41 protein-coding genes and 1 pseudogene are annotated in these 43,529 nt (G+C 68.4%); 16 read left to right on the top strand and 26 right to left on the bottom strand.

Annotation, left to right across the window (positions count from 1 at the left end):
* Positions 1–217 precede the first annotated feature (217 nt).
* The gene (locus ACFYOS_RS32060) at positions 218–1,111 is read left to right on the top strand and encodes an IS5 family transposase (protein ID WP_387149673.1); all 894 of its coding nucleotides are present in this window, start codon (positions 218–220) and stop codon (positions 1,109–1,111) included.
* 106 nt (positions 1,112–1,217) lie between these two features.
* Here ACFYOS_RS32060 and ACFYOS_RS32055 read toward each other — a convergent pair whose 3' ends face one another.
* Positions 1,218–1,775 carry a dihydrofolate reductase family protein gene (locus ACFYOS_RS32055; RefSeq protein ID WP_387149671.1) on the bottom strand — a complete coding sequence of 186 codons (558 nt, stop codon included), beginning with the start codon at positions 1,773–1,775 and terminating at the stop codon, positions 1,218–1,220.
* A 183-nt stretch (positions 1,776–1,958) separates the two neighbouring features.
* On the opposite strand from ACFYOS_RS32055, the gene ACFYOS_RS32050 reads away from it, so the two are divergent.
* On the top strand, positions 1,959–2,831 hold the full coding sequence (locus tag ACFYOS_RS32050; RefSeq protein WP_387149669.1) for an alpha/beta fold hydrolase: 873 nt from the start codon (positions 1,959–1,961) through the stop codon (positions 2,829–2,831).
* Between the two features lie 448 nt (positions 2,832–3,279).
* Here the strand turns inward: ACFYOS_RS32050 and ACFYOS_RS32045 are convergent, their stop codons facing one another.
* The 3 genes from ACFYOS_RS32045 to ACFYOS_RS32035 form a co-directional block, all read right to left on the bottom strand.
* Positions 3,280–3,615 carry a pantetheine-phosphate adenylyltransferase gene (locus ACFYOS_RS32045; RefSeq protein ID WP_387149666.1) on the bottom strand — a complete coding sequence of 112 codons (336 nt, stop codon included), beginning with the start codon at positions 3,613–3,615 and terminating at the stop codon, positions 3,280–3,282.
* Positions 3,612–3,734 (bottom strand): adenylyltransferase/cytidyltransferase family protein, encoded by a 123-nt coding sequence (locus ACFYOS_RS32040; protein WP_387149664.1) that lies wholly within the window; start codon positions 3,732–3,734, stop codon positions 3,612–3,614. Before ACFYOS_RS32040 ends, ACFYOS_RS32045 begins: the two co-directional genes overlap by 4 nt.
* A 147-nt stretch (positions 3,735–3,881) precedes the next feature.
* Positions 3,882–4,940 (bottom strand): DUF5937 family protein, encoded by a 1,059-nt coding sequence (locus ACFYOS_RS32035; protein ID WP_387149662.1) that lies wholly within the window; start codon positions 4,938–4,940, stop codon positions 3,882–3,884.
* A gap of 98 nt (positions 4,941–5,038) precedes the next feature.
* Here ACFYOS_RS32035 and ACFYOS_RS32030 point away from each other — a divergent pair, with 98 nt between their 5' ends.
* On the top strand, positions 5,039–6,277 hold the full coding sequence (locus tag ACFYOS_RS32030; RefSeq protein ID WP_387149660.1) for an MFS transporter: 1,239 nt from the start codon (positions 5,039–5,041) through the stop codon (positions 6,275–6,277).
* Here ACFYOS_RS32030 and ACFYOS_RS32025 read toward each other — a convergent pair.
* Complete coding sequence (locus ACFYOS_RS32025) at positions 6,180–6,476, bottom strand: VOC family protein (RefSeq protein ID WP_387149658.1); 297 nt, start codon at positions 6,474–6,476, stop codon at positions 6,180–6,182. The genes ACFYOS_RS32030 and ACFYOS_RS32025 overlap by 98 nt on opposite strands.
* Positions 6,477–6,759: 283 nt before the next feature.
* On the opposite strand from ACFYOS_RS32025, the gene ACFYOS_RS32020 reads away from it, so the two are divergent.
* Positions 6,760–7,893: a hypothetical protein gene (locus tag ACFYOS_RS32020; protein ID WP_387149655.1), complete on the top strand. Its 1,134-nt coding sequence runs from the start codon at positions 6,760–6,762 to the stop codon at positions 7,891–7,893.
* 143 nt (positions 7,894–8,036) lie between these two features.
* Here ACFYOS_RS32020 and ACFYOS_RS32015 read toward each other — a convergent pair whose 3' ends face one another.
* Positions 8,037–8,492 carry a hypothetical protein gene (locus tag ACFYOS_RS32015; RefSeq protein WP_387149652.1) on the bottom strand — a complete coding sequence of 152 codons (456 nt, stop codon included), beginning with the start codon at positions 8,490–8,492 and terminating at the stop codon, positions 8,037–8,039.
* A gap of 231 nt (positions 8,493–8,723) precedes the next feature.
* On the opposite strand from ACFYOS_RS32015, the gene ACFYOS_RS32010 reads away from it, so the two are divergent.
* From ACFYOS_RS32010 to ACFYOS_RS31995, 4 genes are all read left to right on the top strand, one after another.
* Positions 8,724–8,954, top strand: a complete 231-nt coding sequence (locus ACFYOS_RS32010) for a hypothetical protein (protein WP_387149650.1) — start codon at positions 8,724–8,726, stop codon at positions 8,952–8,954.
* A gap of 104 nt (positions 8,955–9,058) precedes the next feature.
* The gene (locus ACFYOS_RS32005) at positions 9,059–9,991 is read left to right on the top strand and encodes a hypothetical protein (RefSeq protein WP_387149647.1); all 933 of its coding nucleotides are present in this window, start codon (positions 9,059–9,061) and stop codon (positions 9,989–9,991) included.
* Between the two features lie 333 nt (positions 9,992–10,324).
* Positions 10,325–11,332 carry a hypothetical protein gene (locus tag ACFYOS_RS32000; protein ID WP_387149645.1) on the top strand — a complete coding sequence of 336 codons (1,008 nt, stop codon included), beginning with the start codon at positions 10,325–10,327 and terminating at the stop codon, positions 11,330–11,332.
* A 195-nt stretch (positions 11,333–11,527) separates the two neighbouring features.
* Complete coding sequence (locus tag ACFYOS_RS31995; protein WP_387149643.1) at positions 11,528–12,646, top strand: IS630 family transposase; 1,119 nt, start codon at positions 11,528–11,530, stop codon at positions 12,644–12,646.
* Between the two features lie 198 nt (positions 12,647–12,844).
* Here ACFYOS_RS31995 and ACFYOS_RS31990 read toward each other — a convergent pair whose 3' ends face one another.
* Entirely contained in the window at positions 12,845–14,047 is a 1,203-nt protein-coding gene (locus ACFYOS_RS31990; RefSeq protein WP_387149640.1) for an MFS transporter, read from the bottom strand.
* A 362-nt stretch (positions 14,048–14,409) separates the two neighbouring features.
* Between ACFYOS_RS31990 and ACFYOS_RS31985 the strand changes: the two genes are divergently transcribed.
* Positions 14,410–15,174: a hypothetical protein gene (locus ACFYOS_RS31985; protein WP_387149637.1), complete on the top strand. Its 765-nt coding sequence runs from the start codon at positions 14,410–14,412 to the stop codon at positions 15,172–15,174.
* 80 nt (positions 15,175–15,254) lie between these two features.
* Here ACFYOS_RS31985 and ACFYOS_RS31980 read toward each other — a convergent pair whose 3' ends face one another.
* From ACFYOS_RS31980 to ACFYOS_RS31965, 4 genes are all read right to left on the bottom strand, one after another.
* Positions 15,255–16,337: a hypothetical protein gene (locus tag ACFYOS_RS31980; RefSeq protein WP_387149634.1), complete on the bottom strand. Its 1,083-nt coding sequence runs from the start codon at positions 16,335–16,337 to the stop codon at positions 15,255–15,257.
* A complete protein-coding gene (locus ACFYOS_RS31975) occupies positions 16,334–16,900 on the bottom strand; it encodes an RNA polymerase sigma factor (protein WP_387149632.1) in 567 nt (188 codons plus the stop codon). The genes ACFYOS_RS31980 and ACFYOS_RS31975 overlap by 4 nt, the downstream gene beginning before the upstream one ends.
* 454 nt (positions 16,901–17,354) lie before the next feature.
* Positions 17,355–18,215, bottom strand: coding sequence for a DUF4253 domain-containing protein (locus tag ACFYOS_RS31970; protein ID WP_387149630.1), 861 nt, complete (start codon positions 18,213–18,215; stop codon positions 17,355–17,357).
* A 203-nt stretch (positions 18,216–18,418) separates the two neighbouring features.
* Positions 18,419–20,341, bottom strand: a complete 1,923-nt coding sequence (locus tag ACFYOS_RS31965; RefSeq protein ID WP_387149627.1) for a hypothetical protein — start codon at positions 20,339–20,341, stop codon at positions 18,419–18,421.
* Positions 20,342–20,503: 162 nt separating this feature from the next.
* On the opposite strand from ACFYOS_RS31965, the gene ACFYOS_RS31960 reads away from it, so the two are divergent.
* Together ACFYOS_RS31960 and ACFYOS_RS31955 are read left to right on the top strand one after the other, a co-directional pair.
* Positions 20,504–23,272, top strand: a complete 2,769-nt coding sequence (locus tag ACFYOS_RS31960) for a transcriptional regulator (protein ID WP_387149624.1) — start codon at positions 20,504–20,506, stop codon at positions 23,270–23,272.
* Positions 23,273–23,485: 213 nt separating this feature from the next.
* Positions 23,486–24,034, top strand: coding sequence for a hypothetical protein (locus ACFYOS_RS31955; protein WP_387149621.1), 549 nt, complete (start codon positions 23,486–23,488; stop codon positions 24,032–24,034).
* Positions 24,035–24,710: 676 nt separating this feature from the next.
* Here the strand turns inward: ACFYOS_RS31955 and ACFYOS_RS31950 are convergent.
* The 7 genes from ACFYOS_RS31950 to ACFYOS_RS31920 form a co-directional block, all read right to left on the bottom strand.
* Positions 24,711–25,274 (bottom strand): helix-turn-helix domain-containing protein, encoded by a 564-nt coding sequence (locus ACFYOS_RS31950; protein ID WP_387149619.1) that lies wholly within the window; start codon positions 25,272–25,274, stop codon positions 24,711–24,713.
* 981 nt (positions 25,275–26,255) lie between these two features.
* Positions 26,256–26,420: a hypothetical protein gene (locus ACFYOS_RS31945; RefSeq protein ID WP_387149616.1), complete on the bottom strand. Its 165-nt coding sequence runs from the start codon at positions 26,418–26,420 to the stop codon at positions 26,256–26,258.
* A complete protein-coding gene (locus ACFYOS_RS31940) occupies positions 26,413–27,000 on the bottom strand; it encodes a hypothetical protein (RefSeq protein WP_387149613.1) in 588 nt (195 codons plus the stop codon). Before ACFYOS_RS31940 ends, ACFYOS_RS31945 begins: the two co-directional genes overlap by 8 nt.
* A 226-nt stretch (positions 27,001–27,226) precedes the next feature.
* Positions 27,227–28,024, bottom strand: a complete 798-nt coding sequence (locus ACFYOS_RS31935) for a hypothetical protein (RefSeq protein WP_387149610.1) — start codon at positions 28,022–28,024, stop codon at positions 27,227–27,229.
* 293 nt (positions 28,025–28,317) lie between these two features.
* Complete coding sequence (locus ACFYOS_RS31930) at positions 28,318–29,526, bottom strand: RNA polymerase sigma factor (protein WP_387149607.1); 1,209 nt, start codon at positions 29,524–29,526, stop codon at positions 28,318–28,320.
* Positions 29,520–29,867 (bottom strand): YciI family protein, encoded by a 348-nt coding sequence (locus ACFYOS_RS31925; RefSeq protein WP_387149604.1) that lies wholly within the window; start codon positions 29,865–29,867, stop codon positions 29,520–29,522. The genes ACFYOS_RS31930 and ACFYOS_RS31925 overlap by 7 nt, the downstream gene beginning before the upstream one ends.
* A gap of 273 nt (positions 29,868–30,140) precedes the next feature.
* Positions 30,141–30,665 carry a GNAT family N-acetyltransferase gene (locus ACFYOS_RS31920; RefSeq protein WP_387149601.1) on the bottom strand — a complete coding sequence of 175 codons (525 nt, stop codon included), beginning with the start codon at positions 30,663–30,665 and terminating at the stop codon, positions 30,141–30,143.
* Positions 30,666–30,942: 277 nt separating this feature from the next.
* Here ACFYOS_RS31920 and ACFYOS_RS31915 point away from each other — a divergent pair, with 277 nt between their 5' ends.
* From ACFYOS_RS31915 to ACFYOS_RS31905, 3 genes are all read left to right on the top strand, one after another.
* Positions 30,943–31,434 (top strand): SigE family RNA polymerase sigma factor, encoded by a 492-nt coding sequence (locus ACFYOS_RS31915; protein WP_387149598.1) that lies wholly within the window; start codon positions 30,943–30,945, stop codon positions 31,432–31,434.
* Positions 31,434–32,189, top strand: a complete 756-nt coding sequence (locus ACFYOS_RS31910) for a hypothetical protein (protein WP_387149595.1) — start codon at positions 31,434–31,436, stop codon at positions 32,187–32,189. Before ACFYOS_RS31915 ends, ACFYOS_RS31910 begins: the two co-directional genes overlap by 1 nt.
* 1,011 nt (positions 32,190–33,200) lie before the next feature.
* Positions 33,201–33,707, top strand: coding sequence for a hypothetical protein (locus tag ACFYOS_RS31905; RefSeq protein WP_387149592.1), 507 nt, complete (start codon positions 33,201–33,203; stop codon positions 33,705–33,707).
* A 71-nt stretch (positions 33,708–33,778) separates the two neighbouring features.
* On the opposite strand, the gene ACFYOS_RS31900 is transcribed toward ACFYOS_RS31905, so the two are convergent.
* Positions 33,779–34,423: a GNAT family N-acetyltransferase gene (locus tag ACFYOS_RS31900; protein WP_387149589.1), complete on the bottom strand. Its 645-nt coding sequence runs from the start codon at positions 34,421–34,423 to the stop codon at positions 33,779–33,781.
* Between the two features lie 222 nt (positions 34,424–34,645).
* Here ACFYOS_RS31900 and ACFYOS_RS31895 point away from each other — a divergent pair, with 222 nt between their 5' ends.
* Positions 34,646–34,864 carry a helix-turn-helix domain-containing protein gene (locus ACFYOS_RS31895; protein ID WP_387149586.1) on the top strand — a complete coding sequence of 73 codons (219 nt, stop codon included), beginning with the start codon at positions 34,646–34,648 and terminating at the stop codon, positions 34,862–34,864.
* A complete protein-coding gene (locus tag ACFYOS_RS31890) occupies positions 34,864–35,571 on the top strand; it encodes a Clp protease N-terminal domain-containing protein (RefSeq protein ID WP_387149584.1) in 708 nt (235 codons plus the stop codon). The genes ACFYOS_RS31895 and ACFYOS_RS31890 overlap by 1 nt, the downstream gene beginning before the upstream one ends.
* A 76-nt stretch (positions 35,572–35,647) precedes the next feature.
* Here ACFYOS_RS31890 and ACFYOS_RS31885 read toward each other — a convergent pair whose 3' ends face one another.
* The 7 genes and pseudogenes from ACFYOS_RS31885 to ACFYOS_RS31855 form a co-directional block, all read right to left on the bottom strand.
* On the bottom strand, positions 35,648–36,730 hold the full coding sequence (locus ACFYOS_RS31885) for a C40 family peptidase (protein ID WP_387149581.1): 1,083 nt from the start codon (positions 36,728–36,730) through the stop codon (positions 35,648–35,650).
* 515 nt (positions 36,731–37,245) lie between these two features.
* Positions 37,246–37,725, bottom strand: coding sequence for a DUF932 domain-containing protein (locus ACFYOS_RS31880; RefSeq protein WP_387149676.1), 480 nt, complete (start codon positions 37,723–37,725; stop codon positions 37,246–37,248).
* A 93-nt stretch (positions 37,726–37,818) separates the two neighbouring features.
* Positions 37,819–39,552, bottom strand: a complete 1,734-nt coding sequence (ltrA, locus tag ACFYOS_RS31875) for a group II intron reverse transcriptase/maturase (protein WP_387149578.1) — start codon at positions 39,550–39,552, stop codon at positions 37,819–37,821.
* A 664-nt stretch (positions 39,553–40,216) separates the two neighbouring features.
* Positions 40,217–40,753, bottom strand: a pseudogene (locus tag ACFYOS_RS31870) (DUF932 domain-containing protein); the annotation flags it as partial.
* A 76-nt stretch (positions 40,754–40,829) separates the two neighbouring features.
* Positions 40,830–42,062, bottom strand: coding sequence for a MarR family transcriptional regulator (locus tag ACFYOS_RS31865; protein WP_387149575.1), 1,233 nt, complete (start codon positions 42,060–42,062; stop codon positions 40,830–40,832).
* Between the two features lie 180 nt (positions 42,063–42,242).
* Complete coding sequence (locus tag ACFYOS_RS31860) at positions 42,243–42,479, bottom strand: hypothetical protein (protein WP_387149571.1); 237 nt, start codon at positions 42,477–42,479, stop codon at positions 42,243–42,245.
* Between the two features lie 130 nt (positions 42,480–42,609).
* Positions 42,610–43,341 carry a hypothetical protein gene (locus ACFYOS_RS31855; RefSeq protein WP_387149568.1) on the bottom strand — a complete coding sequence of 244 codons (732 nt, stop codon included), beginning with the start codon at positions 43,339–43,341 and terminating at the stop codon, positions 42,610–42,612.
* Between the last annotated feature and the right edge of the window lie 188 nt (positions 43,342–43,529).

Here is a 43,529-nt window from a genome sequence, read left to right as displayed (position 1 = left end):
GTCCACACCGCGACCACCACGAAGGCCAAAACACCGGCTACAAAGAAGACGAAGTCCGTCAATCCCCGTCCACGCCGCACAGGTTAAAGATCAAGCTAAGGCGTGTTTCGTAAGTCGGGCTGTCCCCACGAAGTTGCGGCGTGGCGGTGATCGATAACTGAAGAGGTCTCCGGTATCTGGTTCTGCGACCAAGCAAGAACTTCATACCGGAGACCTCGTGCCCAGCGTAGCGGTGACGAGGCGGCATGACCTGACCGACAGGCAGTGGGCTGTCCTGGCCCCGCTGCTGCCTGCCGCGCCGACGACAGGTCGTCCGCCGAAGTGGGAGAAACGACAGCTCATCGACGGGATCCGGTGGCGGATCCGGATCGGAGCCCCGTGGCGCGACGTCCCGGCCGAGTACGCGCCCTGGCCCACCGTCTACGGCCTGTTCCGCCGTTGGCAACGTGACGGGACCTGGGACAAGATCCTGTCCGCGTTGCAGGCTGCCGGCGACGCGCAGGACCGGATCGCATGGACGGTGAGCGTGGACTCGATGACCAGCCGCGTTCACCAGCACGCCGCCGGCGCCCGCACACACGGGCATCTGCAGAAAGAACCACCTGGCGGCGTGCACGACGAGCCCGCCGACCATGCGCTGGGCCGATCGAGGGGCGGCCTGACCACCAAGACTCATCTGGCCTGCGAGCAGGGACAGAAAGTCCTCTCCCTGACCGTGACCGCCGGGCACCGTGGTGACAGCCCGCAGTTCATCCCCGTCCTGCGCCGCATCCGCGTGACCCGCCTCGGTGTCGGTCGGCCCCGCACCTGCCCCGACCTGGTCCTGGCCGACAAGGCCTACACCAGCCGCGGCAACCGCCGATACCTGCGCTCACGCGGGATCAAGGCATGCATCCCCAGCAAGACCGACCAAGACGCCCACCGCAAGGCCAAAGGCTCCAAAGGCGGCCGCCCACCCGCGTTCGACAAGGACCTCTACCGGCTACGCCACGCCGTCGAGAACAGCATCAATCGCCTCAAACGCCACCGCGGCGTCGCCACCCGCTACGAAAAACTGGCAGTCCGCTTCCAAGCCGTCCTGACCATCACCATCATCACCGAGTGGCTCTGACCGGCATATGAAACACGCCTTAGCCGAGCGGGTCGTGGAGCTGCCGGTAGTGCCGATCGAATGTTTTGGGTCGGCCCGCGTCTCGTAGAGGACGAGAAACGAGTCGTCACCGAGTGGCTCTGCCGTATCGCGTGAGGACGGCGGCACCGGCCCGCTCCGCGGACAGGGTTTCCAGGTAGGCGGGCGGGCCGTCGGCCGGGAAGAGCCGCCGCCCGCTGCCGAGGATCGTGGGGAAGGTCAGCATCCGGTATTCATCGATCAAGTCTTCGGCCATCAGTGTGTGCACGACGCTGACGCTGCCGGTGATGATGACATCGCGCCGCTCCTGCTTGACGACCTCGATCAAGCCACCGTCGATGAGCCGGGAATTCGCCCACGCCGAGGTGTCGGTCAGCGTGCGGGAGGCCACCAGTTTGGGCACGGCGTTCATACGCGCGGAGAACGGGTCGTCGCGTCCGGGCCAGATCCGGGAGAACAGCTGCCAGGTGGTGCGGCCCAGCAGCATGACGCCCTCGTCGAGCAGGTTCCCGAGGCGGAACTTGTCTCCGGCGACGGTTTCGGGGCCGTGCCGAAACGCCCAACCGCCCGTCGGGGTGCCCCCGGATCCGTCCGGATCGGACACGATCCCGTCTAGGGTGATGAACTGGATAGCGATGACGCTCACGATGGATGTCCCTTCGGTCGATGCTCGCCGGTACATACCAGCGGTATCGGCGGAACTCATCGCGTCCGGGCATGCTCGTCGAGAGAAATCTGAAGGGGCAGGTCAAACGGGGTGCCAGGCTCGGTGCCGGCACGTGGGCGCAGGGTCCGGTGAGTTTTCACCACGGGAGGGGTCAACGCTTTCATGACGAACACGCACATGCTGGAGACCGCCGAGGCCGACATCGTCTACGACGTGCACGGCCCGCTGCCCACGGCCGACGGACGTCCACCGCTGTTCATGATCGGCCAGCCGATGGACGCCAGCGGATTCGCCACGTTGGCGTCGTATTTCCCCGATCGCACCGTGGTCACCTATGACCCACGCGGTCTTGGCCGTAGCAGCCGCAAGGACGGTCGCATCGACCATGCCCCCACGGTCCAGGCCGCCGATGTGCACGCCGTTATCGAGGCGCTCGGTGTTGGACCGGTCGAGATGTTCGCCAGCAGCGGCGGCGCGATCACTGCGCTCGCACTGGTGACGGCATACCCAGGCGACGTGACGACGATGGTGGCCCACGAGCCACCACTCATCTCGGTGCTGCCCGATGCCGAGGCTGCCGAGCGCGCCCGCGCCAGCGCTCGGGACGCCTACGAGGCCAGGGGGTCGAATGCCGGCATGGCGGCCTTCATCGCCATGACGTCCTGGCGAGGCGAGTTCACCGACGACTACTTCGCCCAGCCCGCGCCGGATCCGGGCCAGTTCGGGATGCCGAGCGAGGACGACGGCTCCCGTGATGACCCGCTGCTGTCCGACCGGTCCTGGGCGGTCAGTAGCTACCGTCTCGACCTGGAGGCGCTGGCCGCGGCGCCGACACGCATCGTGATCGCCGTGGGCGAGGAATCCGCGGGCATCTTCACCGGGCGCACATCGGTGGCCGTCGCCGAACTGCTCGGCCAGCAGCCGACGGTGTTCCCCAGCCACCACGGCGGCTTCCTCGGTGGCGAGTTCGGATACCCCGGCCAACCCGAGGCCTTCGCGCGCAAGCTGCGCAGCGTCCTCGACGGCGACAACTGACGCCCTGCATTCCGCCTCACCGCCGATCTGGGCAGGACGTGGTGGCCCGCAGACGCGCCGAGCAGGTCCAGGCGGTCGTGTGCCGCTGGGTGCCGCAAGTCGCTTGGTCGGCCAAACCCGGGCCGAACGCTGGGCCGATGAGGATCCAGGTCGAACCGCGCCCAGCTGTGATCATGAACATCCGGATCTGCCGCGAGTCGCGCGCTACGCAACGTCGCGATGCTCGGTCGGGTCGGCGTCCGGTCGTGCCGATGTGCGTGCGATCTCGACGAGCATCTACACGCGCTTCTGCCGGTGGGCGCGCAGACATCCCGCCAAGCGGCGATGGACGGCTGGCTCGACGACGCGCTGTAGCGGCGGCTGGAACGCCCGACGCGCACGTCCGCTTCTGGCCGAGAAGAGTGCATCCCACCTCGAGGCGTTGCCACCGTTCCGGTGCCCCTGGGGGTCACTCTTCGGCGTTCAGGGACGGACGGGCCGACTGTGCCGAGCGGTATGCGCGTGCGACCGTGGACGAAGTGGCGGCCAGCTGCGGACGGGACGGCAACCAGACGGTCTGAATGCCGAGTTGCTCGTTCATCGCAGCGAGCTGGTACTCGTGGCGAAGGTCCGGGGCCGTACGTAGGCCGCGGACGATGAGCGTGGCGCCGCGGTGCAGGCAGTAGGCGGTGGTCAGGCCGGTCCAGGTGTCCACCTCGACATTGCCCCAGGCTGCCGGTATGGCGTCGCGCACGCGTACGGCCCTGGTCGTGGCCTCGGCGGTTGGTCGCTTGTCGGCGTTCACCGCCAGCAACCGATGATCTGGTCGAACATCACCCGGGCACGGGCCACCAGGTCGCGGTGCCCCGGGGTGAACGGATCGAACGTACCGGGATAGACCGCCAACGAATCGTGTACCGGCACCACTCCACGATCCGACGTAGCCGTCACCGCGACTCCAACCGCATGGCCACGATCATCTCAGCCGTACATGACGACCCGAGACGGCGGTCTGTCGTTGATGGCTCGCCGGATCGCCCGGCGAGGGCCGCTTGAAAGACGTCGAGCGAGCTAACGCAGGATCGCCTCGACGAAGTCGGCGCCCAAACGGGCGCAGACCGTGAGGTCGAGCTGGTAGAGCACATATCGGCCGCGTCGGCTAACTGTCACCAAGCCGGCCTGTTTGAGCACGGCCAGGTGCCGGGAGACCTCGGGCGCGGTCAGCTGCCATGCGTCGGCGAGCTCGCCGGTGGTGTGCGGGCCGCGGGCGAGGGTGCGAGCGAGCCTGCGCCGCACCGGGTGCGCGAGCGCGTCGATGCGCCGCTGCACGAGGTGCAGGGGGACCGGATGGGGCAGGCCGGACTCGGCGACCGGGTACTGAATCACGGGCCGCCAGCCCGGGGCGTGCACGACAAGCAGGTGCGGGTAGCCGAAGGCCGAGGGAATGAAGGTGACCCCGCTGCCGTGCGCGGTGGTCGCGTTGTCCTGAAGCTTGTCGACCACGATCCGGTTGTCTTGCAGCGATACCGAAGGTGAAACGGCGTCGAGCATGGCCGAAAGTCCGTGATGCGCCAGTAGATCCGCCTTGTGCCGAGAGTCCGCGGCGAGCTGGTGCTGCACCCGTGCCCATGACTCGGCGAAAAACGCCTGCTCACAATCCTCGAGCAGGCGCCGCACCCAGGCCCGCACACGCGGTGGGTCGGCGAGCAGCCGCTCGGCGAACTCGGCCTGCCGCGGGCCGCGCGCCAGTGCTAGCTCAAGCGCCGTCTCGCGGGAGAATAGCCGGCGCAGCGGCGTTGAGCCGCAACTCGTAGTGATCAGGGCTGAGAACACATATGCGTCGTCATCGAACCGATCGACCTCATCCAGCTCTCCGGCCAGCGTAGCCCGCGGCCGCCCAGGCACGAAGAAGTCGGCGCGCGCGGACCGCCAGAGGAAGTCGGCCTCGATCAGACGCTCACTGAGCTCTGGTTTGAGTGAGGCGGAGGTGGCCGCGATCCAGCCGTGCAGTGCTGGGTGATGGCCTGGCTCGGAGAGCGCATGCAGCATCGAGGTCAACTCGGCCAGCGGCGACGGCGTGAAGAGGAACCGCTCCTGCGCCACGCCGGTGATGTCGATCGTGAGGGCCACGCGCCAATGATGCCCGCTGCCCAGCACCATAGCGCGTCGATTGATGATCCCCGTCAACCCACGAGCGGCCTGGCGGGCGTGTGGGCAGATTCGATCGCGTGCGTAGATATGTGGTGGCCCTGGTGGTCGATTCGGTGGGCGGCGGGATATTGCGGCCGTTCCTGGTGCTCTATGCCGTGACCGTGCTCGGGTTGGGGGTGGGAGAGGCTGGCGTTGCGCTCTCGGCGGGCCTGCTGGCGGGACTTGCCGTACTCCCACTCCTGGGGCGGTGGATTGACCGCGGGGCGCGGTCGACAGCGGTCGCGGCAACGCTGTTCGTACGTGTCATGGGCGTAGCAGTGCTGCTCGCGGGTCGCGGATTCATCACCTTCGCCGCCGCGTCGGTCCTGTTGGGAGTCGGCGGTCAGGCCTTCCCCGCGGCGCACGCGGCGGTGGTGGCAGCGCTCAAGCAGGGGCGCGAACGCGACGCTGCGCTCGCGATGACGCGCTCGGTGCGCAACGCCGGGCTCGGCGTGGGCGCGCTCCTCGCGATGATCGCTGTGGCCGGCAGCGGGAATGTCCTGAACGCACTCATGGCTGTCACCGCCTTGGCATTCCTTGTCGCAGGCGGGCTCGCGCTGTCGACAAGGGTGACTACCGCGGAGCCAATGCACGACCATGACCCCGGCACGGCGCCCACCATGGCCGTGCTGCTCGTGGCCAACGTCCCCTTCGCCATGTGCTTCAGTGTGCTCGAGGTAGTGTTGCCGGCCCTGCTCGTGACCCGGATGCAGGCGAGCGCCGTCTGGCCTGCGGCTCTGTTCGTGGGCAACACCGTGCTGGTGATCCTGTTCCAGGTACCCATCGTCAAATGGTTGTCAAAGTCGGCTCGGGGCACGGTCTTCGCCGCCTCGGGGGTTGTGCTCGGACTGTCCTACCTGGGCTTCTGGATGGGCGAAGCGATGGGGGCGGTGGCCATCGCCGCAGTCGGCGTCGTCTATACGATGGGCGAAATCCTCTACACCGGAAGCGGAACCGCCCTCGTGATCGCGAGCACGCCGCCGGCGCAACTTGGCCGCGCTCTGGTGCGCTTCCAACTGTCCAGCGGACTCGGTATGGCCTTCGCCCCGGCCACTCTCATGGGGCTGCTTGAGATCGGCCCGGCCGTTCTGTGGGCGGGCCTCACTGTGGCCACACTTGCGGGGGCACTTGCCGTTAACTGGAGACCCGTCGTTCTATCACGCCCAGGCTGTTCCGATATCAGTGCAACAAGCACCTCAGCAGGTGGGCCCAGCCGTCCGCCAACTGTTCGACAGACCAGCTTGGAAATGCCAGGCCGCCCCAGCTCGGGCAGTTGAATCGGTTCTGGTTCGCCGCGTTTCCCTCGGGAACGGCCTGGAAGAACAGCCGGGGCCTTCCCGGTGGTTCGATGACGACCTCGGTGTCGCCGCGAACGAAATCCGGGTCTACAGGGTGGCCGACCACCTCGCTCCAGAAGTGGGCCAAGACGTAGGGATCAGGGCAGTCGAACGAGACATTCCGGATGAAAGACACCATGACCGCGCAGCATAGGTGTCCTTGATCGACGGTGCATGTCCGGTCGTGCACTCATATAGCCGCGATCAGCGTGGTCATGCCGATTCTGGACGCGCCAACCCCCGTCGAACTTGCTGGTGGCGTGTCTGCTGCGGCGCTAACCTCGACCCATGCCGCGCTCCTCGATTCCGTTTATCCGCCCCCGGCCGCTGAGCGGCCGTGAGGGCTTCGAGGTCTGCCGGTAGCCGTCACGGCACCGTCGGCCGGGGGTTGATCCCCATCCCGCCGACGAGAGGAACCCACCGTGACCAACCTGCTTACTGCGCACGAGCTGTGCGCCGCCCTGCAGCTACGCGACCTGTCCGACCCGGGCCAAGGCCCACACGCCATGCAGATCCTGCTCGACGAGGTCGTCGAGGCCCTGGCCCCGACCTGGGAATGCGCTGTCGATGTGCAACGACGACGCCCGCTCGTTGCCGTCGAGGACAACTACGACCGTCTCGGCTACTCCTCGGGCGACATCGTCCGAGACGCCCGCTACAGCCGCTACGCGGCTGAAACCGTGATGCTGCGCAGCCACACCACCGCCGGGATCCCTCCCGCCCTGCGCCGGCTGGCCACCGATCACCGGCACGAGCCGGCAGCCGACATGCTGCTCGCCCTGCCGGGGCTGTGCTATCGCCGCGACAGCATCGACCGTCTGCACGTCGGCACCCCGCACCAGGTGGACCTGTGGCGGATCACGACCGCGCGCATGCATGACACGGACCTCATGGAGATGGCAGGGCTTGTCGTCGAAGCGGTCCTGCCGGGGGCGCGGTGGCGAGCGGTCGCGGCGAAGCACCCCTACACCGAGACCGGGTTGCAGCTCGACGTCGAGACAGCGACCGGCTGGGTCGAATTGGCCGAGTGCGGCCTCGCGGCAGCCCACGTCCTTGCCCGTGCCGGTCTGAATCCGGAGCGCTGGAACGGCCTCGCGCTGGGCATGGGACTGGATCGTGCGGTCATGCTACGCAAAGGAGTCGACGACATCCGTCTGCTGCGCTCCGCCGATCCCCGCATCGCCGCGCAGATGCTAGATCTGTCTCGGTGGCAGTCGGTGTCGGCGTATCCCTCCATTCGTCGGGACCTGTCCATCGTGACCGGCTCCGCAGACGCCGAACTGCTCGGTGGTGCAGTGCGTACCGCACTCGGCGCCGCAGCCGACGACCTGGAATCGATGTCGATCCTGAGCAGCACACCCTACGAGCAACTACCCTCTGCGGCCCGCGCCAGACTGGGCTTGCGCCCGGACCAGGTGAACGTCGTGTTGCGATTGGTGGTGCGGCCCCTCGGCGGGACCCTCACCGCCGAGCAGGCCAACCGCCTGCGTGATGACGTGTACGCCGCCGTCCACGAGGGCCCGAACTGGGAGTGGGCAACCCGATGCGACGCCTGACCGACTGTCTCGCACTCTCATGGCCGCCGACCGGGCTCACGGTCCGTCGCGAGTGGTTGGGCAGCGAACACCTGATCCTCTCGAGACGAGTGCACCGCGATGGGTGTGACCCGGTAGGCGATACCGGGCGCAGTTCAGAGCAATCAGTAGTCCGGCTCGCGGCCGGCGGCGAACCGGGCCGCTGCCTCGGCGGGCGTGTCGTCGTAGCCTGGCCGGGCCAAGAGCACCGATTGGAAGAAGTGGCCCTGCTCCTCGTCCGGGTCGTCGGCCGCGGCGAACGGCCGCCATAGCGCGAGGTACAGCTCCCGCGCGGTGAACCCGTCGTCGTCCTCGTTCGGCGCGATGTCGACGTGGCGACGTAGGCGCTCCACGACCTTCAGCGCGGGCAGTCCGAAGACATCGACATCGCGGTATCGCACCAGGTCTTGCTCTTGCGGACGCCACACCTCGATAGCGTTGAGGTGGCCCCGTGTCGGCCCGACCCCGAAGCCCACGCTGAACCCCAGCCCGCTCGGCAGGTTCACGGCCAGCTCGCCGTGGGCGGTCGGCGTCAGCCGACCGAGCGTTTCGAGCGCCCCGCGGGCCTCGTCGATCGTCATCCCGAGCCATAGCGGGCCCACCCCGCGCGGTGGATCGAGTACAAACTCCATCCGCTGATCATCGCAGCCCGCTCATCGGCGTACGCGATCTGGACCAGTGCCGCCAGCGCTTCGTACGTCGCGGCGCACTCTATTGCCGCTGACGGGGCGTTGGGAGAGCTTACCTAGGGTGACGGCATGAGCGCGAACATATCGGATGCCTTGGCCCCGCGAAGCTGTCACGCTCGCGACTTGTCAGCGCTGATCGGACTCCTTGCAGTGATCGAAGGCGAGCTCATGGCGGGCGAGGTCTCGCGACACCTGTCAGACCATATTCGAGACAGGCTCGAGCGGGTGGAGCTCCTCGAGCCAGGTGGGACCGAGCGAGACCTGCGTCAATCGATCAACGATCTCAACCACCGGCTGAGGTATGCCCTCGGCGAGTACGACGAGCCGTCGCGCCCCTCGGCGGTGCCAGAGTAGGACCGGCGGTCAGATCAGTTACACGGCCGCAGACCGCGCGCCTGGTCAGCGTCCGCTCGTGCCGATGTGCGGACGTCGCCGTGTGGGCAGGCTATTGTGCGGGCGTGCAACAGCGGGTTTGGGATGTTGTGCCGGGCGTCGGTGTCGGTCCCCTGCGGTTCGGGACGGCCCGGGAGGCGTTACGCACGGCGTGGGGGCCCTACAGGGCGTTTCGGCGTGGAGCCTACTCCGCCGATCTGACCGACCAGTACGCCGATGCCGCGCTGATGCTGACTTGCTCGTCGCGTGAGGGCCTGTACATGATCGAGATTCCCGACCCAGACGGTGTCCGGTACCAGCGTGTAGATCTCGCGGGTGAGGTCAAGACCGTCCTCGACGAGTTGCGGGCCGCAGGTGTGGAGCCGATCGCCGACGAATCTGGATGGCATTTCGGTGATGGCGCTGTGGCCCTCTACACCTCCTCGACCGAACCCCGCGCCATGGTGGAGGCGGTGACTGCATTCGGGCCAGGCCACGAGTTGGGCGCTCAACTCGCCCCAATAGCTGCCGGCGATGCGGCAGTAAGCCTGCCGAACCGGTACCGGATCCTGTCCAACGGTCGCGGGCTTGACGCTGTTCGGTTTGGCGAGACGCGCACCGAGGTCCGCCGACGAATGCGCGGCGGGTTGTGCTGGCAGCATCGGGCAGGCTCCCGAGAAGCAGTCCAGGACAGCTTCTTCGAAGATGGGCTCGTCGTGCAGTACGGCCCCGACGCTCTCGTCGAACGAATCGTCGTCACCCGCTCCGACGAAGTCATGCTCGATGACATCAACCTCATGCCCGCATACCCGCACACCGTCAACGAGGTTCGGTCTGCCCTGGCAGCAGCAGGGCACGTCCTTCACGATGGTGAGGCCACGCTGATCATCACTGGCACAGGCATCGAGGTGTGGACTGCCCGCGCCAGTGCCCACCAAGCCCTGCCGGTGTGCGGCGTGTCGCTGTCCCCGATCGGACCGGCCGCCCCCATCTCGCAGGCCAACCTCACCCTTTTCTGACAAACACCGCCGCCTGACACCAGCATCCGACATCCGCTCATGCCGCCGACCGGGCGTTACAAGGTGTGAGGGACATGCGGTGGCGCTCGGACGCGGTCCTGCCGATGAACGGATGCCGTGTCCGCGCCTGAGGGGTGATGGGCGCCTGATGCCTTGGGGGTGTAGCAGCCGGTAGCGGGGACCCGGGCATCTCGCCTTACGGAGGTGGAGCGTCTCGTCGCGCTAAGCAGCAATCACAAAAGATCTGACCGGATGACCAGCGGGCTCTGTGACGGCTCCTCTCCTGTCAGCTCCACGTGGTTGGATGCAGGCCGGTGATCAGGAGAGGGAATCATGACGCGCACGACCCCACCGCGTCCGTTGGATGTGGTCTCGTTGTTTCCGGAATTGGCAGCGAGGGCCAGGACCGCCACCCGCCTTCATCCCCGGCCAGGAGACCCGACCGTGCATGACAGCTCGGTGGGTGGGCCTTTGCTGTGGCCGGTAGGCGAGGCCTGGCCGACATGCAGCGACGAGCACGAGCCGTACGAGTTGACGACGCTGGAGGACGTCCGCACGCGTCGACGCATCCTCGCCGCGGCGTGGCAACGGCCCAGGCCGCCGGGAACGAATCTGCTCACTCCCGATGAGAAGGTGGTCGTAGACCGCGTAGATGCCGGTTACGACCCGGCGCTGCTCGCGGTGGAGCCGCTGCCGCTCATCCCGCTGGCGCAGCTCTACGCCCGGGACGTCCCTGATCTGCCCTGTCCCGATGGCACGGACCTGCTTCAGGTGCTGTGGTGCCCGTTCGACGAAATCATGGATGCGCGGTCGGCGGTGCACCTACGGTGGCGGCGGTCCACAAGCGTGCGGAACCTGCTGATGCACCCGCCCGAGCCGGCCTTCGTCGGCCAGGGCTATTACGTGCCGGAACGTTGCGTTCTGTACCCAGAGCAGGTTATCGAGTACCCGGCTTATCACGAGCTGGATGACAAGCTGGCGGAACGCATCATTTCCCGAGAAAGGGAGCTCCTCCAGTCACCGGACGAGAAGCAACCGGGCTACAGGGGCGATCTGTCAATCGCTCCCGGTTGGAAGGTCGGTGGCTGGTCCGCCTTCTTTACCTTCCGGAGCCCGGCGGGCCCTGATGAGCTCCGGTGCTGCGGCGCTCCGCTGGAACCCCTTCTCACCATCCCCAGCGACGAATGGGACGGCGACAGCCGCAGCTGGCGTCCCATCACTGAGGAGGACGAGTCGGTCGATCACACCCCGACCCAGGTGGAAATCGGTCGTGGCTACACACTCCAGGTCTACCGGTGCACCGCCTCGCAGGAGCACCCACCGGTCACCATCATGCAGTAACTGAGTCGATGCACGCGTCGCCCGCAGCGACAGCCCGTGACGTGGCGGCCAGCGTCGCCAGCGTCCTGAACTAGTGCGCTGACCAAGAAGGTTCACCGGGTTGGTGACACGCCGGGTGGGGTGCTCCGTGTCGGGTCGGGTGGGTCTCATGCTCGATGGCGATCGTGATCGCTGTCGGGAGTGAGGTGCGTTGGGATGGCCGAGCCGGTGAGGGCGCGGCGGTTGAGCGATGAGGAGGGCCGCCGGCTGCAGCAGATCGTGCGGCGTGGCAGGCACGAGTCGATCCGGGTCCGCCGGGCATTGATCATCATGGCGTCGGCGTCCGGCACCCCGGTGCCGGCGATCGCCCGCCTGGTCGCGGCGCACGAGGACACCGTCCGGGACGTGATCCACCGGTTCAACGAGATCGGACTACGCGCTCTGGACCCTCAGTGGGCGGGAGGCCGTCCCCGCCTGATCACCGATGATGACCAGCAGTTCATCGTCGCGACGGCCACGACCCGGCCGAAGAGTCTGGGTCGCCCCTTCACGCACTGGAGTATCCGTAAGCTCGCCGACTACCTGACGACCAACCGGCCCCGGCGGGTGGCCATCGGTCGGGAACGGCTGCGGCAGATCCTGCGCCACCACGACGTGTCCTTCCAGCGCACCCGCACCTGGAAGGAGTCCCGCGACCCGGACAAGGACGCCAAGCTCGACCGCATCGAGGAGGTGACCCGCCACTTCCCGGACCGGTGCTTCGCCTTCGACCAGTTCGGGCCGCTGTCGATCCGCCCGCAGCACGGCTCGTCATGGCGTCCACGCGGCAAGCCCGACCGGCTGCCAGCGACCTACACGCGCACGCATGGCATCCGCTACTTCCACGGCTGCTACAGCCTCGGCGACGACCAGCTCTGGGGCGTGATGCGTCGCCGCAAAGGCGGTGACCACAGCCTGACCGCGCTCAAGTCGATCCGCGCCGCCCGCCCGGACGGCGCCCCGATCTACGTGATCCTGGACAACCTGTCGGCGAACAAGACCCCCGCCATTCGAGCCTGGGCCGCCCGCAACAAGGTCGAACTCTGCCTCACTCCCACCCAGGCGTCCTGGGCCAACCCGATCGAGGCCCAGTTCGGGCCACTACGCGCCTTCACGTTGGCCAACTCCAACTACCCCAACCACACCGTCCTGGCCCGCGAGATGCAGCGGTACCTGCGATGGCGCAACGCCAACGCCCGCCACCCCGACGTCCTCGCCGCCCAACGCCGCGAACGAGCCCGCATCCGCAGCGAACGCCAACAACGCTGGGGCCGCCCCCGAGCCAAGGCCGCCTGACACTCAGACCCGGCGAACCTTCTTGGTCACCGCACTAGCCGATGAGCGGATGGTCGACGATGGTGCCTCGACGCCGACCTCCTCGGCCGCCGACTCGAGTCCCTTCAGGCGCGCACGGTAGCGACAACGAGGCTGTGATTGCCGCTGCGGTTTAGGCGAGCCGGTAGCCGGCACGGTCGTTACATCCGTGGATCGCGCCTACGCCGCGGCTTTGGCCGCGGGATCGGACGCGGCGGACAGCGCCGACCCGTGCCTCGGCGTTGCGACCCGCGCGGAACGCCAGGCGAGCACGCCGGCCCCGATGGCCGCGACCGCGCACAGCGGCCAGAGCGCTGCGGGGGCGACGCCATAGACGAAGGCGCCGACGGGTGGGGCGAGCATGCTGCCACTGGTCGCAGCGCCGGTGTAGAGCCCCTGGTACTGGCCGACCAGGTGCGGTGGGGCGGCGTCCAGCACATGCGCGGTGGCGGTCGTCTTGTAGAGGATCTCCCCCACCGTGAGCACGACCATCGCGGCGACGGCCAGCCAGCTGGCGGTGCCGAGGCCGAACAGCCCGAAGCCGAGTCCGACGAGGGCGTACCCGGCACCGATGATGCCCAGCGCCGGCAGCCTGCGCAGCGCCATCGTCGCCGGGATCTCCAGGATGAGGATCATGCCGGAGCCCAGTGCGATGAGCGCCGCGTAGAGGCCGATGGGCTGACCGTGGTCGCGCAGGTAGACCGGCAGGGTCGAGTAGAGCTGCCGGTAGACGATGTCCACAACCACGATCGCCGGCAGCAGGAACAGCAGGGCGCGGTCCGCGCGTACGCTGCGCCACAGGCCGTGGGCCCGGACTCCGCGTGGGGCTGGCGGCGGCTCGGTGGGCAGCAGCCGCGCGGTCGCCGCCCTCACCAGCAGGGTGACGGCGCCGTCGATGACGAAGAGCCAGGTGAAGTCGTACGCCGAGAGCAGCGCGCCGAGCGGTGGCCCGATCACGCAGCCGGCGTTGAAGGCGGCCCGGGTGACCGCCACCGAGCGCCGGCGGTCGCCGGCGGGCACGGCGAGGGCAACCAGCGCGCCCTGCGACACTCCCGAGGTCGCGCCGGCGTAGCCAAGCAGCGGCATGCCCACCGCGAGGACCGCCGTCGGCAGCCACGGGATGGCCAGGGTGCTCAGCCCGACGAAGGCCGACGAGACCAGCAGGACCCAGCGGTGACCGAAGTGGTCGCCGAACCAGCCGCTGGTGAAGTTGCCGACCAGCATGCCCGCACCCAACCCACCGCTGATCAGCCCCGCAAAGCCGATCGGCAGGTCACGGGGGCCCGTGAGATACAGAAACAGGTAGAAGTACATGAACGTGCCAGCGGCGTTGACGAAACGACCGGCGGCAAGGGTCCAGACGATGCGGGGGATGTCACGCACTCATACTCCTTCTCAGCCTCGGCAAGAGACACACTGTATTGGCGGACCGGATCAGGAAGCCCAGGAGCCGGCTGGGTCACGGGAGATGGCGGATCGAGGGCGAACTGGCTGGGCCACCGGTAGGCCGAAGGGGGCTTGCTCACTGGCATCGCCTGGCAAAAGTCATGACCCACAGGCGACGACGGCGTGAGTCGGCAGGCTGCACCGACGCGGGCTGGCCCCTGTGCAGCCAAGACCAAGCACACTGTCATGGCCGCGAGGCGCCGGTCATGCCGAAATCGGGCGTTGCGCGTGTGAGGACGCAGCTAGGAGGCAGCGGCTGAGTACCGCGTGACCTTGCGAGAGCCGCCTACCATGCGGCAATGACACGTCGAGCAGGGGTGGCCGCTATTTCTGCAGGAGCGCTGCTCGTACTGGGTTGCTCGGCTGGCGCGCGGACGGGAAACGAACCCGCCCCGGTGCCGGCCGTCAGCACTGACGCCGCCACTACCGCCAAGGCGATCGAGCTGCTGAGGTCAGGTACGGAGTTCATCGATCAGACGAGCTTTCGCGTCGACGTCGACATCGCGAGTCAGGTCACGACGCTGTCGCACACCGACAACGTCAACAAGCGCGCCGACGCCACGGTTTCGGCGTTCGGTCGGGTCACCGAGATCCGGATGATCGACAATGAGGTCTACATGAAGACCGGCCTGGACCTCCCGGGTGTCGGCCACGAATGGATGAACCTCGACCCGGCCCGGGTGCCGTCAGACTTCGCCGTGAGCTTCGCCCCAGGCAAGAACGATACCGGCGGCTCGGCGCGCCTCATCAACGCGATCGCCACCGCACGAGTAGACGGCTCTCAAATTACCGGGACGATCGACCTGACCCGAGTCGGCGACGGCAACGGGATCAACTTTCGCCCCGGTCCAAGTGGCGTTCCCGACGGTGCGCGCAGCAACGCGTTCCGCGCAACGCTGGATGCCGATGGCCGACTGGTTAGTTTCTTGGTCCCAGTCGCCAACGGCATGCCGAACGCGTCCCTGCGCTACAGCGACTTCGGTGCGGATGTCGACGTCGTGCGGCCGCAAGGAGCGGTGGCCGCCCCCGACGCCCTGTATCCCCAGCTTGGTCTGAGCGGCTGAGACCAGAGCAGACGATGGGCGCTGAGGACCCGCTGATCCTCAGCGCCCAGCCCGAGAAGCTGCTCGGCGATCCGGGAGGGCTACTCGCAGCCCAGGGCCCCTTCGTACTCGGCGGGCGGGCCTCCGGCGGCCACCTTGTCGGCGATCTCCCAGAACACCTCCGGCCAGTCACCCTCGTCGTTCATCTGGTGTAGCACCTTCCACTGGTGGCTACCGCGCAACGCGTCCGCGGCCCGCTGGAGGGCGGCGTCGTCGCCGGCCTTCTTCGCCCGTAGCCATTCGGCGATCCATCCGCAGCCAACCCGGCTGGTCACCTTGGCGCCGAACTGGTAGGGGTCGTTGGTGCCGAGGCCGTTCAGTGCGGCGGTGTCGAAGCCCGGAGGAAGCGGCACGTCGGCGAGCACCTTGGCCGCCTGTTCGTTCACCCGCTCCGGTGTGATGATCTCGGCCGGAAGCGCGGCCAGCCAGGTGCGGGCGTCGACGCGGACCACGTCGGCGATAACGCGATCGAACTCGCTACGCGTCCAGGCGCTCCCGGTACGCAGTTCGACGAAGGAACCGTCGCGGGGCCGGAGCATGACGGCGAAGTCGCTCGCGCTGTACCGGAACAGGTCGGCCGGCCAGCCGTCGACCTTCACCGGTTCCGGCTTGCTGACCTGAAGCCGATCCTTGTGGTAGCCGTCGTACTGGGCGGCCGGGTACCAGTTCATTTCCAGTAGCCGTCCGCCGTTGCTGAACGCGATGGTGCCCTCCTTCTCGGCGAACCCGTAGACGGTGGTCGCCTTCCAGCCAGGCTGGTCGATCAGCAGCCGCGGGTTCTCCTCGGCCGCCTTGAGCACCATCGCCGAATATGCGGCCGGGTCCGTCGCTTCGGAGGTGATCGGCGGGGTTGCCGGGCCCCCTTCCGGTTGGTCACCTTTCATGATCGAGACAGCCAGGACTCCGGCGAGAAGAGTGGCCGCGACGCCTGCGCCGGCGAGGCCGCTCATCATGCCGCGACGCGCCCGGGGGCGCTTGCCGGGCGGCTCGGCGACGGGTTCGAGGGTCGGCACGGACATGATCTCCTCCAGGAGGTTCTGCGCGGCCTCGTCGAGGTGCCTGATGACATCGGGTCGGTACGGGTCGGCGTCTCGGACCATCCGGTCGAGGTGCTCGTCGGTCATCTGCCCTCCTCTGAGGTGCGTGCTGCCATGACGTCGAGTACATGTCCGGGCGGGCCGAGGTCGTCACCGACGAGATCTCGCAGTCGGGCCCGGGCACGTGACAGCCGGGTACGAACTGCAGCCGGGTTCACTTGAAGAACTGCAGCGGCTTCGCGCGGCTTCAGGCCCTCCCAGAAGGTCAGCATCAACACCTCCCGATCCAACTCACCCAGCCGGGCCAGCGCGGCCTGGACCGTGAGTCGTTCGGGCACCTCGCTGCCCGGGTCGACGGCGACGCCAACCCTGAGTCGTTGCCGCAACCGTTCGCCCAGCCGCTCCCGGCGCACTCCGCCGCGGTGGTGGTTGGCCAGCACCCGCCGGGCCACGCCGTACAGCCACAGCCGGGCCTCGGCCTCCGGCGGCATGTCACGGCTGCGCCGCCAGGCGATGAGGAAGGTCTCGGCGACCACGTCGGCCGCGTCTTCGTGCTGCTCGACGCGCCGCATCGCGTACGCCAGCAGCGGCTCGAAGTTCACCGCGTAGACGCGTCGGAAGCGGTCCTCGTGCTCAGTCCCGGAACTCACGTGTACTCCATGTCCGGTCGAGCGCCCATCGTGACAGACCCGATCCAGTAATTCGCGGCACTCGCCGGGCCCACCTCGACACCAATGTCTGGGCCACAACCCGAACTCGGCCGCCTGCTGGGATCCACTGGTCCAGACTGAACGGACTCTCGGTTCGGGCGACGATCCTGACTAGTGACGCGGTCCGACGACGTCACGAGCGACGTGAACAGCACGCCTGACGCCACCACCTGTCCTGCTCCACCACCGGCCGTGCGTTAGGACCGAGGTCAGATGCACACCTTTGATGCCCCGGCCGCGCGTGAAGGCGCACGGATCTGGCCGCGATCCGCGTGCTACGCGGCGTCAGGAAGTGCTGACTCGGCCGGCATACGCACATGTCGATGAGGGGGGGGGCTCGGTCGAGCTAGGGCCCCACGGCCGAGCTCGGCGGGTCACGGTTTGGTCGAGTTTGTCAGGGTCGGTTGTGCACGAACCATGCGTCACCGGCGGGCAAGGCAACGGCGACCTCCCACCGGCTCAGGTCGAGGTTCGGGGCGAGCGCCTTGAGCTGGCCGGCCGCGGTCCACGCCTCGTCACCCGGTGCCGGGGGACGACCCACCTGGAACTGCAGCATGGTGCCCCACGACGCGACCAGGCGGGCATCCCACCGGTGACGCCACTGCGCCAACACCTCGGCGAGCGTCCGCTGGCGCTCCCGGGTGAGCGCACCGTAGAAGTCCACCCAGTACCCCGAGCTGTGGACGTCGCTGGTGGGCAGCAACATGAGCAGGACCCTGTCAGGCGTGTACCAGTAGTCGGTCTGCGTCACGAACCGCACGCTGCCAAGCACCCTGGCGTACAGGTCGGCGTCGGCGAGCAGCCGATCGTACAGCGCCCTCTCCAGCGCCTGACGCGGAGTCGGCAGCGCCACATCCGACACCAGGGCCGTCAGGTCCAGGTCGACGCCGGCCATGCCACGCACGTAGTACTCGACCTCGCCCTGGTCGACCTCGTCGTCCTCGCTGTAGTGGCGGTAGGCCAGCCAGGGTTCGGAAGACTCGGCCGCCTCGGCGAACGCGCGCAGCTCCGACTCCGACGGACCCGGCTCGGGCTCGGGCCGGATCCTCAGCGTGTCGTCGAAGTCGTCGGTGACCATGACGGGCCGGCGTCCGATGACCGGCACCAGTGCGTCGGCAGCCTGCCAGGCCTCGTGGAGGCGATTGGGGTCGATGTCGGCGACGAGGACGGTGCCAGACGGGCCGTGCCCGATCGGCAGGCCGGCCAGTGGCGTGCCGACGAACGCCGCTTCGATCTGGTCGAGGTCGTTTCGCACAGTGGAAGTGTCTCCGATCATCGACGCGACGCGGCGTGCTGGCATCCGGGGGACCGGCTGGCCGTTGGAGCGCCGGCCCTGCATCCGGCGCTCGCACCGGCCGCAGTAGATGAGGCCCCTTGAGCACGTACAGGTGGCGGCTGCGGTGTTGCTTGTGCTCATATCCCGGTCCGTCACTACGGCGGTGTCGGCTGCAGGGAGTGTCAGGTGTTTCGTCCGTCGATGAGGCGACGGAGGGCTGCCTCTGCGGTGGGGAAGGCGAGCCGCAGTGTGTGTGCGGTGAGTTGAATGCCCCACCAGGTGAGGGCGACGAGGTATCCGACGATCAGCGCGCTGTTGGTGTCGTAAGTGACGACGATGGCGTAGCCGATGGCGAGGCCCGGTGCGGTGATGGCGCGGGTGGTGCGGCTTCGAATGGCGGTCAGGGCGGTGGCGACGCCGATGAGCGCGGCGCCGGCGCTGGCGACAAGGCCGGCCGTGCCGGTCACGTCGACCGGAGGGGTGAGCGTGAGTGCGGCCCGCATGAGGTAGATGCCGGTGGTGGCGATGGCGGCGTGCAGGACCGCTGGTCGGGTGCGCGCGAGCCAGGCGGGAAGAGCATGGGCGGGGATCCGGGTTGCGGTGGCCGCGATGGCGGCGGCGCAGGCTGCGAGGGGTAGCGCGGAGCCGAGGGTCCATTTCAGGTAGGGGCTGTAGTCGAACTCGAGGGCGGTGCCGGTGGCGAGGCCGTAGAGGGCGGCGGTGATTGCGCCGCCGACGGCGGCGGCGAGCTGTCCGCGTCGGATGAGGCTGCCGGTTGCGGGTTCGGGCGTGGAGGTGGTGGGTGCTCCGGCGAGCCAGGTGGTGGGGGCGAGGTGCGCCACGGCGAACGCGGTGAGCATGGCCAGCGCGCCTGCGGCCCCGAGCTCGGGAAGGGAGAGGCGGACACCAACGACTCGGAGAGCGTAGGTGGTGTTGATGTCTGCGCTGAAGATGGCTTGGAGGAGCAGGGCGAGGGAGCAGGCGCCGAGAAGAAGGGCGCTGGTCAGGTCCCGGATGCGGAGTCGAACTCGTGGGAGTTGGGTGTCGGCGGCGGTGGCTGTTGCCTGATGGTGGGGTGCGGTGAGGGTCAGTGCGCCGTCGGCGAGGGCGTGGGAGTGGCCGGTGAGGGTGATGGGTGTGAGGCCGGTAGCTGCGGTGAGCCGGTCTCGCAGTCCGGGGATCGCTTCGGCTTCGCGGTGGATCACGCCGCCGAGGTGCTGGCGGTCCACGTCGGCCGCGTCGAGGACGTCATGAACAGCCGCGTCCACCTCATCGAGGAGGGGCTGGGCGGCGGCGGCGACGTCGTCGCGGGTGATGACTGCGGGCTTGCGGGGCGCAGGGAGTAGGACTGGCGCGCGGTCCTGAGTGGTCAGGAGATGTCTGGCCTGGCGGACGGACTCCAGCAGTGTTGCGCCGCCTTGTCCCTGTGTGGGTTGGGCTGTCTCGGCTCTTAGCGGGTCGTCGTCCGCGGCGTTGCCGTCAACGATTCGCTGGGCGAGCACCTGGTCCAGGTCGCGAGTGGGGTTGATCGGATGGGTCGCGAGTTCGCGGTATCCGTCGGGGCTGACCTGGAGGGCGGTCAGGGTGACCGGGTGCCGGTCGGCCTGGCAGATCAGCAGACACGAGCCGTCCGGGGTGGTGTCGGCGGTGGCGTAGGCGGCTAGTGCTGCTGGTGCGGTGACCATGGTGGGGAGAGGCAGGCCGGCGCGGGCCGCCGCGTCGGTGAGGTGTCCACGTCGGCGTGGTCCCCAGCCCGAGGGGATAGTCACGGTGAGGGCGGTGATGGGTCCTTCGGCCTGGCGGGCAGCCTGGTCGGCGACGTGCCACAGCTGCCCGGCGAGCAGTTGCATCACGTCGACCTGCAGGTCGGTTTTAGTTGTGCCGAGCAACTCCAGTGGTTCGCGGATGAACTGGTAGCTGGCTGAAGGCTCAGGTGGCGCCGTTACGCCTACGCGCAGGTGGCCGGCGGGGTCGAGAGTGACGCCGTGCGGCATGACGAGGCGGCCGTTGAGCATGACGGGAATCCGGGCGTCGTACCGGTCGATGGTGGCGGCGATGGCCGACGAGCTGAGGTCTATCGATAGTCGGATGCCCCCGCTTGGCATGTGGCGCAGTCTCCCGATGGGGGAGTGGACCGTCAAACACTGTCTCGCCGCGTGATCAGTTGTGCGCGCATCGTGAGATTCCTTCGTCGCGGGATGGTCATCACCACTCGTTGTGGTGTATCTGGGGAGGAGGCTCAGCGTCGGTCGCGGGGGAGGGACACAGTGCCGCAGGAGTCCTCGGACGGACGTGACCGGCTGGCCGAATACGTGCGCCCCACCGTCTACACCCCGCGCGTCCCGTCACCGCCTCGCCGTCCGGCAGGACGGGCGGCGACCGTGGTCCGGGTGATCCGCGCTGTCCTGGGCGCAGCGGTCTTCCTGGGCGGGACACCTGCACTGCTGTTGTTCTTCGGCGGGAACCCCGTAGAGCGGTTGCCTTCGTGGCGGCAGGTTGTGGCGTGGTTCGATGAGCCGAGCGGACGGTTCACCCCGACCGTTCTCACCGGTGTGGCCATCTGGGCGCTGTGGCTGCTGTGGGCTGCGCTGGCGCTGCTGCTGGTTGCTGAACTGCTCGCGCTGGCAGCTCGGTGGCGGAACCCGGTCCTTCGGCTTCCCGCGCCGCTGCACCGGCTCGTGTTCGGCCTGGCCGGCACCGCGGCGATCGCCGTCACCTCCGTCGGCAACCTCAACATCGCTGACGGCGGCAGCAGGTCGCCCGCGGCTGTCGCCTCGACCGATGATGTGGGGGTCATTCCTCGGCAAGCCGTTGCGCGAGGACCTGCCCTGATCCAGGTCGCCGACACCCGCTACCTCTACACCGTCGAACGACACGACACCCTGTCCAAGATCGCCAAGGAGTGGCTTGGCGACGCCGCTCGGTGGCCGGAGATCTGCCGCCTGAACAAGCACCGCCACTTCCCTCGACCCGGCGGCACCCTACGTGACTGCGACCTCATCTATCCCGGCTGGGACCTGCGGCTGCCCGCTGACGCCCGCCCACCGCAGACTGCCACCCCGGCGGCCCCGGCCCCGTCCCGTCCGCCGACGCCACCGCCGGCGACTGTCACCCCCTCGCCACTGCCCAGCACCCCCAGGGACGCGTCGAGCCCCACCCCGTCGCCCACGACGAACGAACAGGGCGCAGCCACCGCCCCCGACAGCTCTGCACCGGCAACTCACGGGCAGTCCAGCCCGTCCGCGGAGCCCGCGACCCCCACCGTCACGGCGTCGCCGTCCACCTCGCCAGCAGCCAGCGACCCGCGAAGCTCGGCCGGAGCAACCGACGAGCACGGTGTGCAGCTGTCACCAGCCAACTGGCTGCCCTGGTCGCTCGCCGCCGCGATCAGCGCAGCCGCCGTGCTGGTCTGGGCACAGCGCCGCCGCCGCTACACCGGCGAGCCCGACACCGACCCGCCCACGCAACTGCCGCCACCCGTACTCCGCCTGCGGCGCGCCGTCGCCCGCAACACCGAACTGCCAAACCCGGACAGCCAGGCCACCGAGCCGCCTACCGTCGTCCCCGACCTGGCGCCACTGCCCACCGGCACGACCGGCATCGTCGGTGACGGCGCGCACGCCGCAGCCCGCGCCGCCCTCGTCGCGGCCCTGGCATCCGGCGACCCGCACCACCCCGACACACGCGGTGAAGTCGTCATCGACGCCGCCACCCTGGCAACACTGCTCGGCCCCGACACCGCCGCCCTTCAGCCCTGGCCACGGCTGCACATCTCCGACACCATCGCCGACGCACTCACCAGGATCGAAGCCGAACTTCTACACCGCAGCCGCATCCTCGACGAGCACGCCCTCACCGACCTGGACACCCTGCACCAGCACGCCCCCGACGACGAAGTCCTGCCACCCCTGATGCTCATCGCCCACACCCCACCCGCCGATGCCCGCACGCGAGCCGAAGCCGTCCTCGCCTTCGGCCGAGACCTACGCGTGTCCGCCCTACTCGTCGGAGAATGGGCTCACGGCCCTACCCTCGAAGTCACCACGGACGGCCACGCCGACATCGTGTCCGGCCAGCAGAGCGCACCGCTGCCAACGCGCCTGCCCGTACTCGAATCCGAGGCGGCGTTCCAGATTCTCACGACCCTGCGAGAGGCGCAGACCGGTGAACCGCCCGCCGTCGCGTCGCCCGGCCCACCGGTCACGGTCGTCCCGCTGCATGCCAGCCGCATCACCACCAAGCCCTCCGACCGGCCGACCCCCGTCACCACGCCGCCCGCCGACGCCATCGCCGGCAAGGCACGACTGCGGGTACTCGGGCAGCCGCGGATCGAGGACATCACCCGACCCGGCCGACCCCTGCGGGCCAAGGCCCTCGAACTGGCCGTCTTCCTGGCCTGCCACCCCGACGGAATGAGCACCCGCGACATCGGCGAATACCTCGAACCAGACGCCCGCATCACCCAAGCCGACCAGCGCGTCCACACCAACGCCAGCAACCTACGACACGTCCTCGCTCGTGCCGGCACCGCTGACGCGAAGAAGGCCTACCTTATCAAGACCGCCGGACGCTACCGAATCGACCCCGCCACCGTCGATGTCGACCTCTGGACACTGCGGGACCTGCTGCGTGCGGCTGCCATCGCCAGCGGCCCCCGCCGCCGCGACCTTCTCACCGCCGCCTGCGACCTCTACACCGCGCCCCTGGCCGACGGCAACGACTACGAGTGGCTCCAGCCGCATCGGGAGACCGTCCGCCGATGGGGTACCGAAGCCCACCTGCTGCTCGCAGACGACCTGATCGACACCGACCCGCAGAGCGCATCCGACCTGCTCGACAAGGCCATCGGCCTCGACCGCTACAACGAAGCCCTCTACACCCGTGCCATGCACACCCGCCACGCCCTGGGCGACCCCGACGGCATCCGCACCCTGCTGCGCGCCCTGGCCAAAGCCCTTGCCGGCATCGACGCCGAACCTCAAGAAGCAACCATCACGCTCGCCAACCAGCTTCGCAACAGTCTGGTCGAGGCGTGAGCACGATCAGCCCTGACGCAGGCAGGTGCCGGCGTCCAGATTGAAGGCGTAGGCCTCTTGGGCGGGGCCGACCGACCACCTGTCGGCAAACGACTTCCGGTGCCCAGGTAGGTACAGCTGAACGTGCCCAACCGCTGGCCCTGCCTGGGGTCGGTGTCGATGGCGTTGCCTAGTATTTGGCGGACCGCGCGGTTCTCGGTGGAAGGGTGATCGGTGGCGCGTACCTGGCTGTCCGTACGGGTCGAGCTGGTCTCCGGCCGTGGCATCGACCTGTGGCCGCGACCTGGCAGGGTCTTCGCCGCGAGCCGGTCACATACGTTCGCCCAATTCGCTGACGCGATCGACCTGGCGTTCGCCCGCTGGGACCTGGCCCACATGCACATGTTCACGATGGCCGACCAGACCCAGGTCACGCCGCTTGAGCTGTGGGATGGCGAGGCGCCCGAGGGCAGCATCGACAGCGACCGCACCAAGCTGAGCCGGCTGGGTGGCGGCGAGCAGTTCGCGTACGTGTTCGACTTCGGTGACGACTGGGCGCACCTGTGCACGGTCGCCGAGTCCCGCATCGACCCGCTGGAGACGCTCGGCGGTTTGCCTGCCGGGCCGATGCTGTACTTCGGGTGGGGTGACTTGCCCGATCAGTATGGCCGGCGCTGGGACGGCGACGACGGCGAGTCAGAGCCGCCGAAACCGCCGCGCCGACCGCTTGCCGAGCTTCCGCCGCTGCTGCCGGGGTGGGGACCGCGCCAACGCGGACAGTAACGGCCCGGAGGTCAGCGGACGATATCCACCTGGGCGCGTTCACGCGTACCTATCTGAGCATCCGAACTCGTACGCCGACATCACCACCTGATCGGCGCTGGCCCTTAGCGCGGGGCTTCGCCAGCGATCGCCCGGACCAGGAGTCTCATCGGGCGTGGGATTGATTCACAGGGCCGGTCTTGAGGTCGGTGACCCGCCGGCGATCTCGGACGTGGCTTTGTAGGTCTCGATTGACACCGGTTGGAGGTCGAGGCCGGCACCATCACACGTTGGCGCCGGCGCGATGTTGGTGAGTGCCGACACCACGCGAGGTTGGCACGCATCTGGTGGCTCTGCCAGCGACCAGTGGCTCAGCTGTCGATGTTTGATTGCGCGGAGGTGAGGGGATCCCATCCGGCCATCGCACAGGTCCGCGAAGCGCCAACCACCCGAACGGCTCCCGGCGCGAACACGCCACGAGCCACGGGAATCCCCCGCTTTTCAAGCGTGGGGAGGAAGTCAAGTACAGCGGTGAGGTTCTGTACTCCACCAGTTGGCAGAGCGCCGGCCGGTACAGCTGGGGCAACTGCGGCTGAGCCTGGCGGCTCTCCGCCGCCGTGGTCTCGTGACGGTGAGGTCGCCGTGGCAGCGGCATGGGCTCCGATGCGGGGTCCATGCCGCGCTGGCGTCGAGCCGTTCACCTGCGCTCGATCGCCTCGGAACGGCAGGGGACGCAGCGGCCAGCGGGCTGACCAATATGCCCAGGACGCTGGCACCGGCCGCCGGCGTTTGGCGTGGCCGCGCGCCGCCAGTCGGTCCCGGCTGGCACCGGAGCCCGCCGGCTCGTCGGGAGAAGCTGCCGCCACCCCGGAGCGCTCACGGGCGCGTCGCCCTTTAATTGGTCTTCGGTCCTTCGGGTGACACTCTGGCTGTCACCCTGGGCAGGCGATTTTGTCACCCCCGCCGGTTGTTCTGTCACCCCCGCCGCGGCTGTGGTCCGTCGATTCGTATGTACCAGTCGATAGACGCGGGTGGCGATGCCGGTGACCTTCGATACGACGAGACGACCCAGTTGCACGAGCTTGGCCAGGCATCGTTGCACTGTGCGCTCGGAGCAGCCGACGTACTCGGCGAGGGTGGCCACGGATGGCCAGGCGTTGCCCTCATGGTTGGCGTGGGCGGCGATGGCGATGGCCACCGCTCGCTCGTTCTTCCCAAGGTCTTTCGTGGTGAGCAGTGCAGCCTTGACGGCTTGACTCATGGCTTGCGGATCTCCGTCCGTCAGGGTCCGCGGCGCGTGTTGTGGCGCCCCGGGCCGATCTCTGGGTGGAAACCACCGGCACTTCCGGCGCGGCGGTGCGTTACGTATGCGAACGGCCTTGCTGCGGCGCTCTTCACCGCGGCCCGGCAATCTGTCGGCGATCGGCGTGAGAGCCCGCTTCTGGCAGCCGCGGGGGCGGGCACGCCGCCTCAGGATGGCGGTGATGGCCGGTCGTGCGATCGCTCACGGCAGCGATCTATGGCGGAGCTTGTGGGCCCCACGCAGGACCGGCCATCGCTTGCGCCTCTTCGTCAGCAGGCCCTGTCGGGCGGTTGGTTGATGTTGCGGACTGTCGCCGACGGATCAGCCACCGGCGGACCTGATCAACGCTCAATCCGTCGCCGGGGTCAAGCCACGTCGGTCGGCACCGCCGGCGGACGTCATCGGCGCCGCAGATCAGGCGCTGAGCGATACGACGCATGGGTTCGCGGCGGCTGAACGCACTGCTGGACCGGGCCGCCGTCCTGGTGCTGGAGTCACCGCACCGCACGTCACCGCAGGTCACAAAACGCGTGCCGGCGGCTCTGCCACCACCTCGGCCGAGCCGCAGGCAGTCAGCGGCGCGGACCGGCTGCCCGACGGGCGGATCCCGGCTGCACCTGGCCGACATCGCCCTGGCGCTGGATCCATCGGCGGGGGAGTGAATCGCCGCCCGGCCGGTCCACGGAGCCGACCAGCCCTGGTCGGCGCGGTCCTTGCCCGATCCAGCTGCCGCAGCGGGACGCGGTAGCGCTGGTCGGCGGCCTTCTGCGGGCCGGAGGTCTGGTGCACCTGATCGAAGTGGGTAGCGCGCAGACCCCCGGCGTTAGCCGTGGGGATAGCGTGTTTCGGACGGACAGTAGATAGCACGACGCTGTATCGACGCACCGGCGCGATTTCGCCAGATGCGTGCGCTGGGCATGCAAGGCCGACCACCGGGTCTCACAGCGGAAGGAGATCCTCGGCGAGGGCGTCCGTGATCTGCAGCGCGTCGCTCGAACCGGTCAAGAATGGGAACCCGCCGCGGAGGAAGACCCAGTTAAGGTACTGCACGAACGGCATCGTCGCCTCCGCGACGAACAGCCCGTCGGCATGAGCATCAGGCACCACCATGCCGTACGGACCACCACCGCTGACGTTGTCCTTGTGGTACCGGGTCCGGCGCCAGGGTCAGCTGGAACGGCCTGGCATTGGGATCGTCTGCACTCCGATCGCCCCACTGCTCCCATTCATACTCGTAGTGGAAACGCATAGACGAGTGAGGATAGTGCGAACCCTCAACCTGGATCACCAGCGGATCGGCCGACGCAGACAGCGGCCAGTCCGGATGTGTACCGACGAGCCAGACATCCCCGACAATGCGCACCCACGACAGCAGTGTGAGCGGCACTGGACCGAACCGCTCCTGCAGCCAGGCGGCATACTCGACGGCCGCAGGAGTCGGCGGGATATGCGGTATCAGCGGAGTCTGCTCATCATCGTTGGCGTGGAACCGATACCCGTCACGAATCAACCGCTCCACGATCACCTCGACGTTGTGCCGCGCGCGTCGAACCATCTCGTCACAGACGAGCTGCACCTCCTCCAGCGCATCAGGCTCCCGTACCACATCGCCGAGCTGCGCCAGCTCATCCCACACCTGCCCGCGCTCCCCGGCGCGGTAGCGAACCAGCCAGCCCCCAGTCATGGGCACGATCTTCTCGCATTCCGGCTCTGGACCAGGGCCCAGAACGCACCGCCCGCCCAGGCCGCACCCCGGCCAGACCTGATCGTCGCCATCGGAGCTACTGGCCCGCCGGAGGCAACCCCGGACCGCCTCGACCGCTGCGACGACGGGTATGGGACTCGGGCAGACTGATGTTCTGGGCATGCCACATTGGCGGGAGATAACTCAAGGTCGTTTAGCCAGAGTGTCACGCGCTCGCCGGTGTGGCACCCTCCCGGCTGGCGCCTCGGGTGGTGCCAGGACGCGCGTTTCGGACGGTGGCGAGTGTGGCGAGGGCGATGCCCCAGGCCATGCTCAGCGCCGACCAGACCGGCCCGAACCCGCCGGGCGTGCCGGGCCGGGCGAGGCAGACGAGACCGAGATAGGCGGCCACAAGCCCGACCCCGGCCCCGACGAACCGCCGGCCCCGCACGCAGCACGCTGCCGTCCCGCTCAGCACCACGAGGACGAGGGCCACCGCGCCCTGCACGGCGTAGTGGTCGATCCCGATAGTGACGTCTTCGGGCAGCCCCACTCGGTTCGCCGCGTACATCGTGTGGGCGTACGCCAGCCAGGGCAGCGCGCCGAGCCCGGCCAGGACGGCCAGCGGCCGGTCCATCCGGACACCGCCCGTCGTGAGCGGCTCGCGCCCGGGCGCGAACGCCACGACGAGCGCCTCCCCGGCCACGGCCAGGGCGACGAGTACCAAGGCCCATTCAAGCGAGGCGGCGGCGGAGACCGCGAGGGCCGCCGCGACGCACAGCAACTGCACAACGGCGGGTGCTGACCGCCGGGGCCACGCGGCGATCCGGACGAAGGCCGCCGCGACGAACACGGTGAACAGCAGTCCCCAGCCGGCCTCAAGCGCCACCGCCCAGGCCGGGTCCCACGTCACCGCCAGGTCGGGCAGGCCGAAACCGGGAAGGACCAGCCACGTCAGCGCGAAGACGACTGCCGCGACCCGGACGCCGGCTGTCCCGACGGCGGTACCGGATTCACGACCCACAGCCCACCCCTGTCTCGGACACCCGTGTCAGGTTGGCGGAAAACCGGGGCCACTGGCCAAGTCTGCCGACAACCCGACACGGGCGGCTTCGTCATGCGCGACCCGGGGCATTGAGAAACACGGTCATGGCAGTCGCGTCGCTTGCACGCCCACCCGGGAGGCGCGGGGTGTTCGGTAACAAGGGTGGGCATCCGACGCCGCACCGGCACAGGTGCGGCGATGTCGCCGGTCACCCGGGAAGGGGGCGTAGGGCTGGCCGTCAACTGGCGCTAGGCCAGGACCCTGGTCAGGACTCACTCCGGTGCCGCCGGGTCGCTACCGGAACCTGTTCTGTTGGCAAGTTCCGTTAGCCGGCGTTCGAGGAAGCGGCGTTCAGCTCCATCGTCGGTGAGTTCCCTCGCACGTCGATAAGCGTCGCGCGCCTCATCGGTGCGCCCGAGCCGTCGCAGCAGTTCGGCCCTGGTTGAGTGTAGATAGCGGAAGTCATCCAGACCGAGTTCGTCGACGATACGCAGACCGGCCTGTGGTCCTTCCGTCTCGGCGACGGCGATGGCACGGTTCAGCTCGACGACCGGCGAGGCGGTCAGGCGGGCGAGCTCGCCGTACAGGGCGGCGATCTGCGCCCAGTCGCAGGGCGTTTCGGCGTGCAGCGAGGCGATCGCAGCCTGCAGGACGTAGGGCCCGCGGCCGCCCAAAGCGATCGCCTGGTCGAGTTCGGCGCGTCCCCGGGCGATCTGCGTGGTGTTCCACCGTGACGGGTCCTGATCTTCGAGCAGCACCAGTTCGCCGTCGTTGAACCGCGTCTCGCGGCGGGAGTCGTGCAAGAGCATCATCGCCAGAAGCCCGCGAACCTCGGGGTCGTCGGGAAGCAGTTCGGTCAGTGCACGTCCCAGCCAGATCGCCTCGGCCGCGAGCTCGTCGCGACCGCCGTAACCCTCGTTGAAGATCAGGTACACGACGGTGAGTACGGCGTCGAGACGCTCGCGGAGCAGGTGATCCGGCGGGATCCGGAACGGGATCCCCGCCGCCTTGATCTTGCGTTTGGCCCGCACCAGACGCTGCGCCATGGTGCGCTCCGGGACGAGCAGGGCGCGGGCGATCTCGTCGGTGGTCAAGCCGCCGAGGGTACGCAGCGTGAGCGCGACCTGCGCCTCGATGCCGAGCGCCGGGTGACAGCAGGTGAAGATGAGTTCCAGGCGTTCGTCAGGAAACGTGGTGGTGTCCACGGGCATCTCGACCTCTTGGGCAGCGACGAGCAGGCCCAGCCTGGCGGCGAAAGCTCGGTCGCGACGGATGTGGTCGGTGGCGCGGTTACGCGCCGTGCGGATCAGCCAGGCGCGCGGATTGGTTGGCACGCCGTCGCGTGGCCAATGATCGGCGGCGATGACGAATGCCTCCTGCGCGGCGTCCTCGGCGAGGTCGAAGTCGCCGAGGACGCCGATGAGGGTGGCCAGGACGCGCCCCCACTCGTCGCGGAAGATCTCGTCAAGTGCCGTTACCAATACACTTCCGACGGCCGGATCTCGACGGCTCCGCCATAACGTGCCGCCGGGACGCGAGCGGCCACCTCGATGGCCGCGTCGATGTCGTCGGCCTCGAGGATGAACAGACCGCCCACGGCCTCCTTCATCCCGACGAACGGGCCATCGGTCGTCAGGGTCTTGCCTCCTTCGACCCGCACGGTGGTCGCGTTCTCGGCGAGTCCCAGCGGCGGTACGGGGGTGACACCCGGTGTCTGGTTGATCGCCTGGTAGTCGGCGTAGACCTGCTTCTGCTCCTCCTCGATGAGCGCGGCCTGCCGTTCGAGCGCCGGGCCTTGGTAGATGAGCATGACGTACTTCATGGCTACCTCCTCGTCGGTACCAGGTTCGCAGTAAGACGAACGGCGAGCCGCGAAATCGACACCTCAACACCGAAAACCCGATCCGGCCCCCATCAGAGCAAGGCCGTTCGGTAGGCGATCATCGTCCACGCTGCACACACGCGCGTGGCGCACGCTCATCGGCATTACCGAGCGACCGCTGACCCAATCACCGTGACAGTGAGTAGCGCTCGGATCGCAGCAGTTGAGGATGCTCGTGGGGAGGCGACCATCGGCGGCGCCTGACGACGCACGTCAAGAAGCGTCGCCGTTGCACTTGATCATCGCACAGCGACGAGAAGCATCTATTCCGGGCAGCGACGCTTCGTGTTGCATCGCGGCTGCCAGCTCGCGCCCGATCTCCGCGCCGGATAGCTCTCGGTACCCAAGTGTCCGGTAGTAGGGGCCGTTCCAGGGCACGTCGCGAAATGTCGTCAGGGTCGTCGCCGGCCGATCGTTGCGCCTGCCCCATGTCTCGAGGTGCGATATGAGCCGGCGGCCGATGCCCCGCCGAGCGTGAGTGGGAGCTACTGATACCTGCTCTATGTGGGCATTACCGTCCAGCACCCTTGCCACGATGTAGCCGGCGATCTTCCCATCTTCCTCGGCAACCCAGATCAGCCCTTGCTGCTGACTTCGACTCAGGGCCTGCTGATCGGGGACATGGTCGGCCACCTCTGACATGCCAACCGAGTGGAAGAGCTCGCCAGCCTGGATCTCGAGCAGGGCCAAGTCATCGAGCTCCGACTGTCTTGCCGAACGGATCAGCGGGGAAGCCATCTCCTCACCTTCTCACAGAGGCAGGACGTCCTGTCATCGCCACGAGCGGGCGGCGCAGCCCGCCAGGCGACCGTGACAGAAAGTAGCGCCGGTCGGCGGCAGGTGCGGATGCCTGATCATGACGCCTGGCTTTTCTCAGCCCGTTGACAACGTTCGGTAATGCTGCTGCGTGGTGATTAGTGTGAGCATGGACAGCGAACCATCTGCCGTAGGCCCCGCTTCTGTGGTGCCCACGGTGGTTGGCGAACCGGAGGCCGTTCGCCTCCGGGTTGGGGCAGTGGGCACGCGTGACGAGGAGTTCCTCGAGTTCGTGCGCGCGTCCGGTCGCTACCTGCTACACACTGCTGTGCTGCTGTGTGGTGACCCGGTCCGGGCGGAGGAACTGGTCCAGGCCACCTACGAGCGCACCTATCGCTCCTGGCGCGTGGCGCGCGACGGCGACCCGCAGGCGTACGCGCGTCGTGTGCTGGTCAACCTGCGGGTCGATGGGTGGCGGCGCACCCGTCGCGAGGTCGTCGTCGACCCGGTCGCCCTCCCCGATCAGGCCGGGCCCGACCACGCGGGCGCCGTCGTCGCCCGTAACGCCGTGGTCCAGGCTCTGGCCCGGCTGCCGCTCGCGCAGCGGCGGGTTGTGGTGCTGCGACACCTGCTCGACCTCACCGAGACCGAAGTTGCCCGCGAACTGGAGATCTCGGTCGGCACGGTCAAGTCCCACCACGCGCGGGGCATCGCGCGGCTGCGCGAGATCTTCGCGGAAGGGGATCTGTGATGAGCGTCCGGCTACACGATGACGACGTCGTCGCCCGCCTGCGGGCCGGCGCCCCGGGCTACCCGGATGCCGGTCCCGACGCCGGTCGTACGCTCGCCGCCGCCCGACGAGCGCTGCGCCGTAGCCGGGGCCGGCGGGCGCTCGGCAGCGTGGCCGCGGTCGTGGCCGCGGTCGTCGGACTCACGGCGGTCGGCCCGATCGAGCTGCCCGGCTTCGGCACGTTCGCCATGCCTGGCGGGCATGACATCGATTCGCTCCCGAACCAGGGTGAGCCGCCCGTGTACCCGCGCCAGCGGCTGCTCGACGACGTCGCGGACCTGGAGCTTCAGGTACTGCCAGTGGCCGAGGACTTGGGACTCACCCGGTACATCAACGACGGAGCAGCGTGGGGTCATCCGGCGTGCCGCGTGTTCACCTGGTCGCACGGAGCGTTCCGGGACCGCGACTCGGGTTGCGCGAATGCCGACGACCCCGAGCTGCCGTTCGACACCGAGAGCGAGGCTGCGTTCACCCGGGTTTCCGGCGCGATCGAGCACTCTGGCGTGAACGTGTACCGGATCGAGGAGGGCGGCTGGGGCCCCGGCACGTCGTTCCACCTCCGCGACAGCTCTTGGAGGTGGAACTGGTACTACTCCTACGTTCCCGGCACCCCGGCCGATGCCCCACAAGAGGAGCGGACGCAGACACGACTCGGCGTCAGGCTGCAGGTTCACGTCAGCGGTGACTGGTGGTTCACCGTGGAGCCCGACGACTGACATGGCGACGTCGGCCTGCGGCCGTTGCGTCCATGGTCATCCGACAGAACGGCCAGTCAGACTGCGCGTTTCGGTCGGATGACCCGTGCATGACGCCGTGGCCCGCAAGATCAGGCGCACTCATCTCGGCATGTCCGGACACTCCGAGGGCTGCTGCTGGGTGGTCACGCTCCTCATCGCGCCGATCGCGGCATGGCTGCTCAGACGGGCAAGCACGTGCCATCGTGCAGCGTCCCAGCTACGCCGGCCGCTTCGCTCGAGGGAAGCACGTAGCCGAGCACGCAGGCACCTCCAACTCGCGCGGCGAACACGAGCCCTTTGCCCTCGGTGATGTCGTCGGACCGCGCGGGTCGTACGGCATGGTCGACCAGACCCACCCGGTTTAGCGCGTTCCGCAGTTCGCCGGCGTCGATTTTGTCGCGACTGCATGGCCCGGGTCCGCCGGCCGCAGTCGTCACGCAGACCGGCGGCTGCCGATCGATCAGGGCCGACAACTCCGTTCGGAGTTCAACGGCGGCGAGTCGGGCGGTCTCCCGCGCCGCTTGGCTCGGGGTGCTCCGGCCCGCCGCGACGGCGAGGTCCCAGCATGGATCGGGCACCGCTCCGGTCGGTTGCGGGGGTTGGAAACAGGTGATGGCTCGGGGGGCGGTCGGTTCTGCCGCAGTGCTGCCACCATCACTGCTCTGGACCAAGATTGGCACGCTGAGCGAAACGGCGGCAGAGAGGACGAAGGCAGCACCGAGCGCTGCCGCTATGACGGCCGGTCTCGGTGAGCGCCAATTCACCCGCCAGACAATACGCATGACGGGTTCGGCTCGCCGAGTGGGACGAGGTGCCGGCTGGGTTGAAGCTATCGAGTCCTTCGCCGCTCTGCTCCCTACTTCCTAAGCCCGGCTACCCCGCCAAACGGTGACGCACTCATCTCGGCAGATCCGCACACTAGCGGCCAGATGAGTGACGCGAGCCGAGCCATAGATAGGCAGGTCGCCTCGCATGGTCGATAGTGGGTACGTGGGAAGCGAACAACTCGCGTGGTCCGGCCGCGACTGGCGGATGCCGGTATGGCTCTGGGTCGGCCTGGCGACGATGTTCGTAAGCGCGCTGCACATCATCATCGACTTCGGCGTCGGCCTGTTCGACCTGCACGGGACGCTGACTCTGACCGAGGCGGCAACGCTTGTCGGCGTTGCGCTCATCCAGCTCTGGTGGGCGATTTCCTTCATGGCGGGCGCTCGAGGCAACGGCAGCGGCGTCGCCAGCGCCGGGATCCTCGGCGCCGGCTGGGCGGCGCTGACCAACGGCTTCCCGATCGTCTACTGCCCGCCCGTGTGCGAAGAGGCGCGGCCGCTGACCGACCTCGGCCACGTTGGCAGCATCGTGTTCGGCATCCTGCTCGCGTTGGTCGCCATCTGGTCGCTGTGGCGCGCCCGGGCGCGCCCGGGTTGGTTCATGCCGGCCGTTGCGGCAGCCTTGGTGGTCGGGACTGTCGTGTCGCTGGCGAACGCCCCGATCACATAGGCGCGCCGACAGCGGCATGGTCGGAGGCTCCGCGCCGACAGCGGCTACTTAGAGTGCACTGTGCCAACCCATCAAGGCAGCGGAATGAAGCCTCCGGAGGCCGGGCGCTGTCTTGCGAGCGAGGAGGACTCAGCGGGCGGTAACCGGCCCGGGGACGGCCGCCAATCCCGCCTGATCAACCCGAACACCCACGAGTCCGATACCTCGCCGTTCACGACGCAGTCCTCCCGCAATGTCCCTTCACGCAGGAATCCGAGCTTCTCCAGGACGCGGGCAGATGCCGCGTTGCGCGTGTCGGTCTCGGCCTGGACTCGATTCAGGTCCAGCGTGTCGAATGCCCACTGCAGCAAGGCGCGCGCGGCCTCCGTCGCGTAGCCGTGGCCCCATGCTGCATCGTCGAGGCAGTAGCCCAGCGACGCGCTGCGGTAGTCCGGGTTCCACCGGGTCAGACTGCACCAGCCGATGAAGGCCCCGTCGGAAACACGGTCCATGGCCAGCCGCGCCCCGGTGCCGTCGTTCGCCATCTGCCGGCAGGCCGCGATGAACCGCTCGGCGCGCGCACGTTCGGTCCAGGGCGGCGCGTCCCAGTAGCGCAGCACGTAGGCGCTGCTGTGCGGCGCGAAGAGGGCGTCCGCGTCCGCATCGGTGAAGGGGCGCAGTCGCAGGCGAGCGGTGTGCAGTGTGGGGGTAGGCAGTGTGGGGGTCGGCAGGGACATGCGTGCCATCTTGCCTCGTCATGAGGAGCGGCCGGACAACCGCGCACGCGATACCGGTCTTCATAACCAGGTTCTCCAAGGGCGGGCGGAAGAATGCCTGCCCATCGGCAGATCCGGTTGCTCACCGACGAAGGTCAGCGCCCGGACTGCGGCACGAGCGGATGCCCACGTCTTCGTCAGCATATGTTGACGAGCGGCTCGACGTCAGCATATGCTGACGCCATGTCCGCGATCGCCGACCTTGACCGCGCCGCACGCGGCAGCGACCCCGACATCGCCCTGCGAGCGGTGGCCCGTCTTCGCCGCCTGCTGGAACAGCTGGAAGTCGACCAGGTCGCGGCGGCGCGACGGGCCGGCTGGTCCTGGCAGGAGATCGCCGTCCGGCTGGGCGTCACCAAGCAGACCGTGCATCGCAAGTACCGCCGTTACGAGGAGGCCTGATGTTCCAGGGCGATCACCCCGATCTCCGCAGTGCGGTGGGCCGTGCCCTGGCCATGGCCCGCGATCTCGGCCATCCCCGCGCCGGCAGCGAGCACCTCCTGCTGGCCCTCAGCGCGGCGGGTGGCATTGTCAGCGCCGTGCTCAGCCAGCTCGGCGCGACCGAGGCGGCCGTCCGGGAGATGGTGTGCCAGGCCGCGCCGCTGGGCGCTGGGGCCGCCGCCGACCGCGACACCCTGGCACCGCTCGGCATCGATGTGGACTGGTTGCTGTCACGGCTGAGTCCGGCCGTTCTGGATCGGCCGACCGCAGGCGAGCCGCTGCTGCCGTTCGGAGCGGTCAAAGCACGACGGCGTTGCGCTCGCATGAGCCCGCCGCTCGGACTCGACGCCCAAGCAGCCTACGAGGCATCACTGCGGCTCGCACTCGCCCGCCGCGACCGCGAACACCGTCCGGAACACCTCGCGATGACCCTCGTTGCGCTCGATCCCGGTGCTGGGTGGGTACTACGCGCCGCCGGCGTCAACGCCGCGGCCCTACTCGTCGAGCTGGCAAGCGCCTTCCCACCGCCGAAGCGCAACCTGCTGCTGCGCGCCGAACGCTGGGCCGGCCGACGATCTCGCCATCATGACCTCGTCCGGCGCTACCAGCGCACGACCGGGCGAACGGTCACCTCGGACGGCGCGGTCGCCGCACTCATCGCAGGCTGACACCACGTCCGGCTGCTGCGGCCACCGCTCATCGGCATGTCCGGATCTCTGGCTCGAGGACTTCCAGGCTCCGCGATCATGCGGGCCTGCCGAGGACGGGCGGATTGACCGACGCAGTGGGTACGCCGCGACGGGCCGGCGGGGCGGCGATACGACGAAGCGCTGCGATCTGATTGATCCAGCTGCTCAGCCGAGTGATCTTGACGACGTCGCCGGTCTTCGGGGCGTGAATGACGAGTCCTCCGCCGAGGTACATGCCGACGTGACGCGGGTTGGTCATGGTGCCTTGGCTGCCGGGAATGAGGATGAGGTCGCCGGGGAGCAAGAGCGCTGGGTTGGCCACGGGCTTTCCGGCGTTGACCTGCTCGGTCGTGATGCGGGGAAGGGAGATGCCGGCCGCTCGGTATGCCGCCTGCGTGAGGGACGAGCAGTCGCATTGCTTGTCGGGGTCGCCGGAGTGCGGGTCGGTGCACGATCCGCCGAAGTGGTACGGGGTGCCGAGCTGGTTGACGGCCCAGAAGATGGCCGTGGCGACGGCGGGTGGTGTGTTGGCGGGGAGCGCGAATCCATCCGGGAGGGCGGCGGGCGTATCGGTGGCGCAGCCCGCAAGGGTGTTGGTCAGCTGCTCCACCAGGTGCAAAGCATTGTCGGTCCACTTGGCGTACACGTCGGGGAAGGCAGAGACCTGGACCGCCTGGGCGGCCTGGGTCAGGGGCATCGTCTCCCAGTCGGGAATGGTCAGGAGCTTGTCGAAGAATTTGCCCGCCTGGTAGGCGGGCTCGGACAGTTGCGCGACGGTGCCCCAGCCCCGGCTCGGTCGCTGCTGGAACACGCCGATGGAGTCGTGGTCGTTGCTGTCGCCGAGATGTGGCAGGTTGCGCAGGCCGGATTCCTGCATGCCGGTGGCGACCGCGATGACCCAGCCCCAGCGGGGTACGCCTTTGGCGGCGCCGACGTCGGTAATGGTCGCGGCGATCTCCAGTTGTTCGGTGTCCCAGCTATCGGTGGGGGTCGGTCGCTCGGAGGGACGCACGGCGGGCAGGGCGACGATGCCGCATCCGCTGGAGCCGCCGCTCATGACGGCCGACAGCACCAGCATGGGCAGTCCGAAGCAGGCCACGGCGACGACGGTGACAACTCCGATGACGATCTTGAGCATGTTGTTGTCCTTCCGTTGAGCACGAAAAAGAGGCCGGTCTCCGCGCGGATGCGCGGCCGGCGACAGTGGCGCGAAGATTCCTGCTGCAGGCGGTGGATGAAGGGACAGCAGCAACGGTGACGGAGGCGGACCACACCCCCGACGAGGACTCCGTCGATCTTGGCGTGGTGGCGGTCGCGGCGATGCCCGCAGCGGGTCGATGAGCGTGGCGTCGACTGGCGGGTGGCGGGCGTCGAGCCGTTGAGCTTTCGGGTAGCTGGGTGTAGCAGTCTTCGCAGGTGTGCCGGATGCGCGGCGAGTCCTCGGTCTCCCACGTGTGGACGTCTGCGGCGAGTAGGCCGCACACCGGCTGCCGCAGGTCGCGGGGGTGGCGGACGCCCCGCTCATCGGCTGGCCGCCGGGCCTGGTCCGCGTTGGCTGTGCTCGGCTATGCCATGGGCGCGTGTCCCTTCCTCTTGTGGGCCGGGGCGGCGGCACGAGTGACCGCCGCCCCGGTGGTTGTGGGGGAGTGGTGGTCAGACCTTGAGCAGGTCGAAGGCGGCCACCTTTAGGTCGCCGACGTTGCCGGTTAGCACCCGGTTGGCGCGGGCGATAGCGTTCTTGGCGGGCTGGTAGTGGTCGAGGTACTCGGTGATGGCCTGGTATCCGGCCCACCGGCTGCCGGTAATGGCTTTCTGGGTGTCGGCCTCGCGGATCAGGTACTTGAGGGTGCCCAGGCGCTGCTTGGCGTTGTTCTTGGTCTGCTCGGACGCGTTGTCCTTGACCGGCCACACCTGCGCAACGACGTTCTCGAACTCCCGCATCGGCAGCTCGGTCTGCAGCATCCGTTCGGCGGCCTTCTCGAAGGTCTCCATGTACTTCCACATCAGGCCCAGGGCCTCACGAGCCTGGCTGATCTGAGAGTTGACGTTGGAGGTGTGCCGGAACGTGTAGTGCCCGACCGAGTTGGCGAAGGCGGCGCGTTGGGTGTGTCGGGTAGGCCCCTGCCCTCTCAGGCAGAGGCCCCCCTCAGAACCGGACGTGCGACTCTCATCGCATCCGGCTCAAGCGGGCCCCTGGGGCGGCATTCGGGAATCGTGACTGGCACCTTATGCGGAACCATGGTGCTTCCGGTGGCAGTCGGAGTGGATGAGTACACGGTTGGACTTGTGATCCGATCCTCCGCGTGAGCGGTAGGTCAGATGGTGTGCGTTGACAGTTCTGGCGGTCGCGAGAAACCATTCGGCCCACTCGCGGACGCTTTCGGGCTCGTATGCGGCCCCTTCGATCAGGTCCAGCCCGCACAGCGGGCACAGGCCTTTCTGCCGGGCAGCCAGGTAGACGTTCAGCTGCCGGTCTGTCTGGGGGTACGTGCCCTTCCTGGTGCGCTCAGCCCAGTACGTCGACAGCGTCGGATCGTCCTTGGAGGCCGAATCCTTCACCATCACGTGCCTGCGTATGCGCGTCCAGGAGAACTTTCGCAGATGCGCGCCGGTCTCCTTCTCGCCGAAGACCCACTTGTCCGTCCGGGTGGGATTGAAGCGCCCGAAGTAGTTGTGCACGATCCAGTCCGTGCTCTTCATCGGGTGCCGCCGTTTGGCCCACCGCATCATCCGCCAGTACATCCAGTTATCCAGACCGTCGAAGGTCCAGCTGGACACAGCATGGCAGTAGTAGGTGGTCCATCCCTTAATCAGAGGATTCAGACGCCGGATGAGGTCGCCGGTGGTGGCCGTGGCCATCTCCTTCACGATCCCCCGGATCTTCGTCTTGACCCTCTTGACCGCGTCCCTGCTCGGCTTGATCAGGAGCTTTCCGTCGTACCGCCTGACGTTGAAACCCAGGAAGTCGAAGCCCTCATCGAGGTGAACGACCTTGGTCTTCTCCTCGTTGAACGCCAGCCCTCTGGGCTCCAGCCACGCGGCCAGGTCCGCCTTGATCTTCAGCGCTTCCTCCTTCGTGGTGCACAGCACCACGAAGTCGTCGGCGTACCGGATCAGGAAGGGGCTATTCCTCCACAATCGTTGCTCAGTGGTGAGATAGGGATCATCCCCTGCGGCCGTTCCCATACCGTGTAGCGCAATGTTGAGCAGCAGAGGGCTGATCACGCCGCCTTGCGGTGTGCCGTCCTCTGTCGGGGCGAAGCGCCCGTGCTCCATCACCCCAGCCTTGAGCCATCCCTCGATCTCTCTGCGAGCAGGGAAATCGCCGATGGTCTCCAGCAGGCGATCGTGGTTGATCCGGTCGAACGCGCTCGACAGGTCCGCGTCCAGCACCCACAGTCTGCGGGAGTCTTTCCGCGATACCGTCTTGAAGATGCGCTCGACTGCGTCGTGGCACCCTCGTCCGGGTCTGAAGCCGTAGCTCCGCCCTTCGAAGCGCGCCTCCCATTCCGGCTCCAGGGCGTTCTTCACCCTGGCCTGCTCGACCCGGTCCCTCATGGTCGGGATGCCGAGTGGTCGCATCTTGCCGTTCGCCTTCGGGATGTGCACCCGCCGCACCGGCAGCTTGCTGAACTTCGGTTTGCCGGAGAGCTGTCTGAGCAGCGTTCCCCTCTCGATGTCCCGCAGTGCTATGAACCCGTCCACGCCGGGTGTGCGGCGGCCCATGCTGCGTTGCGTCACCCGCCTGATGGAGACCACCAGATTGCTGCGGGAGCGCAGCATCAGCCTCTGTAGATTCCTGACCTTCTTCAGGTCGTTGTCCTGTGCCGCCTTGAAGATGCGCTGCCTCAGCCGCCGTACGTCATCCTCGGCCTTGGCCCAGTCGATGCTGTGCCAAAGCTGGGTGTCGTTCAAGTCCTTCTTCACTCCGGGGGCCTCGACGGCCACGGTTGCGGTCATGTCGACCTCCTTTGCGCCTAATCGGGTTTCTTGATGCTGGCCGCTTTGCGTTGCCCTCTTCAAAGGTCCACCAAGTCCGCGTCAGCTCCCTTTCGAGCCGGGCCATTCAGGTGCCCGTATCCACCGGGTTATGGACGGGGGGCCAAGGTGCCCCTTGCTTTCCGTCTTTTCCCCTGGGCTTTCGCCCCAGTGGCGTTCGCTTCTCGGACTCTCCTTCGCCCGCAGCGGGATTCGGCCTTCGTTGCCTCCGGCTTACCAAGTTGCCCTGGACCGCTACGGGGTTGTCCTGTTCCACTCCGTCCAGATGCGGACCGGGAGGATGCCTCCTATACCCCGGGGCCGTGGTGACCGTCCGACCGTTGCGCTAGTAACTGGCCGGCACGTTGGCTTTCCAGCCGTAGCCCTACCGCCGTGTTCTGCACCATGCGGCGTTGTCGTTGACGAGGCCTCGTCAGAGGTTCACTCTCGTTCATCCTTCGGTCCTTCCCCTTACCCTGTGCCAGGTGATGGCCCACCCGGCCTCGAGGTCTCTTTCTCGGAGGGCTCCGAACGGCTCCGTTACCAGAACCGCCCGCCTCCTAGGGGACTCGCCCTTGGTCACTGGCGAGGGGATAGGCGTTCCTTATTTACCTATCCCACTGGAGTAGAGCGGCTTTCAGGCCGCACTGGCGCACACCACTCGGATGGGGCTGGCGTCCACCCGCAGGGCGGCGGTGCCGTCGTGGGAGGTGGTGCCGATCAGGTAGAGATCCAGGCGGTCTACCCCGACGATCTCCATCGCCGTGGGCAGCTTCATGGTCACGAACACGCTCTTGCCGCGGCGTAGACTGCCGGCGGTCTCGAAGTGGGCGCCACCCACCTCATCCACGAGGCGGTCCAGCATCTCGGCGCACTGCTCGTTCTGCACCACCGTGTAGTCGGTGCCGACGATGCCCAGGTACTCGGTGGCGCCGGTGACCGGGTTGCGGCGGACGGTCATCCGCTTGTCGTCGGCGGGGATCTGCACCTCAACCCCGTCGGCGATGTCGATGCCGACGGTGCGGATGGTGCGTACACCCCAGTCGCCGAGCCGGGCGGCGGCCATGATCTCTTCGGCGCGCATGGTGTCCTGGGTGACGGTGCCGAGTTGGTGCCAGGCCGACAGGCGGGCGCTGGCGAAGGCGGTGGTTCCGTCCGCGAACGTCTCCAGTTCGTGCGGCACGGGTTGCTCCTCTCGATGCGGCTGCGGGGGCCGAGCGCACGGCTCGGCCCCCGGCGATGGGATAGGGATTGGTGGGTCAGGACTGCTCGGCGGGGTAGGCCTGCGCCGGGTAGGCGAAGGTCAGCGGCGTGTCGGAGACCAGGAGGATGCGGCCGGCGGCGGCGGCCTTGGTGCAGTTGTTGCGCACCGCCCCGGAGCTGACGGTGCGGCCGAGTTGCCCGCCGATGGCGGTGGCGATGTCCTGCGGGCTCATCGCCCTGCCGGGGTTGGCGGCAAGGACGTCGAGGGTGAGCTTTTCCAGCTCGCCCCGGCCGAACGGTTGGCTGCCGTCGGCGTTGACGGTTACGTCGCCGCGCCGGCCCACGCTGCGTGCGGCGCCCGACGTACGGGTGCTCGGGCGGGTGGGCAGAGTGACGACGTGGGTATCGCCGTCCGGGCCGACGACGTGCAGCGTGCCGTCCGGCCGGATCAGCGGCAGTACCGCTGCCGTGGCGCTGGGCGTGTTCGCTACGCCGCGGATGACCTGAAGGCAGAGCGGGCAGCGGGGCGGCTCCGGGTTCGGGTCGACCTCGCTGGCCTTGGCCGGACCCGGGATCCACCGTTCGGGCAGGTCGGGCCGCCGTCGGGCGGCGTCGGCCTGCTCCATTACGGTGAGCAGGCGGGCGGCGGTGACCTGACCGATGCCGCTCTCGGCCACGATCACGTCGAGGGTTGCGCCGTCGTCGCCGTAGTCGGCCAGTACCCCTTTGATGGCCATGACCTTGCGGTCACCGGGACGCGTCGGCTGCACAACGGTGACTGTCCGACCCTCGCCGTCCTCGTCGGCGTCGCCGTTGTCGGCGTCGTCGTCCGAGGCCTTGTCGGTGGCGTCATTTCCGTCGGTATCGTTCTCCGCTTCGCCGGTCGCCTCGTCCGCGCCGTCGCCGTTGATCTCGTTGCCCGGGTGGTCGGCCGGTTCGGTGTCGCCGGTGTCCGGCTCGTCGGGCGCGTTGTCGGGGTCCGGGTCGGCGAGCTGCTCGGTGTCGTCCGCGCCGGCCGTGTGTCCGTCGCCGCAGTCGGTGACCTCGTCGGGCACGGCGTCGGTGGCCGGGGTCGCGAGGGTCCACTGGGTCGGCGTGCCCTCTGCGGAGTCGGCCTCGGTGTCCACCGCGACGATCACCCCGGCGTCGGCCAGCGTCTTGATCGCCTTGTCGGTGGTCGAGCGGGCCTTGCCCGACTTGTCGGCCAGTTCGTGGACGTTGCCCTGACCGAGATCCGTCAGGGCATCGAGGACGGCCTGCGTGGCAGGGGTCAGGGACAGGTTTTCCATCGGGTTCCCTCCTTGGAACGTGGGGTTGGGGATGCCCGGCACGGTGTTGTGCCGGGCGGTGGTGCGCCGGGTCGCGGGGCAGCGGTCAGCGCGGCAGGCGCGTACAGCGGTGCGCTGCCGTGCTGCATTGCTGGATTGCGGCCCGGTGGTCTCGGGGTTGCGTGATGCGGCCGAAACGGGTTAGGGGCCGGAGTCGGTGGGCTCGGCGGCCGCCGACTGCAGGATGTAGAGCCCGCCGTCGGCAGGGTGGCGGTAGATCTCGGCGTCAGCCTGGGACAGGCGCAGCTGCCCGGTGTCGACCTTCAGGTCGGCGTCGGACTTGACGACGCGTACGCGGCTGGTCCGCCCGGCGAGCTGCTGCTTACAGCGAGAGTCCGTGTCGCTGGGACGACCCGGAGCATGTTCCGGGGTTGCCACAGCGCCGCCGCTAGCGGCCCGGGGAAGGGACGCGGCGCCGGCATGGGGCGGCGGCGTGCTGGCTGAGGGCGCGGCCGGTTGTCAGGGCGACCGGGTGATCGATTGCGTTGTGGCGCGGGGTGTGGGTCTGCTAACTGGCGAGGTGGGCGAGTTCGGCCGGGGTGAGCTGGGCGGGGGTGCGGCTGTGCCAGGCGTCGGAGTGGCGCAGGTGCCACCAGCGCAGCAGCGACCGGCAGGCCGAGGCGGGGTCGTCGCACACCGGTAGCGGGTACGCCATGCCGGCCTCGATGTGCAGATGCTGCGGGTCGGTGTACGCGGTCGGCGTCCACCCCTGGTCGGCCTCGGTGACCTCGCCGACCATGCGATCCGGGTAGGGGATGCCAAAGGCGGTGGCGGCCTCGGCGTCGGGCACCACCAGCCAGGTGTGCGGATCCTTGAGCCGCAGCGTCGCCACGCCACGTGACGGGTCGCTGCGCCGCAGGAGCAGGTGCCGCTGGTCCCCGTCGCCGATGGGCCGGTGGTTGCGCCAGGCGCGGTAGGCGGTGACGAGTCCGGTCCCGAGGACGGTGTGCCGCTCGCGGGCGGTGAGCGCGTCGGTGAGGGTTTGGTGGTAGCCGGCCATGTGCAGGTCGGCTCGGGCGGCCAGTCCTTGCCGGGCCGTGTCGGCGAGCACACCCACGCGGGTGAGGGCCTGGTCGAGGCTGGTGGTGCTGTCGGTGAAGGCGCGGGCGGTCTTGTGCAGGACGCGGGCGAGGTCGCCGATCGGGTCGAGGGTGGCGGTGTCGTGGCGCCACAGGTGCTCGGGGAGGACGTCGTTGGTGTCGGCGGCGATGCGCCGAAGCGCCGGATCGGTCAGGAACATCGGAAGTCTCCTTTGTGGGTCTCGGGGTTGCGGGCATGCCGAGGGCCGGTCGCAGCGGGGCTGCGACCGGTCGTCGGTGTGTTCAGGCGATAGGGGTTAGTAGTTCGTGCGCTTGGTGGCGCGACCCTGAGCGGGTGAAAATCGGGCTAGGGCCGTCCGGCTGACGTCGTACCGTCTTGGCGCTGTCC

The sequence above is a fragment of the Micromonospora sp. NPDC005806 genome (assembly GCF_042871425.1).
Classification (GTDB): Bacteria; Actinomycetota; Actinomycetes; order Mycobacteriales; family Micromonosporaceae; genus Micromonospora.
This window is presented reverse-complemented; position numbering and strand designations above follow the sequence as displayed.

Excerpts from the sequence above, each read along its gene's own strand:
- ACFYOS_RS31865 (WP_387149575.1), bottom strand. The coding sequence starts at position 42,062 with ATGGAAAACCTGTCCCTGACCCCTGCCACGCAGGCCGTCCTCGATGCC.
- ACFYOS_RS31885 (WP_387149581.1), bottom strand. The coding sequence starts at position 36,730 with ATGCTCAAGATCGTCATCGGAGTTGTCACCGTCGTCGCCGTGGCCTGC.
- ACFYOS_RS32000 (WP_387149645.1), top strand. The coding sequence starts at position 10,325 with ATGACGCGCACGACCCCACCGCGTCCGTTGGATGTGGTCTCGTTGTTT.
- ACFYOS_RS31925 (WP_387149604.1), bottom strand. The coding sequence starts at position 29,867 with ATGAAGTACGTCATGCTCATCTACCAAGGCCCGGCGCTCGAACGGCAG.
- ACFYOS_RS31900 (WP_387149589.1), bottom strand. The coding sequence starts at position 34,423 with ATGTCCCTGCCGACCCCCACACTGCCTACCCCCACACTGCACACCGCT.
- ACFYOS_RS31950 (WP_387149619.1), bottom strand. The coding sequence starts at position 25,274 with ATGAGTCAAGCCGTCAAGGCTGCACTGCTCACCACGAAAGACCTTGGG.
- ACFYOS_RS31910 (WP_387149595.1), top strand. The coding sequence starts at position 31,434 with ATGAGCGTCCGGCTACACGATGACGACGTCGTCGCCCGCCTGCGGGCC.
- ACFYOS_RS31855 (WP_387149568.1), bottom strand. The coding sequence starts at position 43,341 with ATGTTCCTGACCGATCCGGCGCTTCGGCGCATCGCCGCCGACACCAAC.
- ltrA (WP_387149578.1), bottom strand. The coding sequence starts at position 39,552 with ATGACCGCAACCGTGGCCGTCGAGGCCCCCGGAGTGAAGAAGGACTTG.
- ACFYOS_RS31940 (WP_387149613.1), bottom strand. The coding sequence starts at position 27,000 with ATGACTGGGGGCTGGCTGGTTCGCTACCGCGCCGGGGAGCGCGGGCAG.
- ACFYOS_RS31890 (WP_387149584.1), top strand. The coding sequence starts at position 34,864 with ATGTTCCAGGGCGATCACCCCGATCTCCGCAGTGCGGTGGGCCGTGCC.
- ACFYOS_RS31965 (WP_387149627.1), bottom strand. The coding sequence starts at position 20,341 with ATGCCAAGCGGGGGCATCCGACTATCGATAGACCTCAGCTCGTCGGCC.
- ACFYOS_RS32050 (WP_387149669.1), top strand. The coding sequence starts at position 1,959 with ATGACGAACACGCACATGCTGGAGACCGCCGAGGCCGACATCGTCTAC.
- ACFYOS_RS31920 (WP_387149601.1), bottom strand. The coding sequence starts at position 30,665 with ATGGCTTCCCCGCTGATCCGTTCGGCAAGACAGTCGGAGCTCGATGAC.
- ACFYOS_RS31985 (WP_387149637.1), top strand. The coding sequence starts at position 14,410 with ATGACACGTCGAGCAGGGGTGGCCGCTATTTCTGCAGGAGCGCTGCTC.
- ACFYOS_RS32015 (WP_387149652.1), bottom strand. The coding sequence starts at position 8,492 with ATGACGATCGACGAGGCCCGCGGGGCGCTCGAAACGCTCGGTCGGCTG.
- ACFYOS_RS31980 (WP_387149634.1), bottom strand. The coding sequence starts at position 16,337 with ATGACCGACGAGCACCTCGACCGGATGGTCCGAGACGCCGACCCGTAC.
- ACFYOS_RS31895 (WP_387149586.1), top strand. The coding sequence starts at position 34,646 with ATGTCCGCGATCGCCGACCTTGACCGCGCCGCACGCGGCAGCGACCCC.
- ACFYOS_RS31995 (WP_387149643.1), top strand. The coding sequence starts at position 11,528 with ATGGCCGAGCCGGTGAGGGCGCGGCGGTTGAGCGATGAGGAGGGCCGC.
- ACFYOS_RS32025 (WP_387149658.1), bottom strand. The coding sequence starts at position 6,476 with ATGGTGTCTTTCATCCGGAATGTCTCGTTCGACTGCCCTGATCCCTAC.